We start from the raw sequence: 54,143 nt of genomic DNA on the forward strand, positions 1-54,143 counted from the left end.
CCGGGCGTAGAAGGTCTCGACGAGACGGTCGATGAAGGCCGCATCGATGCCGATTGCCTTCATCTCGGCTTCCGCTCGCTCGCGGATCGCCGCGACATGGGCGGCGCGGCCCTGCAAGTCGTTGTCGTCCATCCCGATGTCCTTGGTCTAAGTAGCCTTGCGTCCGCGTGCTTGTATTTGGCGCCTTGCATATAGGCATGCGGGGCTGTCGCGCCAGAGGCGAAAGGGGCGGTTGCGGCAATCTGTCAGGATGGCGCCGGCCGAATTCTCCAAGGGCCGCTCACCCGGCCTTGCAACGGATTGCCCGAACCGTGCGGGGCAGTAACGGTTGCGGAGCGGCACATCGTAACTGTTACGTACTTGGACACCCGCCCCCTCAAGCGCATCATTCGCCCGGTCCTCGACAGCAGTGCATTTCCGATCGCCTTAACAAGGAGAATACGATGAGCATGCATGACGATAGCAAGGCCACGCCCGCGATGGCCGAGAATGGGGTGACGGATGTCAGCCGCCGCGACCTCCTCCTCAGCGGAACGATTTTTGCGGCCGCGTCGCTGGTGGCAGGCGCTGCTTCGGTAAGCCCGGCCAAGGCGCAATCCTCATCCTCCTCGAGCGGCAAGCCGCCGAACATCCTCGTCATCTTCGGCGACGATATCGGCATTCCGCAGATCAGCGCCTACACGATGGGGCTGATGGGCTATCGCACGCCCAATATCGACCGCATTGCCGCCGAGGGTGCAATCTTCACCGACAGCTACGGCCAGAACAGCTGCACGGCGGGACGCGCCTCGTTCATCCTCGGCCAGGAGCCGTTCCGCACCGGGCTCTTGACGATCGGCATGCCGGGCGACCCGCATGGCATCCAGGACTGGATGCCGACGATCGCCGACGTCTTGAAGACCAAGGGCTATTCGACGGGCCAGTTCGGCAAGAACCACCTCGGCGACCGCGACGAGCACCTGCCGACAGCCCACGGCTTCGACGAGTTCTTCGGCAACCTCTACCACCTGAACGCCGAGGAAGAGCCGGAAGGCTACTTCTATCCGAAGGATCCGGAGTTCAAGAAGAAGTTCGGCCCGCGCGGCGTCATCAAGTCGAGCGCCGACGGCAAGATCGAAGATACCGGCGCGCTCAACACCAAGCGCATGGAAACGATCGACGAGGAGTTCCTGACAGCCGCCAAGGACTACATCGACCGGCAGGTCAAGGCCGACAAGCCGTTCTTCTGCTGGTTCAACTCGACCCGCATGCACGTCTTCACGCACCTGAAGCCGGATTCGATGGGCAAGACCGGCAAAGGCATCCATGCCGACGGTATGGTGGAGCATGACGGTCATGTCGGCCAGCTCCTGAAGCAGCTCGACGATCTCGGCATCGCCGACAACACCATCGTGCTCTACACCACCGACAACGGTGCCGAACTGGCGCTGTGGCCGGATGGTGCGCAGACGATGTTCCACGGCGAGAAGGGCACCACCTGGGAAGGCGGCTTCCGCATTCCGATGATGGTGCGCTGGCCGGGCGTGGTGAAGCCGGGCACGCAGATCAACGACCCTGTGACCCTGATGGACTGGCTGCCGACTTTCGCGACGGCCGCCGGTATCGCCGACGTCAAGGAAGAGATGAAGAAGGGCTTCAAGGGCACGTCGAAGACCTTCAAGGTGCATCTCGACGGTTACGACCTGACAGGCATGTTGAAGGGCGAGGCGAAGACGCCGCCGCGTGACTCGGTCTACTACTTCGACCAGGGCGGCAATCTCAACGCCATCCGCTGGAACGACTGGAAGCTGAGCTTCGCCCAGGCAAGCCACGGCAATATCGCCACGGCTACTCGTGAGGTGCCGAGCTGGGCCGTCATCGCCAACCTGCGCATGGATCCCTATGAGCGCGGCATGGAGGACGGCGGCGGAGCGATCGAGTTCCTGGCCCGCAACATGTGGCTGCTGGTGCCGATCCAGGGCAAGATCAAGGAGTTCTTCGCCGACTTCAACGATTACCCGTACCAGGCCGGCAGCACGCTGAATGCCAGCGGCATCAACTACGGTTGGTTGGCCCAGCAGGCCGCGATGAAGCGGCTCGGCGAGCTGGAGAGCCTCGCTCCGCGGTAACTGCACGAGACCCCCGCCGCTGGCATGCGCTGGCGGCGGGGACTCTTTTGACGACCCCAGCGGCTGGCAGGGCACCGATCGCCCCGATCTGGATCGCCGTCCCGCTGCGCGCAGCACGCACCTCAGATGATCCGGGACTTCCATGGATTTCCTCATTTCGCTTGCCGAAGTCAGCATTCCCGCCTTTGCTGCCGTCCTGCTGGTCGGCCAGCTTGCGGCCCACGAAATCGGCTATCGCTTCGGCGTGCGCAGCAAGGAGCGCGCCGGCGGCCAGATCGAAAACGTCGGGGTGGTCGTCGCCGGCATGCTCGGGCTCTTGGCCTTCGTGCTGGCGTTGACGCTTTCGTTCTCGACCACGCGCTTCACGGAGCGCCGGCAGGGCACGCTTGCCGAGGCCAATGCCATCGGCACCGCCTGGCTGCGGGCCAAGGCGATCGGTACGCCCGAAGCGCTCGATATCGCCAAGCTGCTCGAAGACTATACCAAGGCGCGCGAGGACTTCGTGCGCGCCGGGCGCAACAGCGATGCGCTTGCCAAGGCCAACAGTGACACCTCCAAGCTGCAGCAGCAGATCTGGCAGCGGGTGACGACGATCGTCCAGCAGGACCCGGACGCCGTCTCGGCATCGCTGATGTCGGCCGTCAACGAGACCTTCGACGCGAGCACCGCCGAACGCTACGCGCTCGGCATCCGCCTGCCATGGCAGATCTTCTGGCTGCTGATCGGGGTGATGGTCTTAAGCATGGGTGCGCTCGGCTACCAGTTCGGCCTCAAGGGCAGGCCGGTGCGCTTCCTGATCGTGCTCCTGACGCTGGTCTGGACGGCGATCATCGTCAACATTCTCGATCTCGCCTCAGCCAGGGTCGGCAACTTCCGCACGGATACGTCCGTCTATCAGTGGACGCGGCAGGGGTTCAGCGGGAGCAGCGCGCCGCAGTGATGTCGGCGGGATGGACTTGCGCGCAGGTTGTCGACGGAAACGGAGCCGCGTCATCCTTTCGGTGCGCGGCTCCCACTCGTTGGCTTGACCGTTACTTCACCTTCACCAGATCGTCTGGCTTCCAGGTCTGGTCGTAGAATTCGACACCGGTTCCATAGAGCCGCACTGTGGCGATGAAGTTGCGATCGGGCACCGTCTGGATCCAGTTGCTGTCTTCGGCCCCGGTGGGCTTGCTCGCCCCGAAATAGAGGTCGACGGAACCGTCCTCATTCACCTTGACCTTGTTGAAGGCATTGATCGAGGGCAGCAGCTTCGGCGTCTCCACCATCGTGCCGTCAGTGACATTGTAGGCCGTTACCGCCCAGAAAAGCTTGGCCGGCGGGTTTGGCGGCAGGTGCAGCTTGTAGCCGTTCGAGCCGTTGAGGAAATCGCCATCGGCATCGCGAAGCGCGGTCGGATATTTCGAGCCGGAATCGATCGTGTGCATGGCCATGGCCGGTGCCGAGGAATAGGCGACCTGGAAGAAGCCGGCACGCTGATTGACGTCGAGATAGCTTTCCTGGAACCACTCGGCCGTCGAGCCGGCCCAGACGTTCTCGTACTGCCGGTCCTTGTAATAGAGGTTGCGTCCGTCGGGCCGGCCGCTCTGGCGCAGCGCCATGATCATCCGCGGCGCGGTCTCGACCGCCTTCTTGAGCAGCGCCTGCTGTTTTGTGGTCGGCTTGAACGGCTGGCCCTTGATGATGCCGATGGAGGCCAGCACGCCGCGAAGCTCAGGCGTGATAGCCGAGACCGGCTCGTAGTCGACGAAATCCTTGAGCTTGGTCCAGTAGGTGCTGTCGACCGGGTACATCATGTTGATGCGCTTGCCCGAACCGTTCGGAAAGTCCATCGGCTTGGCGTCCTTTTCGGTCGCGTAAAGCGGATAGATGCGGGTCTGTTCGGCGTTGGCGACGGCCGGCACCGGATCCGGCCCGTTTTCGCCCTTGCCCATGATCGTGCGGAAGAACAGGAAGACGTTGTAGGTCGATGAGGTGAAGGTGAAATAGCCCTTCGGCACCTCGCCGTCATAGCCCGGCGGCAACAGCAGGTAGAGGCCGCCGCGCGCCCGGTCCGGGCCGATCGCGCCCACGTCGGTAATGGTGCGCTGGAAGAAATCGGTGAACATCCCGATGACGTTCGGCGGTGCTGCAATCACCAGCGGCCCGGTTTCCTTGAGGTCCAGATAGTTCATCGAATAGATGACGTCGGCATTCGGCGTCGGCACCCAGGCGCGCGCATCCATGCGGTCCTTCCAGATCGGCAGCACGTTGTAGCCCTTGCCGAATTCGGCCTCCGACCCGTCGCGCATGCCGATCACGTTCAGCGCCGGCAGCATGGTCATGTAGGCGTGGATGGCGCGCTGGTAGAAGAGTTCGTCCAGCAGGCTTTCGGCCTCCGCCTGGTCCAGCCATTTGCCGTTGTTGATCTGCTCGACCAGGGGAGGCGCCTCCACCGCGTCCTGGGCGATCGCCGGCGATGTCAAGGCGATCGTGGTCAGCGCGGTCGCTGCTGCCGCAAGGTAGGCGAAACGGCGGGTCATCCTCTTCTCCTCTGGCTGGGCGGCCTCTCGCAAACCGAGGCGAAGGAAAACCGCCGTTGGAAGCATCCTGGTTTCACTGGCGCCGCGACGGCGCCCTCACGGCCTCGCCGAAACACGCCGTTGGCGTAACCGGGTCGGCGGGCGTGATTTCATTCTGTTGACGTTGCCAATAGGCGCAGGAAAATCGCCGAACGGTAAGTACGTAACTGTAAATGGCCGCGTTAAAGGCGGGGCGGTTTCACCGATTGCACGGGCCGGGCAATCCCCCTAGTTTCCCGCGAAACTTGCGGGAGCTGGACGATGCAAATTCGGTTGGCGGTCACGGATGACCTCGCTGCGCTCTGCGCGATCGACACGATCGCTGCTGAAGACCCGAGGCGACGCGCCGATATTGCCGGCTGGATCGAGACGGGTTGCTGCCATCTTATCGAGATCGAAGGGGAGGTTGCCGCCTATGGCGTGCTGACGCACCACTTCTTCGGCCATGCCTTCATCGAGATGCTGATGGTGGGGACGTCCTGGCGCCGGCGTGGGCTGGGTGCGGCGCTGATCGCCCATTTTCGATCCATGTCTTCGGGCGCGAAACTCTTCAGTTCGACAAACATGTCGAACCGCCGGATGCAGGACCTCCTGGTCAAAGCCGGGTTCCGGCCAAGCGGCTACATCGACAATCTCGACGAGAACGATCCGGAGATCGTGTTCTACAGCCCCTTAAGCCGGTCGTGATCTGGGGTGGCCGGCGAGAGCTGGTCGCCGAGCCTTCCCTACGCGACTTCCGTACAGACGAAATCGCTGAATTGGTCGACCGGATAGGCCATCGCCAGTGCCGCGTGGATCAGCGCCGCCTCGCCATCCGGCGCGTCGATGACGGCGACGCCTGTCTCAAGCGCCTGCTCGAAGGGCAGGCGGCCCGGCGTTATCTCCTCGGCCGCCGCCTGCGACAGGACGACGATCGCGTCGCGAAGGTTGTTTTCGTCGGCAACGATGCGCGGGGGCGATGGGTTGGCGCGCGGGTCGAAGCCGCCCGAGGTCGGATGGAAATAGCCCCAGGTCCTGCTTTCGATCATCAGGACGTAGAAGCTCGGCAGCCGCATGAGGCGCGATGCCGGCAGCACCGTTTCAAGGCGCTGCTGCATGGTGGTGAGCAGCACAGTCGCGTGGTGACGCGACTGTGCCATGTCCATTTCCCGGTTGGGGTCGAATTCCGGCAGAAGACCGGTTTCGATCGCCTGCCGTGTCGCCACCGCAACCGCAAGGGCCTGCGGGTGCTCCACGGCAAACTCGATCGTCAGTGAGCAGATGGTGCACATCGTCTTCTGCCTCCTGGCTCAGGCGGTCACGATGTTGAACCAGAACTCGAAGTTGTCGAGCAGGCCGACGAACTCCGAGAGCTTCTTCGGGTCGCCCGTCAGCTTCGCCTTTCCTTCGACCACCTGCTTCTCCATGGTGGAGATACCGAGCATGACGTCGTTCAAGTCCGCCCGCGTGGTGACGATCGAGACATCGGCATTCGGGTCACTCTTGTCCTTGGAATAATGGATCGCCGAATTTTCGACGCCGACGGCATACTTCTCCTTGGTGTCCGTCAGCTCCATGTTGATGGTGATGATCTTGCCGGCCGCCCGGTCGCCGTTCAGCCGGACGCCGAGGAAGTCGAAGAACATCTCGAGCGGCATGGCCTTGATGGTATCCGGGCTTGCCGTGTTCGGTGTCGGAAGCTCGGTGACGCCTTCGCGCAGTTCGCGGGCACCGGTCAGGTAGAAGTTGCGCCAGGGGCCGGATTCCGCCTGATAGCCCAGTTGCTCATAGGTATCGGCGAGCAATTGCTTGGCGGCGACGTTGTTGGCATCGGCAAAGACGACGTGGTTCACCACCTCGGCGACCCAGCGATAGTCTCCCTTGTCGAAGGATACCTTGGCCTGACGCAGCACATTGTCGGCGCCGCCCATGAAGTCGACGTAACGTCGACCCGCTTCCGTTGGGGGAAGCTGGTGCAGGTTGGACGGAACGCCGTCGAAGAAGCCGAGGCGGAGGTTATACTGCGCCACCGCATCGTGATAGACGGTGCCGTAGTAGCTGCGGCAGGCCCAGGTCGTCGCCAGTTCCTCGGGGAGCCGGATCACTTCGCCGATTTCCTTCGGCGTCATGCCGCTGTTGGCCATGCGCATGACCTGGTCGTGCAGATAGCGGAACAGGTCGCGCTGCTTCTTGATGTGGGTGACGACGCGCTCATTGCCCCAGGTCGGCCAATGGTGCGAGGCAAACAGCACCTCCATCTCGCCGCCAAACATGTCGAGCGCCTGCTGCAGGTATTTCGACCACAGGAGGCCGTCACGAACCTTTGCGCCGCGCAGCGTGTAGAGATTGTGCAGCGTGTGGCAGGCATCCTCGGCGGCGCAGAAGGCCTTGTACTTCGGAATGTAGAACATGAATTCCGAAGGCGCTTCCGAGTTCGGCGCCATGAGCACCTGAAGCTCGAGGCCGTCGATTACGATCTTTTGTCCGGTTTCGGTGGCCCAGTCGGTCGGAAGGGCAAGGCCGATCTCGCCCGATGAGGTCGACTTGCCGAGGCCGCCATCGACCTGGCCCTGGGCGCCACGCGACAGGAGGTTGCCGTACATGTAGCTTGCGCGGCGGCTCATGGCGTTGCCGGCGATGATATTTTCGCCGACGGCCGCTTCGGTGAAATCGGCAGGGGCGATGATCTTGACCTTGCCGGCGTCGATATCGGCCTGGCTGACGAGGCCACGGACGCCGCCGTAATGGTCGACGTGGCTATGAGTATAGAGCACCGCGACGATCGGCTTGTCGCCGAGCTTCGGGATGACCAACTCCTTCCAGACGGCTGCTGCGGTTTCCGAGCTGACGAGCGGATCGATCACCAGATAGCCGGTGTCGGTCTTGAGGATGCTCATGACCGACAGGTCGTAGCCGCGGGCCTGGTAGACGCCATCGGCGACCACCTCGAACAGGCCATGGATCATGTTGAGCTTGGCCATGCGCCACAGGCTGGGGTTCACCGTATCCGGTGCGTCGTCGGTCTCGGAGTTGCCGAGGAACTGATAGACGCTGAGATCCCAGACCGCCGCGCCATCGGCATTCTTGATGATGACCGGATCCGGCAGGGCGGCAAGCAGGCCCTTGCGGGAGTCCACGAAGTCTTGAACATCGTCGAACGGCAGCCCGTTTCGATACATCGCGTTGTATTCAAGGGTCGCCTGCGTCGCCGGCTTCGGCTTGATGCCGGATTGGGGAACGGGCGGTGCGTCCTGTGCACTGGCCTGTCCCGGTTTTGCGACGAAGGTGACGGCCAGCCCCGCCGATGCAACGCCACGAAGAAAGTCTGCTCTGCTGATACCATTGCCATTCGACGAAGTCATAATGCCCTCCGAACCCAGGTTTTCAGGATTTTTCAGATTTCCCGGGAGTGAGGCTAGGGCGACAGGTTCGTGGTTGGAAGTACGTAACTGTTAAATTCTCCGCCGGGCGTGATCACAGCGGCGTGAAAGGTTAGGGGCAGGCGCGCATCTATTTGCGGTAATTATACCTTTGCCGGGACAAGAGCCTGAACGTTCGAAAAGGTCATGCGCAACGCTTCACCTTGCGTGAAGATGTCGACTATCGGCGCAGATGTTGTTCGTGAAATTTGGTTTCCGGCGCGCTGGATCAGGCGGCCCCAGGTGTTTTGGCGATCCCCCGCGCGGTCGGCGCCAGGTCCGAGAACCTGGGTGTAGCGAACGGGAGATCGTGTCGGATTTTTACGGCAATTGCCTCAAGCGGCGGCGCCGAGTTCGGCGAGATGACCGGCGAGATCGGTGCCGCGGCCGGCGGCGTTGATCGTGTCGAAATATTCGTGCCAACCGGATTGCGCGATGCCGGCGACGAGGGCTTCGAGTGCGGTCGCATCCGGGCAGCGCCAGACGGCGAAGAAGGTCTGCGATGCCGCATGCAGCTTAGACTGGTCGACCTTGCCGAAGGTGATGAGTTCGACGCCGAGCGCCGACAGGCCCGGCATGGCAGAGCCGATCGCGGCCAGGAACTGCTGGCGCCCCTGGCGGGGAAGGGCGAGCCACGCCGGCTTGGCGCTGTAAAGTTCGGTCAGGTAGTGAGGCATGGTCTGCTTTCTTGTTGTCAGTCTGAGGTTATAGAAGTCCGGGCGCTCTCAAGCGTTTCCGGAACCGGATTTCGTGGCGATGGACCGAAGCGCGCGGCGGCAGATGCGCGCCGTCGCGGGCCCTGGGCTTTCGGCGGACCAGCGTGCCGTGAGCACTTGAACCCACGCCGGTCGATCCTTGGCTGCATCGTTCAGCCAGTTGCCGACCGAATCCTGCACGTAAGGCGAAGGATCGGCACGCAACGGCTCGAGCACGGGCAGCGCGCGTTCCGGCTCGTGCTTGAGCGCTGGGATGTGGGCGCACCAGACGCCGCGCGGGCGGATGGCCTCCGAGGCGAAACGGCGGACGCGTTCGGATGGATCTGACGTCCAGCCGGCCGCAAGCAAGACGATCGCCTGATCCAGATTTGCGGCGAGATGCGGGCGAACGGCGATCCAGGCCCATTCGCGCACACCGAAATGGCTGTCGTCGGCGAGCGGGCGGATCGCGGCCAAGCGCTCGGCGAGGGATATGTCAGCCGCGGCTGCGACCATGAAACAGGCCCAGCCCCGCACCGTGTCCGAGGAATGATGCGAGAGCGTCTCGAAGGCGGAGGAGCCGAGGCGATCCGCGATCAGCCTTGCCGCAAGCGGCATGCGCCGGGAGATGCCGGCCGAGGCGACCGCGCGCATCTCAGTCAAGGCATCGTCGCCGATGTCGGGCAGGACGGTGGCCATGAGCGCTGCAAAATCGACAGCCAGGCACTCGGTCAGGGTCGTCGCTTCCGCTCCGGCGTTCAGCTGCGCCAGGCGCTCGGCACCGATGGCGCTGACGCCGCGTTCCTTGGTCCTGCTCCCGCTCACGTCTGTGTTTCCGACGTGTTCCTGCGCTTGGCGCCGGTCTCGAGATTGCGCCAGATGCGCTGAAGCAGCCGGTGGAACGTCTGCTGTTCATCGGCGCTGAAGCCGGCAAAAAGCGAAGCGATCCAGGCGCTGTGTTCACCGAGCAGATCGCCGGCAGTCTTGCGGCCGGTTTCGGTGAGCACGACCGCGATCTTCCTTCGGTCATTAAGGCCCGAGCGGCGCTCGACGAAGCCGTCGCGCTCCAGCCCGTCCAGTAGCCCGGTGATGGTGGCGCGCGTCACGCCGGCGCGATCGGCAAGCTCGTGCGGCGACAGGCCCTCGGGTTGATCGTTGAGCAGGAAGAGAATAACGAACTTGCCTTCCGAAAGCCGGTGGGGCGCCAGTCTTGCGGCGCAGTCCCGGTCGATCGCGCCTGTGAGCGCCAGCAGTTCGAAGCAGGCGCGCATGTTGCCGGTTTCGGCGACCGCACGACGCTCGGCTTCCTGCAACATGGCCCGGTGTTTTTGTTCCAGTATTGTCATAAGGCGACAGATAATAAGGCGCCTAACTGAAGTCAACGGCTTCTTGCGTGTTGGCTGTGGATGGGCGGCAGACTTGCGCTAGCGCCCGATCATCCGCTCCTGCATTTCTTCGCCGATGAAGCAATTGTAGCCCTCGCCGAACTGGACCGGGTGCACCGTTTCGGGTGACAGTCGGCTGACCTCCAGGCCGGAGATTTCTGTGACCAGCTTGCGAAGGATGGCGCGGGCGAACTCGCCGCTATCCTCCACCTTGACGAGAAAGGCGCCGTCGCCGCCGATCACGCATTCGCGGTAATAGGCGTCGAGGTCGGGGATCGCGGCGGAGTCCCGGGCCGCGTGCGTCTTCAGCATGATCGGCAGGCCGTCGATGGTGATGCCGCGGGCGACGGTGGAGTTGCGGGCAACGGGGGCGGGCACGCCGGAATTGTTGGGACCGTCGCCGGAGATGTCGATGACGCGGCGGCTGCCCTCAAAGGGGCTGTAATCGAACAGGCGGCGGGTGAAGGCCAGCGTGTTGGAGATCGAGGTGAAGGCGATGCGCCGGATCGGCTGGCGCCGCAGCAGCTCGGAATATTGCGCGGCCGTGCCGCGGCCGTCGATCAGCGTCCACGGCGTGACCTGCACCGCCGAGCCGCCCCATTCGACATAGGTGACGGCGATGCGGCCGAAGGGGCCGTTCTCGATCGCCTCGATGAGGGCGGGCTCCAGAAAGGCGGCGACATAACCCTGCCGCTGCAGGCGCTGCTCGTCGAGTTCCATGGAATAGGAGACGTCGACGGCGAGCACCAGTTCGAGATCGACCCTCAGCGGTTCGGCGGAGGCGCTTCCGCAGACCAGGCAGGCGCAGGCAAGAAGAACCGATCCGAGCTTCATGGCAGCCGATACCGAAGGCGAGCGGGATATCTATGCTACGCCCAAACCGGTTGCGTGCAATGCGGGGTACTGTCGATGGATCAACGCCGACCGGGCGCCCTGCGGTCAGGCAGCAGGCCGCCAATCTCTGGTCGGGTCAGCGGCGCAGCTTCTGCAAGAGCGGGTCCAGCGCTTCGATGAGCGGTTCGGGGGACACAGGCTCGCCGCCGTCCTCCCAGACGTCCTGAAACTCGGCGATTTCCAGCCCGACGACCTTGCTCTTGGCAAGAACCACGCAGGCCGCGTGCAGGTCGTCGAGCGACAGGCCGTCCTCGTGCTGGTAGTCGGTGGGCACGATGCCGGGGTTCAGCACGTCACAGTCGAGATGGATATAGACCGGCCGGTCCGCGACCGCTTCCGCGAGCCTTTGCGGGAGGTCGGCGCCGGGGCGGATATGCGGGATGCGCTTCGCCGCGATCAGCTCGGCTTCGAAGGTATCGAGGTCGCGCTGGCCGACGAGCACGATATTTTCAATCGGAAGCCCGTCGCCGAGGCCGGACTGCCAGAGGCCGCAGGGGCCCGACAGCGCCAGCCCGCCGAGATAGCCGGTGCTGCTGGCCTCGGGCGTGTTCAGGTCGCCATGGGCGTCGAACCAGACGACGACCGCATCCGCGTGGTGCCTGGCGACGGCGGGCAGCGTTGCCAGCGAGACGGCGCAACGGCTGGTCGCGGCCAGCGAGACCGATCCTTCGGCGTAGATCGTTTCGAAGCGATCTTGCATGCGCCTGAACGCCGGCATCGCGGCTTCGAGCTCCACCGTCCAGTGGCCGTTCATCGCCGGTTCCGGCTCGCCGATCGTGACGGTTTCGAGGCCGAACTTTCGGGCGAGATGGGCGGCAACGGACTTTGCGCCAGGAATGCCGAGGTCGTTGTGATCGCCGGCGCGACCCTGGAAGCAGGTGAGGGCAAGGGGCATTGGTGCGGGCTCCAAACTCAGGTTTGAAGCGAGCGAAGCACGGGGGGCGTCGATTTGGCAAGACGGGGAGCCGAACGGCGCAAAGCGGTTGCGTCCGTCGGCTCCCGTCAGGCCACTGCGGGGCGCCGGCCAGTGTCGGCGGCTTAACCGAACACCAGCGAGCGGTGCAGTTGCGCGCCCGCCCAGGCGCCGTCGCCGACCGCGAGCGAGACGGAGTGGGGAACGCGGCCGACGTCGCCGCAGGCATAGGCGCCGGAAACGGTGGTTTCCTTGGCGGCCGTCGCCCTGATCTGCAGGCCCATCGGCGTTTCCTCGATCGCGCAGCCGAAGCGTTCGGCGATGTCGCTTGCGGGCGTGGTGCGGGTGGCGACGAAAAGGCCTGCGAAGGGCAGGCGGCGGCCATCCGTGAGCACCACGTCGGCATGGCCCTCAAGCCGTGCGACCGGGGTTTCGTCGATGGTGACGCCGCGCCGGATGAGGTCGGCACGGCCTTCGGCATCGAGCGTGATCGCACCATTGATGAAGAAGGTCACCTTGCCCCATTCGGGGATGAGCTGGGCCTGGTGGATCGACATCGGGCTTGCGGCGATGACGGCGATTTCGCCCTCGTTCAGTTCGTAGCCGTGGCAATAGGGGCAATGGAAGGCGCTCTTGCCCCAGCGTTCCGTCAACCCCTCGATATCAGGCAGGCCATCCTTGACGCCAGTCGCAAAGAGCAGGCGCCGTCCTTCAATAGCGGCGCCGTCGGCTGTGGTGACGACGAAGCTGTCGATCTTGCCGCTCGCGGTCACGGCGCGGCCGTCGATCCAGGTGAGCGTGGGATAGGCGAGCAACTGCTTGCGGGCGGTCGCGGCGATCTCACCGGGGTCGATGCCGTCCTGGCCGAGGAAGCCGTGGGAGTGGCTGGCGAAACGGTTGCGGCGAACGCCCTCGTCGATGATCGTCACGCGCCGGCGGGCGCGCAGCAGCTGAAGGGCGGCGGCCATGCCGGCATAGCTGCCGCCGATGATAATGACGTCCTGTTGCATGGGGATAGTCCTTTCGGTTGGGCGCAGGCCAGCCCACCGGCTTTTTGCACCAGTGTGTCGACCCGAGCTTTGGGCAATAGGGTTCCGGCCGGAAAACCGCTTATGCGGTTCCGGGGCGGCTGGATGTGTCGGGATCGATCACGTCAGGACGGATCGATCGGCTGCTTTCATTGCGATCGGAGCCGGTGCCGCCGCGCAAAATCCTCGGCGAGGTCGGCAAGGGTTACGTGGGCGAAACGCTCGAGCAGCAGCGCCTCGGCCTCGGCAAAGGCGGTGTCGAGGGCGGCGTTGACCGCCTGCTCGACGAGGCATTCCGGCATTTCCTGCCGGTTGCCGATGGCAAAGATCGCAGGCTCGCCGAGCGTTTCGTGCAACTGCCGAAGCGTCACGGTCTTGAGATCGGCGGTGATCGCCCAGCCGCCCGCATGGCCGCGGGCGGAGGAAACGATACCGGCATCGCGCAGGAAGCCCATGGTGCGGCGGACAACGACCGGATTGGTGCGCATGCACATGGCAAGCTCGTCCGAGGTCAAGGGCTCGCCGCGCTCGGCCATGTGCAGGAGCGCGTGCAGGACGGAGGAAAGGCGGCTGTCTTTTTTCATGTAACTTCAATTATTACGAATCGAGATGCGATGCAAGGGGTATGGGCGCGGGCGTGGGCCAGGCGGGTTTGGAACCCGGCTCGCGATTGCAAGTCACGGGATGTGCAAGCCATTCCCGCGGCCCTCATTCCTGTGCTTGTCACAGGAATCCAGCCAGCCCAAGTCCTTGGGCCGAAAAGGCTCTTTCGCACCGCGGGCGCAGCGCTGCTGAATCCCTGTGACACAGGGATGAGGGCGGTCCGCCGTCCTGACTAGAGATGGATGGCCCCAAAGGGATTGTACTTGAATTCGTCCTCGCCATAGGCGTCGACGGGCAGCAATCTGGCGCCGCGGCGCTTGAGCACCTGATCGATGCCGTCAGTGACGACCTCGTCGGCAACGGTGTCGATCAACGCGCTCAGGGCCAGTTCGTCGTCGGAGAGGGTTTTCGGCGCGTAGACTTCGGGTATGCCGACCAGGTGGAAGCCGACGCTGTAGAGATGTTCGTCCGTGCCGATCGGCCGCTTGGCAAAGGCGAGCCGGCAGGGGCGGGCAAGCGCAGCGCCGGTCTGGCCGTCTGCTTCACGTGCCAGCGCTTTCCATCTCTCGATGCCGTGGGCGACGCCGGCGCTCTCGCCCTTGGCGGCGACGATGCCGTTGTCGAGGGTGTGGGCGACCAGCCGCAGCGCGATGGCTGAATGTTTGACGGCATCCTCCGCCGTCATCGGCGGGCCGAGCACATAGATGACCGAGCGATGGTCTCCGACGGCCTCTTCATCCGCTTCGCTCCAGGCGCCCGTGTGGACGCGATCCCGGCAGACCTCGAAGGACATCGACATGCGATCGTCAGGCGCGTCCTCGGAAAAGGTGTCATCGATCTCGAAGCCCGGCGCGAAACTCTCGATCGCCGACTGGATGGTTTCACAAAGCTTAGAGAAGGGCGTCTGCCCGCCGAGCAGGCAGAGCACGTGACGTGGCTTGACTTCGGAAAAACTCATGGCCGCTCCCCAGTGGTTTGGAGCGAAGCTGTCGCAGACACCACCGCAAGATGCAAGCGGTCAGTGGATGGCTTTCCTAAGCGTGCGTTTGGCTCTGCCCCCGTGCGACGATGACGATGCCGGCGAGCGAGACGACGAGGCCGGCGGCCATGGCCCAGGAGAGGAGTTCGCCGAACATGATAAAGGCCCAGATCATCGTCACCGGCGGGCTCAAATAAAGGATGGCGGTGACGCGGGCGGGCGAGGATTTTTTCAGCGCCAGGTAATAGAGGCTCCAGGCACCGAAGGTGGCGACGAAGACCAGCCACAAAATGCCGCCGACGAAGCCCGGATCGAGCACCGGCAGCACGCTGCCCTCGTGCCAGGCAAAGAGCGCGAAGATGGCGGATGCCGAAAGGCACTGGATGCAGAGGCTCTGATGCACCGGCATGGCGCCGGCCGCGCTGCGCTTCTGCAGCAGTGTCGCCAGCGCCAGTGACAGCGTGCCGAGGACGGGCAGCCCGTAGGCCCAGAGCGGCACGTTGCCGATATCGAGCGACCAGCCGGACGCGATCAGCACGCCGGTGAGGCCGATGAAGGAGCCGAGCCACTGGCGGGCGGTCAAGGACTGGCCGAGGATCGGCCAGGAGAGGATGGCGACGGCGAGCGGCAGCATGTCGGTGATCAGCGCCACCAGCCCGGTCGGCACGCCTTGGGAGATCGCCAGCGCAAAGCCGGCGAGGTAGCCGGACATGGCGAGCGCGCCGAAGAGCATCTGCGGCACGGCGTCCTTCATGCGGATCTTCGGCCCGATCGTCAGGGCGAAGGGCAGCAGGATGAGGCCGGAGACGAGGCTGCGCCAGAGGAGGATCAGGAACAGCGGCGCATGATCGATGGCGAAGCGGATGCCGACGAAGCCGGCGCTCCAGGAGATGACAAGTGCCGCCTCGAGCAGGATCAGGATGAAGAGCGTCCACAGCCGGTTTGGCCGGCGGGAAGGCAGCGCAGCGACGTCGCTCATATCAAGAGTTCCGGCTCTAGCGGCTGGGGAGAGCCGCGTCGATGGCGGCGGCGGGTCGCGGGCGTTCGGCGCGGCGGCGACGGCCCGGTATCGGCAGGGTGAGAATGAAGAGCGAGCCAACGATGAGCCCGATGCCCGCCCAGCCCTCGGCCGGCAGCCGCTCGCCGACGATGATGACGGCGAGTACGGCGGCAATGACCGGCTCGAGCAGCGACAGGGTGGTTGCCATGGTGGCCGATACGCGGGCGAGGCCATAGGCAAAGAGCACGTAGGCGACGAGCACCGGCACAAGCGCCATGTAGATGCCGACGGCGATGTTGGTCGTGGAGGCAAGCAGCGGTGCGCCGGTGAAGAGAAGGACCGGCAGGAGCGCCATGCCGCCGATGCCGAAGATGGACCCCATGGCGGCGCGCGGCGGAATGCCCGCCTGCATCAACCGCCGCGCCACCCAGGAATAGAGGGCATAAAGCAGGCCGGAGACGAGGCCGAGCAGGATGCCGTAGAGCACAGCCGTCGGGTCGGCGGCACCGCCGCTGCCGTGGCTTTCCGAGAAGGTGAGAAGCACGGCGCCGCCAAGGCCGGCGGCGGCACCCAGCAGCCAGCGGGTGGTCAGCTTCTGACCGTCGAAGAAACGCTCGATCAGCGAGGCTGCGAGCGGCGCCGAGCCGATGGAAATGACGGTGCCGATGGCGACACCGGCCAGATGCATGGAGGAGTAGAAGGCGAGCGGATAGATCGCGACCGAGAGCGAGCCGAGCAACAGCATCGGCCATTGCGCGGTAAGCTTTGCCCTGCTTTTCACGATCGAGCGCAGCGCCGTCAGCGCCAAGAGCAGGCCGCCAAGGCCCATGGCGACGGCGCCGACGCCGAGCGGGCTGACACCTGAAGCAAAGGTGGCGGTGGTGCCGGTCGTGCCCCAAAGGGCCGAGGCGGTGAGCACGCAGGCGAAGCCGACGAAAGAGGCGGAATTGCGGGAGGTCATAGCTGGTCCATGATCGAGATGGCGATCCGGCGCGCGGTCTTCAGCCGGGCGTCATGACCGTCGAGCCCGGCGCGCGACATGGCGCCTTCGAGCAGGAAGGAGAGGTGTTCCGCCGTCTCGTCGATGGCAGCACCGGCGTCCGGCCGCATCTCGCGCAGATATTGCTTGAACAGCGTTTCCACCTCGTCCTTCTGCGAGGCGACGATGTCGCGGGCGGGATCGCCGACCGAGAGCTCGGCTGCGGCATTCAGGAGGCCGCAGCCGCGAAAGCCCCAGGAATAGGCCATTTCGGCATGGTCGACATAGCTGTCGAAGATCGCCAGCACCCGCTCTCGCGGCGTTGCCGCATGGGCCAGGCGCTCACGGTAAAGGTCCTGCCATTCCCGGTGTCGCGCCTCGATATAGGCGTTCACCAGATCCGTCTTGGACGAGAAGTTGTTGTAGAGGCTCATCTTGGCGACGCCCGCATGGGCGGTGATCGCGTCGATGCCGGTGGCGCCGACTCCATCCCGATAGAAGAGTTCGGCTGCCGCCTTCAGCAGGCGCTCGCGCGCCGGTGCTTTCTCGCTCATGGCTTGCTCCAAATTTCTAGGTAGACCGATCTACCTATTTCGGCGCGATGTCAAGGGAGGCATCGTTTTCTGGAGAACGGTTGAGCGTGCGCCGACGCGCCGGCGGATCGCGGTGGCCGTTGTTTTCGGCTGTAACCGTAACGTACTTCCGCACGTCACAGGCAACGGGTCTACTGCTCGGCATGCATTCGCACTAAGTTTCGCATCGGCGGCCCGCACCGGAGTCTGGGCAGCGACGAACGAGAGATTTCAAGGCCTCCGGCCGCGGCGTATGAGGGAGATTCGGCATGTTGCGATTTGTACTGACAGGTCTGGCGCTTCTGGCCGGCGCGACGAACGTCCCGGCGCAGGAAACGTTGCCGGCAGATCTCCGGGAGCGCGCGATCGAGCGTCGGGCGACGGAGGCGGTCATCTGGGGTATGCCGGCGGTCAATGCCGACCTGATGCTGCAGACGATGCTTTCGACGACGAAGGCCAAGGTCAACGAGATCGTCTACTGGTCGAAACCGGTCAACTGGAAGAACCAGACGCTGACGCCGAACCCGGATTCGATCTATTTCATGTCCTTCTGGAACGTGAAGGACGGGCCCATCGTCATCGAGATCCCGCCGGCCGAAGGCGGATCGATCGCCGGCAACATCGTCAACGCCTGGCAGATGCCGCTCGAAGATGCCGGCCCGCATGGCGCCGACGAGGGCAAGGGCGGCAAGTACCTGATCCTGCCGCCGGATTACATGGGCGAAGTGCCGGAGGGCTTCATTCCGCTGCGCTCCGATACCTTTACCGGCTTCGCGCTGCTGCGCTCGAACTTGAAGAGCCATGCCGACGCCGAAATCGAGAAGTCGGTCGCCTATGGCAAGAAGATCAAGATCTACCCGATGCCGGTGACCGACAAGCCGCCGGAAACGGTCTTTACCGACGCCTATGACGTGCTGTTCGACAGCACCATCCGCTTCGACGCCAGCTTCTTCGACAATCTCAACCGGGTCGTCCAGACCGAACCCTGGCTCGAGCGCGACCGGGTGATGATCGACCAGTTGAAGACGCTCGGCATCGAGAAGGGCAAGCCCTACCAGCCAAGCCCGGAAACCAGGGCGCTGCTCGACAAGGCGGCGGCCGAGGCCAAGGCAGAGCTTTCCGCACGCTACGATGCCGGATTCCCTGTCATCAACGAGGGTATTCGCTGGTTCCCGGCGGCTGTGGCCGAAATGGTGAAGGCCGCCTCGGAGGCCTATTCCGATCCCGATCTCTATCCGGTCGATGCCCGTGGCGTGACCTATACGCTCGGCTTCACCGGCATCAAGCGGCTGGGAACGGCGCAGTTTTACCTGATGGCGAACAAGGACAAGGACGGCAATCCCTTCGACGGCAGCGCCAACTACCGTCTCGTGGTGCCGAAGGATGCGCCGGTCGAGCAGTACTGGTCGGTGACCGCCTACGACCGCGAGACCCATGCGCTGATCCGCAACATGGACAAGGCGAGCGTCGCCTCGATCGGCGAGGGGGTGAAGAAAAATGCCGACGGCTCGGTCGACGTCTATTTCGGCGCCAAGGCGCCTGCGGGCAAGGAGGCGAACTTCGTGCCTGTCGATCCCGCCCGCAATTTCGAGCTGCTCTTCCGCCTCTATGGGCCGGAAAAGCCGCTGTTCGAGAAGACATGGAAACTGCCTGACGTCGAGAAGCTGCCGTGACTTCAGGGGCGGCAAGCTGTGGCCGCGCCAAAATTCGAGTGAACGCAATGGAGACCATTGTGACCCATAGAAGAGCCTACCGGGCGCGCTGCCAGGCCGACCGCTGGCACGCACCCTTGGCAGCGCAACTTCCGCCCACATTTTTCCATGATCCACAATCACGACTACCCTGTTCCCGTCGCGTTGCGGGCATACAGGGGAGATTTCAGTGATTTCAGTTCGTGCTGCGGCCCTCGTCGCCGCCCCGGTTCTGGTGATGATGATGGCGCCGGAGGCGTCTGCTTGCACTTGCGGGGACCGAGTGCTTGGAAAACCGGGGAAAACCTCCACCGAGAAGTTTCAGGAGTCGGATTTGGTCATAAGGGGTCGAATGAAGACGGTGACCTATGGCGTCGAATTTGCGAACCCGGACGAGCCGGACATGCCGTTTCGGATGTCGCGCGGCGACATCGACATCAAGGCCGTGCTGAAGGGCGCGTTCAAGGGAAAGACCATTTCGGTCTATACCGGTGCCGGCAACGGTGATTGCGGCCGGCTGCCCGAATTCGTCGGACAGGCGATCTATTACAACCACGAGAAATTCGGCGAGTTCGAACTGGGGCTGAGCAAGGCCGAGGTCGATGGACGAACGATCTACATGACGTCGATCTGCAACTACGCCAAGTGGCAGGAAGAGGGTGGGGAGGAGCCGTAGGCCCTGCCCATTGGCAGCGGATGCGATCGATAGAATTGCCGTGTGCTCATCGGCAAATCGGGTAGTATCGGCGGAAATCTGCAGGTTGCGGGAGAGGCGATCATGTGCGGACGCGTCTATCTGAAGACCAATCTCGAGGGGCTGCTGCGCGCCTTCGGCTTTGCGACGCGTGGCGGCGTCGAGGCGATTGCCAACCAGTTTCCGCGCTATAACGGCGCGCCGACGCTGATCTATCCGATCATCATTCGCGACGTGATCCGCGATCCCGATCTCTTCGGCCCGGTCTTCGTTTCGGCGCGCTGGGGGCTGATCCCGAGCTGGACGAAGGACCCGAAGGCGGGCAGGCCGCTGGTCAATGTGCGCTCCGACACGATCGCGACGAAGTTCCGGTCGAGCTACCAGCGCCGCCGCTGCCTGGTGCCGATCGACGGCTTTTTCGAATGGAAGGACATTCACGGCACCGGCAACAACAAGCAGCCCTATGCCATCGCCATGAAGACGGGCGAACCCTTCTGCCTTGCCGGCATCTGGGAGAGCTGGCGCAATCCCGCAACCGACGAGGACATCCGCACCTTTGCAATCGTCACCACCGAGGCCAACGCGATGATGGCCGACATCCACGACCGCATGCCTGTCATCCTCCACCCCGACGATTACGAGCGCTGGCTCTCGCCCGAGCCGGAGGCGCCTGACCTGATGCAGTCCTTTCCGCTTGAGCTGATGACCATGTGGAAGATCGGCAGCAAGGTCGGTTCGCCGAAGAACGATACGCCGGACATTCTGGATCCGGTGGATTGAGGGCGACACGGCATCGCAAAGCGTGGCCTCAGTACCTTCATGGCATTTCTCTTGTTCCCGCTGGGGAAACGCGTTGACGCGATGATGGGAACGGGTGAGAAACGAGGGACCGAAACTTGAGGTAGCGTAATGTCGCGAAAGATTGCCGTCATCGTCTGCGTTCTGATTGTCGGCATGTCTCTGGGAAGCTGCGCGCGGAACTCCTGCCGGGATTGGCCGGGAACCTGCATCATCCAGTGATGATGGGGGCCATCGCCGGAGCCGGAAGCGCCCGATCTGATGAAGCCGTTTCCGCCCGCGCTGATGGCCATGTAGAAGATCGGCAGTAAGGTCAGCTCGCCGAAGAGCGATGCGCAGGATATCTTGGATCCGGTGGATTAGGCACACGCCCCGTAAGGCGCGTTGCTCGTTGCAAGCAAGACAAATACAACCAAAAACTGCGCACGCGATTCGCAGGCCGGGCGCGAGCATCTTGTCCGCTTTCACAATCTTTGAGTTATGATGATCGACATATTGAGCGCAGTCTGGGGAGAACTCTATTGGAACACCGCTGATTGGCTGCCGTGGCTGGCAATGCAAATGCTAGTTCCTGCTTTTCTAGCGGTCATTGGCCAATGGTGGTTCGGCATCCGTTGGCCGTATGTATTCCTGACGGCATATGCTCTCTCGCTGGCATTGAACGTATCGCGCCTCCCGGCGAGCCCGATCTCTCAAGCCCAAGTCGCCGAATGGAATGAGGGTCTTCCCCGCGAGTATGACGGAGTAACAATGCAGTCGGTCACGTTCGCGCATAGAATCCTGACTTTTCATGCCTCTTCTCAGGACCCTATCGACGCTGACGTTGTGAAAGAGAGCGGCCTCGTCGGGGAGCAATGCGGGGCATTCGGTGCGTTTCTGGCCACGCGCCAGATAAAGCAAATACGGTACGTCTTGTCGTGGCGGGAAGGCAGCTACAGCCATGCAATTGAAGCGCGAGATTGCCAGCGCTAGTAACTATCCTGTGGCCAACCACACTCGGCGCGCCTTTATCGAAGCAGGAGCACGGGCACGATTAACCGGAGCACAATCCGCTTCCGAATGTGGCGTACGATCTGTGCGTGATCGAGCAGCCTAAGTCTATGGAGGCGGTTGCCATCAACGCGACCTTCGGCCAGCGCGATCAGGTGGCGTTTTGGGCACCTGTCGTGGATACATCTGAAGGTGACCGCATTCGCCGCAAGTTTTTGAAGGAAGCCAGCTCTTGATCTATCTTCTGCGCCACGGCGAAACCGCCTGGAATACGCTCGGTCGCTTCCAGGGGCAGCTGGATTCTCCGCTGACGAGGCTTGGCGTCGCGCAGGCGGACGCCGTCGCCCACCTCCTGAGCGCCGAGATCGGTGAAGATGTGCAGTCGTTCGAGATGCATGTCAGCCCGATCGGACGGACCCGCGAAACCGCCGAAAGGGTGCAGCGGGTGCTGCCGCTGGCGCGCCGCGAGGATGCGCGGCTGATGGAGGTTACCGTCGGCTCGTGGGATGGGATGACCAAGTTCGAGATCGACATGGAGTATCCGGGCCAACTCGACGGTTCCGACGTCTTCGACTGGTATTTCCGCTCGCCGGATGGGGAGAGCTTCGATGCCGCCTGCACACGGGCGAAAAGCTGGCTTGCGGATATCCGGCGGCCGACGGTCGCGATTTCCCATGGGCTGTTCGGCCGGCTGCTGCGCGGCGTCTATGCCGGCCTCTCCCGGCGGGAAATGCTGGAATTGCCGGTGCCGCAGGATGGGTTCTATCGTCTCAGCGGCGGAGCGTTCAACCTCGTCACCGTATCGACCGGCCGGCAACTGGCGTCCGCTACCGAGTGAAAGCACGAGCGTGGCAGCCTCGTATCGGCTGCGGGCTCTCCCGGTGGCCGCCGCCGTGGATCAAGGCTTCTTCTCGGTCGGATGGTTTTCGGCCAAAGGCAGGCTGCGCCAGAATCACGATTGCATCGCCCGCTCCAGGGCGCTCAGCAACGCCTGCGTATCCGCTGGCTTGCCGACATTTATCGCCCCCGCCAGAACCTCTCCGCCGACCTGCTCCGGCTTTTCATAGGCGCTCGCAAGCACGAAGGGCACGCTCTGCGCCCGCAGCGCCTCCGCCACCGGCGTCACGGTGCCGTCTTTCAGGGTAACGTCCAGAATGGCCACCGCCGGCTCGGCGCTTCGCAAAAGTTGCAGGGCCTGCTTGACCGTCCCGGCGGGTCCCAAGACATGCCAGCCGTGCCGTTCGAGCAGCATCTCGAGGTCCATGGCGATCAGGAACTCATCCTCGACAAGAAGCACGGTCTTGGACATGAAACCAGTCTCTGTCTTTTTGAGACCGGTCACAGGGGTGTAGCGATCTCTGCTGCCAAACCCTCTGGTGCATAGTTCAGTTCCACGCGGCCGCCCAATTCGCGTCTCACGGAGAATTCGATAAGCCTGGTGCCGAAGCCCGTCGTCGTCGGCGGCGTGGCCGGGGGGCCGCCGTTTTCCTGCCAACTCAACAGCAGACGCCTCTCGCTGGTCTTCTCGACCTTCCAGCGGATGTCGAGTTTTCCCTTCGCGGTCGACAATGCCCCGTACTTGACCGCGTTGGTCGCGAGCTCGTGCAGGATCAGGCTCAGAGACATGGCCTGGCTCGGTGTCAGCAACACCTTTTCACCTGGGCTGATCGTGATCGCCGCCCCTTCCGAATAGGGCTTCAGCGTCTGTTCGAGCAGGCCCTTGAGATCGGCCTCGTGCTCTTGCGTGTAGACCGCATCGTGGGCGCGCACCAGCGCGTTAAACCGGCCGAGGAATGCATCGCGGTACTCTTCGCCCGACCGCCCGTCGGCCGAGGTTTGGCGGGCAAGTGCCTGGACCAAGGCGAGGAGGTTCTTCATGCGGTGCCGCATTTCGCCGAGAAGGACGTCTTTTTCTGCCTCCAGCCGGCGCCGGTCGGTCGCATCGACGATCGACAGAAGCAGGGATCGGCTGTTGTTGTCCGGGTGAAACAGCCGGTGCGCGCTGACCAGCATCGTTCTTTTCCCGATGCTCGGAAACGTGTGCTCGACCTCATAGTCGACCACCGCCATGCTCTTGGGGATCACCTCGTCGAGCAGGCGGCGCAGTTCGGGAATGTTCCATTGCCCGTTGCCGAGATCGTAGATGTGCTGGCCGATCGTCTCGTCGCGGTCGACCTTGAAGGTGGCGAAGAAGGCGCGGCTGGCTGTCTGGACGCAGAGGTTCTCATCCAGCAGCAGCAGCGGATCGGGAACCGTATCGACGATGCCCTGCGCCTCAAGGTGGCCGTTCCGCAACAGGCGGTAAAGGTCTTCCAGATTCATCACAATGCCCCGCGCGCTGAATCCGCTAACCGATAGCGTCGCAAACAAACGCGCGAGAAAACGACCTTGTTCCCGAGCAGCCCAACGGATTTCTGTGTGGCTGCAGGCGCCGCGCGTCGCCGGCCGCTTCTAGAGATCCCGCGCGAAAATCTGGCCGGTGAGATCCTTGCCGAAGCTGTGGTGCTGTTCTTCCTCGATCAGCGCGAAGCCGGCTTTCTCGTAGATGTGGCGGGCGGCATCGAGGCCGGCATTGGTCCAGAGAATCATCCTGATATAGCCGAGAAGACGGGCGTGGCGCATGCATTCCTCGACCAGCCGGCGGCCGATGCCGAGGCCCCGGGCGCTCGGCTCGACATAGAGCAGGCGCAGCTTCGCCGTCGTCTCGTCATGGCGGACGAGAAACACCGAGCCGACGACCTTGCCGTCCTTTTCGGCGATCCAGCAGCGGTCCGACTTCGCATCGTAGTCGTGCATGTATTTGACGACGATCTCGGCGACCAGCGCCTCGAACGCGGTGGTCCAGCCATATTCCTCAGCATAAAGCGCGCCCTGGCGGTGGATCACCCAGCCCATGTCGCCCGGCTGCGGATCGCGCAGGATGAAGCCCGGCGTGCGCTCGTCGGCAAGCAGGCTCTCGATCTCGCCCATTGCGCCCACCAGTTGCCGTTGTTCCGGCACCGAAAGTTTTTGCAGCATGGCGACCACTTCGCGCTGCGACGCATCCTCCAGCGGCTGGAAGATCGCGCGGCCCGCATCCGTCAGCGTGAGCTGCGTGACCCGGCCGTCGTCCGGCGAACGGCTCTTTTCGATCAGCCCCTTCTTCTCGAAGCCGGCAATGACGCGGCTCAGATACCCGGCGTCGAGGCCGAGTTCGCGGCAGAGGTCGCTCGCGGTCAGACCGGAACGATGCGCCAGCTCATAGAGGATACGGACCTCCGTCAGCGAATAGGCGCTGGCGAGCAGATGCTCGTGCAGCAGGCCCATCAGGCGGGTGTAAAAGCGGTTGAAGCGCCGCACGGCCTGGGCGCGGTCGTCGATGTGCTGCGGAGACATGGGATGTCCTTATGAATTTGCTTTAATCAGGTAATTAGTTGTCTAAGGCAAGTATTGTCAAGCGGGATTGCACCAAAGCGTCCGAACCCGGTGGCGCATGTGGCGTTTGCCCGACCGATTTCGGCTTCGTCGGGGCCGCATTGACGTCTATGGTATGACCACAAGGGCCGCGAAAGCCTTGCCTCGACACCTGGATCAAGTGATGACGAAAACCGTGATTTTGGGTCCGGAATACGACGAGCGCCTGCGGGCGAGGGTCATGGACGTCATGCTGGCCCTTGGCGCCTCGATCGACGATCGAAGTGGGGTCGCCGGTTCGCAGGAAATCGAGACTGTTCGAGCACGGCTGGCAGGGCAGGAAATAACCATCGAGGCCGAGACCTATGTCGGACTTTCGATCACGGGCGGCGAGAAGGTAGTCGATGACATAGCAGCGCGCGTGAGGTTAGCCGCGCGATCGGTGCCTACCTGATGCGGCTCGGAAGCGGCTCCAGTTACTTCGCGAGCAGTTTGCGCGCGTCCTCGACGGCCTGGTCGAGGCGCATGCGGCTCTTCCCTTGACCGATTTCGTCTCGATATCGGGCTAGTGGAGAAACGCGAAACGCAATGGCCGCCGAGATGCCGTCACGCGGGACTTCGAAACTTGCAACTAGCCGATCGTCGACAAGCAAAGTGTAGATGTCTTCGCCCTGTTCCGGGACGTGTTTGAGCACATGAACGACCGCGCCGCTTACGCCGTCCGCGGCCAAAAGCTCGACCAGATGGGCGTGCCGACTATTCTCGTCCGGCTGAAGCAGGGGAGACTTGTCTCTGTCGCGAAGGGGGCGCGCGGGCACGGCTTCATTCCTTCAGTTCTGCTGGATCCGCTCCGTTTATGGAGGAAGAACAACCCATCAAATGGATCCGCCCCCACTCTTCGCTTGAGGGCGCCTGGTACGCGTCCTTGTGTTTCAGTCGCATCCCGCGATTGAGTTGCTGTACTAGGTTGCAATCTCTCGGCGCGCAACAGGCTGCCGCCCTCGGGCTTCGCGTTCCGCCTGTTGATTTGGGTAGGAGATCGTTTCGTGCTGCGATAATATCGGACCGGATATCTCCTTGGTCCGGAAGACCGGAACGGGCCGCTTTTCAACGTGTTGGCAAGCCCATGGAGCAGAGATTAGCTGCAGTGCTGGCGGCCGATATGGCCGGCTACTCCAGGCTGATGGAGGCCGATGAAGCGGGCACGCTTGCGCGGCTTCGCACCCACCGCATCGAGCTTATCGATCCGGCGATCGCCAAGAACAAGGGCCGACTGATCAAGACCACCGGCGACGGGCTGCTGGTGGAATTCCAGAGCGTGACGGATGCGGTCAAATGCGCGGTCGAGATCCAGCAGCGCATGAAGAGGCGGAACTCCGACGTGCCGGAGGATCGGCGGATCGAGTTTCGCATCGGCATCAATCTCGGCGACATCATCTTCGAGGACGACGACATCTTCGGCGACGGCGTCAACATCGCCGCGCGCGCAGAGCAACTGGCCGAAGTCGGCGGTATCTGCGTGACGGCGGCCGTGGCGACGCAGGTGGCCGACCGGCTGGAACTGCCGATCGACGATCTCGGCGAAAAGACCTTGAAGAACATCAGCCGCCCGGTGCGCCTCTATCGCATCGGGCTCGAAAGCCTCGGGCTTTCAAGTTCCACGGGGGACGGCGAGGCGAAGACGGGTGTCTGCAAGCCGACGATCGTGGTGCTGCCCTTCGACAATATGAGCGGCGATCCGGACCAGGAGTTCTTCGCCGACGGGCTGACAGAGGACATCATCACCGAGCTTTCGCGACGGCATGAGCTCTTCGTGATCTCGCGCAACTCCTCCTTCGTCTACAAGAACCAGTCGGTAAACGTGCGCGAGGTGGCCGCCAGCCTCGGGGCGCAATATCTGGTGGAAGGCAGCGTGCGCAAGATCGGCGAGCGGGTGCGCGTCACCGTGCAGCTCATCGACGCGGTCAACGACGCGCATATCTGGGCCGACAAATACGACCGGCAGCTGGACGACATCTTCGCCATTCAGGACGAGGTGACGGCGGCGATCGCCGCGACCGTGCCCGGACGGCTGGAGGCCGCCCAGCGCGACCAGCTTTCGCGCACCAAGCCGGCCAACATGGCGGCTTACGAATGCGCGCTTGCCGCCAAGGTGCTGCACCACCGCAGCAGCGCCGAGGACAACAGGCAGGCGCAGGCGCTGATCGACCGGGCCGTTTCGCTCGACCCCGGCTATGCCCACGCCCACGCCTGGCGCGCCTGCATCCTCGGGCAATCCTGGGTCTATGGCTGGTGTGCGGACAAGGAGGCGACCTGGGCCGAGGTCAATGCCGAGCTCGAACGGGCGCTTGCGCTCGACGACAACGACGCCGATGTGCATCGCATCCTTGCCGCCGTCAACGTCAACACCAACGCGCTGACGACGGCGCGCTATCACCAGGAGCGGGCGCTGTTCCTCAACCCCAATTACGACCTCGTCGTGGTGCAGCAGGGCGAGTTGCTCACCTGGCTCGGCCGGCCGGAGGAGGGGGCGGAATGGATCCTGAAGGCGATGCGCCTCAACCCGCACCACCCGGAACGCTTCTGGAGCCACCTCGGCAAGGCCCATTTCGCCGCCCGCCGATATGGCGAGGCGATCGAGGCCTTCATGCATCTCTCCTCGATGGACGAAACCCAGCACGCCTTCGTCGCCGCCTGCCACGGCTGGCGCGGCGATGCGATCGCGGCAGGCGCGCATATCGCCAAGGTCCGGGCGCTGTGTCCATCGTTTGACGTCGAGGCGTTTCTGGCAACGATGCATTATGCGCAGGAGGCGGACACCGAGCACCTGCGCGAGGGGCTCAAGAAGGCGGGGGCGGGATGACGGCCGTTCGCGCGCGGTAAAACAAGGCAACAGGCAGCAGCGAGGACTTCGACACCTTCGGGAGAGGTGGTCATGGAAGCAGTTCGCGCAGAACGTCGGCTCGTCGCCATTCTTGCCGTCGACATCGTTGGCTATTCGCGATTGATCGAAGCCGACGAGGCGAGCACGCTGGCCGCCATCAAGACGTGGCGATCCGAAATTTTCGATCCGCTTCTGAACGATTATCACGGGCGCATCGTCAAGCTCATGGGCGACGGTGCGATCGTGGAATTCGGCTCCGTGGTCGACGCCGTCTCATGTGCGGTCGCGTCGCAGAGCAAGCTCGCCGCCCGTCAGGCGGACGTGCCTGCCGAGCATCGGCTTTTGCTGCGCATGGGTATCAATCTTGGCGATGTCGTCGTCGAAGGGGAGGACCTGCTCGGCGACGGCGTCAATGTTGCCGCCCGGCTGGAGCAGATGTGCGAGCCGGGAGGCTTGTTCGTATCGGGTACTGCTTTCGACCATTTGCAGGGCAAGTTCGAATTGCCGCTGGAGTTTATCGGCGAACAGCACGTGAAGAACATCCAGCGGCCCGTGCGCGTCTACCGGGTGGAGTTTCAGGGAAATGCCCGGCCGCGCCGCCTCCACCGCCAGCGTATGCCTGGCTGGGGGCTGGTAGCCGCCTTGGCCGCCCCTGTCTTGCTCGGACTTGCCGTGACATGGATCGTTCTGGAGCGTGAGCGTGCCGATACCGCACCCGTTGGGCAGCAGGCCCTTTCATTGCCGGAAACACCGTCGATCGCGGTCCTGCCCTTCGAGAACCTCAGCGCCGATGCGGCGCAGAATTACTTCGCCGACGGAATGACCGACGACCTGATCACCGAGCTCTCGAAGCTGTCGGGCATCTTCGTGATCGCGCGCAATTCGACCTTCACCTACAAGGGCAAGCCGACCAAGGTGCAGCAGGTGGCCGAGGAGCTGGGCGTTCACTACATCCTCGAGGGCAGCGTGCGTCGGGAGGGAAACCATGTCCGGGTCAATGCCCAGCTGATCGACGCGATCGACGGGCACCATCTGTGGGCCGAGCGCTACGACGGCGAAATGAGCGGCGTTTTCGGCCTGCAGGACAGGGTGATCGGCCAGATCGTCTCGACGCTATCCGTGAAGCTGACGAGTGCCGAAAAGAGCGTGGCAGCGGTGCCGGAAACGACGAACCCGCAGGCCTACGACACCTTGCTGCGCGGCTCGGAGCATCTGCGCCGCGACACCGAGGCCGAAACGGTTGCGGCCTCCACGTTCTTCCAGAAGGCGATCGTGCTCGATCCGGACTATAGCCGCGCCTACGCGTCGCTGGCGGCGGCAAACTGGCGGGCGAGCATCCTGTCCTTTGATTATTCCCGGCGGGAAGCGGCGTCCAGGAACCTGATCAGGAATCTTGCCAAGGCCATGGAGAGGCCGACACCGCTTGCCCATGCGATCTCGGCGCAGGTGCTGGCGCAGCAGGGGCGCTACGACGAAGCGTTCGCCGCCATCGGCCGGGCGGTGAAGCTGGCGCCCAACGATCCCGAAAACCATGTCGGCATGGCGCGGATCCTCAACGCGACGGGACGCGCCGCGGAGGCGGAACAGGAGGTGCGCCAGGCGATGCGGTTCGATCCCCATCCCGCGCGGGCGACGCTGCGCATGCTGGCGGTGTCGCTCTTTTCCCAGGGCAAATACCGGGAGGCCGCCGACACGTTTGAACCCATGATCGAAACGAAGTCTGCCCTTCTGGCGGACTATGCCACCTTGATCGCGAGCTACGGGCATCTCGGACGCACGGGCGGCATTGCGGCGCTGGTCGACCAATACAACAGGCGGGCTGCGTCCAACCTGGGCGATCCGCTCACCGTCCAGGAAAGCGCCTATGAATGGTATGGCAGCGCCTTCAGCTATCACAGGCCCTACATTGCGCGCCTGCAGGAAGGGTTGCGCAAGGCCGGATTGCCAGAGGGGGCCGGCACGGACCTGGCACTTGCCGACTATGCGAAGTTCATGACGCTGACGAAGGGCGAGCTCAGCGTCGAGCGAACGATAAAGGTCGATGTGACGGAGGCAAGGGCGCTGCTTGCGCGCGGCGTGCTCTTCATCGATGTGCGGGCCCCGCCCAACTATGACAACGGCCATCTCCCGGGGGCCGTCAACCTGTCGCTCGTCACGGGCCTATCGAGGGAAAGCCTTGCCAAAGTGGCGGGAAAGGAGGACGAGGTCGCCTTTTATTGTCACGGGAGGAACTGCACCCATGCCGCCTATGCGTCGGCCAAGGCGATCGCCTGGGGCTACACCCGCGTCTACTATTTCGCCGGCGGATTTCAGGACTGGGACGACGAGGGCTATCCGCTGGTGATCGAACTCCGGAAGTAGTTCGGGTGGGGATGGCCGCGATCCGTCGCGGCCGTTGCCTGTCACCCGCAGCAGCCGCCGCTTGGCGCTTCCCCAGGGCCGCAGCAGGCCTGAGCCGATGCCGTCTCGGCCAGCCAGCGGTCGCGCGGCTTGCAGCTTGCCGGTCGCGGCTCCAGGGAAACGTGCATGCTGCCATCCTTCAGCACAGGCGCTCCGGCGCAATAGAGCGCCATCGGGCGCACGCCGTCGCTGACTTCGAAGGTGAGGCGCGCGCTTTGGTCGAGCTGCACGTGGTCGGAAACCTTGCGGACGATGGCCGCGAACTTGCCGGCGGAAAGGTGCGTCCGGCCGGCTTCCTCGACGTCCCAGAGCTGTACGAAGATCTCGGACCAGGCTTCGGGGTTGGCGCCGCAATCGAGGCCTGAGAACTGGCCGGCCTTGACCTCGGTGACGTGATAGCCGGAGCGCACTGTATTGCCGTCGTAGTGAAACACCAGCGGCAGATCGCCGGCCGGCTTGAGCGCGCCGAGCAGGTCGGCAAGGTTGAGGTCGCGGTCGCCGATTTCGGGCTTGTCGAGAACAGTCATCTGGGTTATTCCTCATTTCAACGATTCAAGGATTATTGAAATATGGATGAGCGTCAAGCCCTGGCAGCCTTCGGGGCACTTTCTCAGGAGACCCGCCTTCAGATCGTCCGCCTGCTTGTCGTTGCCGGGAGCGACGGCATGGCGGCGGGTGCGCTTGCGGAAAAGGTGGAGGTCTCGCCCTCGAACATTTCCTTCCATCTGAAGGAACTGGAGCGCGCGGGCCTGATCGCCCAGCAGCGCGAATCCCGGTCGATCATCTATCGCGCCGATTATGACGCTCTGGGCGGTCTGATCCGCTTCCTGATGGAAGACTGCTGCGGCGGGAATCCGGAAATCTGTGCGCCAGCGGCCGCAGTGGCGTCATGCTGTGCGCCTTCAGGGAGCAAGGAATGATGGAACTCGACATGCGACCCATTCCCGGCAGCGATCCGGGGCTTCGCAATGCCCTCGCGGAGGCGAGTCTCCCGATCGATGATCTTGAAGAGGAGGGGCGCCAGTTCTTTGCCTTCAGCCTTGACGGCGAGGTCGTCGGATACGGCGGCATGGAGCAGTGCGGCCAGCATGCGTTGCTGCGCTCCGTCACCGTCCTGCCGGAGCATCGCGGACGCGGCATCGGGAGTCGGCTGCCGCCTCTCATGTTCGGGCACGACTACCGGTTCGCCATGCGGTCGGTGTTTCTGTTCACAGAAACGGCCGTGCCGTTCTTCGAGCGTCTCGGCTTCAAGCGTATCGAACGCGCACAGGCCCCGGCGGAGATCCTCAAGACCCGGCAGGCGTCCTCCCTCTGTCCCGCGTCAGCAACCTTGATGCAGCTCGTTCTCCCCTCGAACTGAAGGCCCTGAACCCATGGCTGACCGTATCTACAACGTGCTCTTCCTGTGCACGGGCAATTCCGCTCGCTCCATTCTCGGCGAAGCCATCCTCAACCGGGAGGGAAAGGGCCGCTTCCGCGCCTTTTCGGCGGGCAGCCAGCCCAAGGGGCAGGTGAACCCCTATGCCATCCGTGAGCTTGATGCTCTCGGCTATGCGACGGACGGCTTGTCGTCGAAGAGCTGGGAGGTGTTTTCCGGAGCCGAGGCACCGCAGATGGATTTCATTTTCACGGTCTGCGACAGCGCCGCTGGGGAAGCCTGCCCTGTGTGGATCGGCCATCCGATGACGGCGCATTGGGGAATCGAGGATCCAGCCGCGGTCGAGGGCAGCGACGCGGACATTCAGAAAGCGTTCGCCCAGGCTGCAAGATTCCTGAAGAACCGGATTACGGCTTTCATCAACCTGCCGATGGCTTCGATCGACCGCATGGCGCTGGAGCGTCATCTTCGCGAGATCGGCAGCATGGAAGGCGCGACCGGGCGGAGCGCGTCCTGATGCCGGCCTTCGAGCGCTATCTGACCCTTTGGGTCGCTCTGTGCATCGTTGTCGGCATCGCGCTTGGCCATCTCCTGCCGGGTGTGTTCCAGGCCATCGGTGCGGCCGAGATCGCCAAGGTCAATATTCCTGTCGCGATCCTCATCTGGTTGATGATCATCCCGATGCTGATGAAGATCGACTTTCGAGCCCTTTCCCAGGTGGGGCGCCACTGGCGCGGCATCGGCGTGACGCTCTTCATCAACTGGGCGATCAAACCCTTCTCGATGGCGCTGCTGGCCTGGTTGTTCATCGGCTGGCTCTTCCGCCCGCTGCTGCCGGCAGACCAGATCGAAAGCTATATGGCCGGCCTGATCATCCTGGCCGCCGCGCCCTGCACGGCGATGGTTTTCGTCTGGTCGAACCTGACGAAAGGGGAGCCGCTGTTCACCCTGTCGCAGGTCGCGCTCAACGATGCGATCATGATCGTCGCCTTTGCGCCGATCGTCGGGCTGCTGCTGGGCTTGTCGGCGATATCGGTACCCTGGGCCACCCTGATGCTCTCGGTGGGGCTCTATATCGTCATCCCCGTCATCATTGCGCAGGCGCTTCGCGCGCGCCTTGTCGCCAGAGGGCCGTCCTCGGCGCTCGACCGCTTTCTGGCGAAGCTTCAGCCAGTCTCGCTTGCCTCGTTGCTGGCGACGCTGGTGCTGCTCTTCGGCTTCCAGGGCGAGCAGATCATCGCCCAGCCGGCAGTCATAGGCCTGCTCGCCGTGCCGATCCTCATCCAGGTCTACCTCAACTCCGGGCTTGCCTATCTGCTCAATCGGATCTCGGGCGAGAAACACTGCGTGGCCGGTCCCTCGGCACTGATCGGTGCATCGAACTTCTTCGAGCTCGCCGTTGCCGCCGCCATCAGCCTGTTCGGCTTCCAGTCGGGGGCGGCGCTTGCCACCGTCGTCGGCGTGCTGATCGAGGTGCCGGTGATGCTGTCGGTCGTCTGGATCGTGAACAGGTCCAGGGACTGGTACGAGCAAGCGCCGGCGGTGGCCCGGAATTCCGTCTCGAAAGGCGCATGAGCGATGGAGGCGAGCGTTGCGTCGCGCTCGCTGGACAACCCGTCATGCGCGCGCCAATGATGGCGGATGGACGAAATCATCATTCGAGCGCACAGGCATAGCGCCAACCATCGAGCGGAAATCGAAGCGAGCCCGTCCTGCGGATGCTTCTATTGTTGCGAGATCTTTCCGGCGGCCGAGATCAATGAATGGGTCGACGATGGCACAACGGCGATCTGTCCCCGTTGCGGCATCGATTCCGTCATCGGCAGCGCCTCAGGCTTTCCTGTCACGACGGTCGAATTCCTGGCGCGAATGAGACGCTATTGGTTTTGAGCGTCGAGGCGACCGCGCTCAGGCGGGGGCAGCAACGCCAGACGATCTACAGCCTGCCGCCATCACGGCGCAGTTTGTTTGCCGGGCATAGATGGCGAGGCCTTGCGGTGATCCCGGTCGGATCAGGCCTCGGCCTCGTGGCAGACGGCCTCGATGTTGTGGCCATCCGGATCGAAGACGAAGGCGGCGTAATAGTTGGCGTGGTAGCGCGGGCGCAGGCCCGGCGCGCCGTTGTCCTTGCCGCCCGCCGCAAGGGCTGCGTGGTAGAAGGCGTCGACCTGCGCACGGGTCCTGGCCATGAAGGCGAGGTGAAGATGCGCCGGCCTTTCCTCGGTCGGGTACAGGCAGAGGGAGGACTTGCCGTCCGAGCTGATCTCGATGCCGGGCGTGTAGCGGGCAACGACCTCGACACCGAGCGGTTCGAGCGCCTTCAGGTAGAAGGCCTCGCTGGCCGCATAGTCGCTGACACCGAATTTGACGTGGTCGAACATCGCGTTCTCCTGTGCGGGTTTGGCTTGCGCGGACGAGGCGGCGCATTTGCGGCCAGGGTTTGGCTGATACCCCGATGGCCTGTTGCAGGCAACCGTAGCTCCTTGGGGGCGCATCGCCGAGCGCCCGGGGCCCAGCCTCTTGTCGCGCGCCGCGTCACACGGCGCACACCTCCCGCACGCAGGTCCGCAGCCAGCGGTGCGCCGGATCGGCATCCAGGCGGGGGTGCCAGAGCAGCGAGATGGTGATTTCGGGGAGGGCGACGGGCAGGGCAAAGGTGACGAGATCCTGGCGCAGCGTCCCCGTGTAGCGCTCAGGCACGCTGGCGACGAGGTCGGTGGCGCGCACGAGCGCCAGGGCCTCGGAGAAGCTGCCGACGGAGGCGGCGATCGGACGGCTGAAACCGGCTGCCTCAAGCGCGTCGTCGATCGGGCCGGTGTCGTTGCCACGGCGCGAGACGTGGATGTGGCGGGCTTCAGCGTAGCGGGCCGACGTGATTTCGCCTGTGGTCAAGGAGTGCCCCGGGCGAACCACGCCGACGAAACGATCATGAAAGAGGGCCTGGGCGCGAAGCTCCGGGCCCGTGTTCTCACCGACAACGCCGGTTTCGAGGTCGACGCCGCCTTCGCGAAGCGGACTGCTTTCCCGGTCGAGCTTCTGCACGAAACGCAGGCGCACGCCGGGTGCCTCGCGCGCGACACGGGCAATCAGCGCCGCGCCGAAGTTTTCGACGAAACCCTCGCGGTTCCTGAGGGTGAAGGTGCGCGTGAGCGTCTTCAGGTCCAGGCTCTCGGCCGGGCGAAGGCAGGCTTCGGCCGCTTCGACGATGGGTCCGGTGAGAGCGCGCAGTTCCAGCGCCCTTGGGGTCGGAACAAGGCCACGGCCGGCGCGCACCAGCAGCGGGTCGCCGGTCGCCTCGCGCAGCCGGGCCAGCGCCCGGCTCATGGCCGAGGGGCTGAGCCGCAGGCGCCTGGCGGCACGGGCGACGCTGCCTTCCGCAAGTAGCACGTCGAGGGTCACGAGCAGGTTGAGATCCGGTCTGGTCATTGCCCTTCATAGCATGAGTTCTCGTGAGATGTGGCGTCAAGCGCACGAATGAAGTGCAAATGCTGCGCCTTCCGCCATATGAGGCTGAGGTCTAGTTTTTCGGAGAACCGACCTTGGAGGGTTTTCCGTTGATGCCATGCCCGCTAATGCCCGCCCCGATTTTCCCGTCTGACCGGACGTCGTTGCCGCATGTTTTGATTCATGAAGGCGCGCTATCGCCTTGTTTTTCCGCGATTTCCCGCGCTGCAAATGGGCATCGTAAGGCATCGCTCGCGGGAGGTGGCCGATGAGCGCTATCGGGCCTGCCAAGGCTTGCGGCGCGCCGGTTCGCTGGGTGATCGCCAGCCTGTCGCTGTCGATGCTGCTCTCGTCTCTTGGCACCAGCAGCGCCAATGTCGCGCTGCCGGCGCTGGCGGACGTTCTCGACGTCTCGTTCCAGGCGGTGCAATGGGTGGTGCTTGCCTATCTGCTTGCCATCACCACGCTGATCGTCAGCGTCGGGCGGCTCGGCGATATCGTCGGCAGGCGGCGGCTGCTTGTTGCCGGCATCGCGCTTTTTACCGCAGCCTCGGCGCTTTGCGGCCTGACGCCGGGCTTCGCGCTGCTGGTCGCCGCGCGGGCCGTGCAGGGCATCGGCGCTGCGATCATGATGGCGCTGACCATGGCCTTTGTCGGCGAGGCGGTGGCGAAGGAAAGGACCGGCAGCGCCATGGGACTGCTCGGCACAATGTCGGCCATCGGCACGGCGCTCGGGCCATCGCTTGGCGGTGCGCTGCTCGCCGGCCCCGGTTGGCGGGCGATCTTCCTCGTCAACGTGCCGCTGGGGCTCGTGGCGCTCGTGCTTGCCCATCGGTATCTGCCCGCAGACCGAAACCTCGAGGACAGGGAGCGCCCACGCTTCGATGTCGCCGGCACCTTGCTGCTCGCGCTTTCGCTCGGCGCCTATGCGCTGGCGATGACGGTGGGGCGGGGCAGCTTCGGGACGTTCAACGTCGCGCTGCTTTCTGTCGCTGCCGTGGGGCTTGCGCTGTTCCTGCTGGTCGAGGCCAGGGTAACCTCACCGCTGATCCGGCCGGTGATGTTGCGCGATCCGGCCTTGAGCCGCGGGCTCTCGACCAATGCGCTGGTCTCGACCGTGATGATGGCAACGCTGGTGGTCGGGCCGTTCTATCTGTCGCGCGGGCTCGGCCTCGATGCGGCGATGGTCGGGCTCGTCCTCTCGGTCGGGCCGGTCATCTCGGCCTTCGGGGGCGTTGTTGCCGGCCGCATCGTCGATCGCCTGGGCGCGGGCTCGGTGGTCACGGTCGGGCTGGCGGCGATGGTTGCGGGCTGCGCGGCGCTCGTGTTGCTGCCGGGGTTCTTTGGCGTTGCCGGCTATGTCGCGGCGATCGCGCTTCTGACGCCCGGCTACCAGCTGTTCCAGGCGGCCAACAACACGGCGGTCATGGCGGATGTCAGCGCCGACCGGCGCGGCGTCGTGTCCGGCCTGCTCAACCTTTCGCGCAATCTCGGCCTCGTCACCGGCGCGTCGGTCATGGGCGCGGTCTTCGCCGCAGCGGTTGCGGCAAGCGACATGGCCGGGGCCGCGCCGGCGGCGGTCGCCTGGGGCATGCAGGTAACCTTTGCAGTCGCCGGGCTGTTGACTGTGGCTGCGCTGGCGATCGCCATTGCGGGCAGGGCGCTACGCGGAGTGCGCGCACAACAGGCCGTCGCCGCGCAGCCTGCGGGAGAGGGGTGAACCCGCCGGCTGGGCGGGATCGGCACGGCGTCGCTCAGCGATCGGCACCCGGCAGGTTGCGCCACGCGTGCGAGGTGAGGCTGTAGCTCTGGTGCAGGATCTCTTCGCCCCTTGAGCGGGAGGCCTTCCGCATGGCCTGCTGCGGGCGAAAGCCGAGCTTGAGCAGCACCTTGCCGGAGGCGGGATTGTCGGCCGCGTGGCCTGTTTTCAGCCTCGCGAGCCCGAGCTGCTCGAAGGCGAAGGCCACCACCGCTTTTGCCGCCTCGAAGGCGTAGCCCTGGCCCCAGCTCGGCTTTTCCAGCCAGTAGCCGAGTTCGCCTTGCTCGCCGTCGATCCCGTCAAGATCGACCAGGCCGATCATGCGGCCGTTGCGTTCGATGGCAAATCGAAAGGCCGTGCCGGCGATCCACTCCTGCGGGTGCTCGCCGAACCAGCCGGTCATGTCGTCGAGATCGGGCGGGAACTGCGCCATGCGCAGCATGCGTGTGACATCCCAGTCCGACTGGATCTCGAAGGCGCGCTGCGCGTCGGCCGGCGTCGTCGGGCGCAGGAGGAGACGATCGGTCGCCAGCGTGACCGCCGGGCGATTTCCGGTGTTCGTCGCGGCTGGCTTCATCGTCGTGGCCTCCCATCGATCTGGGCTGGTCGCCAGACCTTACCGCGTTCAGGCCGTCGGCAAACGTTCCAGCCGGGCGCGAAGCGTTTCGAAATCCGGCACGAACCAGATGGATGTGCCCTTGTTCGTCTCGCGCACGAAATCGGTCAGCGCCTTGCTGGCTTCGAGCCGGGCGCTGATATCGCCGACGATGGCGAGCCGCATGCGGTAGTTGACGAACTTCTGGAACACTTCGCCGGCGACGCGCGTCGAAAGATCGAGAAAATCGGGGCCCAGCCGCTCCACCGGGACCGCCAGCAAGTCGGCCTCATGCGCCCAGCCGTCGCCCAGGAAATCATTGGCGTCGCCCGGGGCTGCAAGCAGGGGGCCATTGTCAGCGCAGTGCAGGACGCGCGCGGTTCCGATTTCGATGAGCTGTGTCATGCGCCAAGAAGTAGGCTGCAAAGCCCAGGGTTGCAAGGGCGCGCGTCTCTTGTCCTGCCGCCGGGGCCGGTTGCCTTCGCCGCGGGCAAGATAGCCGTTCAATTCGCAGGATCCGGCAGGCCTCGGTGATCGGGCGAGAGGCGATATATTCCTATAAATATATCGGTCTGCATAAAAGCTGATTGGCCTCCGCAAGTTACGCTGAACCGGCGCTTGAGAATTTCTGGCGAAACCGGCGCCTGTTTCCTGCCAATTTGACACAGATCAATGACCCCTTCTGTTTCGCATTTACTCTGGGGTCCGGTGAAAATCTGTCATCGGCCGGTCACGGGATTGATTTTTATTTCCGGTGGCGCATCTTACCTTGGATTGTGTTGGGGGACGCAGGAATGCCGGAAGTCGTTCAGGCACAGCCGATCGAAAAGCCGCCGCGCTCGCGACGCGCGGAGCTGATCACCTTCTTCGTGCTCGCCTTCGGCATCTGGCCGATCGTCGCCGTCGGCATCGTCGGCGGCTATGGTTTCCTCGTCTGGATGCTGCAAATCATCTTCGGCCCGCCGGGCCCGCCCGGGCATTGAGGGCGAGCCATGAAGGTCGAACCTCTTTCACGCCGTGAACTTTTTACCGGCCGCGCTGCCGCAAAGCCGGTCCGCATCCGTCCGCCGGGTGTTTCGGAGCTCAGCCTTGCCTCTTGCACCGGTTGCGGCGCCTGCGTGGAACGATGTCCCACCGCCATAATCCGTCTTTCGGACGGTCTTCCCTTCGTCGACTTTTCGGGCGGCGAATGCACCTTCTGTGGCGCCTGCGCGCAAGCCTGTCCGGAGCCTGTGTTCGAGGCGACGGACGTGCGGCGTTTTCCGCATGTCGCCGCTGTTTCCGACAGCTGTCTCGCGCGCCGTTACGTTGCCTGCCAGTCCTGCGGCGAAAGCTGTCCGGAGCAGGCGATCCGTTTTCGCCCGCGCATCGGCGGGCCGTTCCTGCCTGAGATCAACGAGGCGAAATGCACCGGCTGCGGCGCCTGTATCAGCGGCTGCCCGGTGAGTGCGATTGCGGTGAAGGCATTGGAATTGGAGGTGGCTCATGTCTGAGGCCGCAACGGCAAAGGCGGGTACGCCCTATCACATTTCGAGCGCCGTGGTCGCCACGATGCCGCAGAGCACCGAAGCGATCCTGGCGACGCTCGCGGACATGGAAAACGTCGAAATCCATGGCCATGGCGGCGGCAAGATCGTCGTCGTCATCGAAGGCAGAAGCACGGGCGCGCTCGGCGAACGGCTGACGCAGATCTCGCTGCTCGACGGGGTGATCTCGGCCAACATGGTTTTCGAGCATGTGGAAATGGAAGAGGAAGGGCAGGAGCCATGAGCGGAGAATTGACGCGGCGTGACATTCTGAAGGCCCATGCGGCCGGCATCGCCGCCGCCACGGCCGGCATTGCGCTGCCTGCCGCCGCGCAGCCGGTGCCGGGTGGCGTCAACGCGCTGGAGATCAAGTGGTCGAAGGCGCCCTGTCGCTTCTGCGGCACGGGCTGCGGCGTCATGGTTGGCGTGAAGGAAGGCCAGGTTGTCGCCACCCACGGCGACATGCAGGCCGAGGTCAACCGCGGCCTCAACTGCATCAAGGGCTATTTCCTCTCCAAGATCATGTACGGCAACGACCGCCTGACGACACCGCTCCTGAGGAAGCGCGGCGGCGCCTACGCCAAGGACGGCGAGTTCGAGCCCGTCAGCTGGGACGAGGCCTTCAACGTCATGGCCGAGCAGGCAAAGAAGGTGCTGAAGGAGAAAGGCCCGACGGCCGTCGGCATGTTCGGCTCCGGCCAATGGACGATCTTCGAGGGCTATGCGGCGACCAAGCTGATGCGGGCGGGCTTCCGCTCCAACAATCTCGACCCCAATGCCCGCCACTGCATGGCGTCGGCCGCCGTCGCCTTCATGCGCACTTTCGGCATGGACGAGCCGATGGGCTGCTACGACGACTTCGAGAACGCCGATGCCTTCGTGCTCTGGGGCTCGAACATGGCGGAGATGCACCCGATCCTGTGGACCCGCGTCGCCGACCGGCGTCTCGGCCAGCCGCATGTGCGCGTCGCGGTGCTTTCGACCTTCACCCATCGCAGCATGGACCTGGCCGATATCCCGATCGTCTTCAAGCCGGGCACCGACCTCGTCATTCTCAACTATATCGCCAACCACATCATCACGACGGGCAAGGTCAACGAGGACTTCGTCAACAAGCACACGAAGTTTGCGCGCGGGGTCACCGACATCGGCTATGGCCTGCGACCCGACAATCCGGTCGAGGTCAATGCCGCCAACTCCAAGGATCCGGGCAAGACCGAGCCGATGGATTTCGAGGCGTTCAAGGAATTCGTTTCCGAATACACGCTGAAGAAGACCGCCGAGATGACCGGCGTCGATCCGGAGTTCCTGGAGCAGCTGGCCGAACTTTACGCTGACCCGAGCCGCAAGGTGATGTCGCTCTGGACCATGGGCTTCAACCAGCATGTGCGTGGTGTGTGGGCCAACCAGATGGTCTATAACCTGCACCTTCTGACCGGCAAGATCTCCGAGCCCGGCAACAGCCCGTTCTCGCTGACCGGCCAGCCGTCCGCCTGCGGCACGGCGCGCGAGGTCGGCACCTTCGCCCATCGCCTGCCAGCCGACATGGTGGTGACCAACCCCGAGCATCGCAAACACGCCGAAGAAATCTGGCGCATTCCCCACGGCATCATCCCGGAAAAGCCCGGCTATCACGCCGTGCAGCAGGACCGGATGCTGAAGGACGGCAAGCTCAATTTCTACTGGGTGCAGGTCAACAACAACGTCCAGGCAGGCCCGAACACCGCCAACGAGACCTGGCAGGGCTATCGCAACCCGGACAATTTCATCGTCGTTTCCGACGCCTATCCGACGATCACCGCGATGAGCGCCGACCTGATCCTGCCCGCCGCCATGTGGGTGGAGAAGGAAGGGGCCTACGGCAATGCCGAGCGGCGAACCCATGTCTGGCACCAGCTGGTGCAGGCGCGCGGCGAGGCGCGCTCGGACCTCTGGCAGATGGTGGAGTTCTCCAAGCGCTTCACCACCGACGAGGTGTGGCCGAAGGAAATCCTCGACGCCAGCCCCGAATATCGCGGCAAGACGCTGTTTGAGGTTCTGTTCAAGAACGGCGAAGTCGACCGTTTCCCGATCACCGACGTCAGTGCCGAATACGACAACAACGAAGCCAAGGACTTCGGCTTCTACATCCAGAAGGGGCTGTTCGAGGAATATGCCACTTTCGGCCGCGGCCATGGCCACGACCTGGCGCCCTACGACACCTATCACGAGGTGCGTGGCCTGCGCTGGCCTGTCGTCAACGGCCAGGAGACGCGCTGGCGTTACCGCGAGGGCTTCGACCCCTATGTGAAGCCGGGCGAGGGCGTGAAGTTCTATGGCAACAAGGATGGCAAGGCGATCATCCTTGCTGTGCCCTACGAGCCGCCGGCCGAATCTCCCGACGACGAATACGATACCTGGCTGGTGACCGGGCGCGTGCTGGAACACTGGCACTCGGGCTCGATGACCATGCGGGTGCCGGAACTCTACAAGGCGTTTCCGGGCGCGCGCGTGTTCATGAACGCGGAGGATGCGCGCAAGCGCGGCATCAACCAGGGCATGGAAGTGCGCATCGTCTCGCGGCGCGGCGAAATCCGCTCGCGCGTCGACATCCGCGGCCGCAACCGCATGCCGCCCGGCGTCGTCTTCGTACCCTGGTTCGACGCCAGCCAGCTGATCAACAAGGTTACCCTCGACGCCACCGATCCCATCTCCAAACAGACGGATTTCAAAAAATGCGCGGTCAAGATCGTTCCCGTCACCCTCTAGGGTGGATGCGGCTCACTCGGGCCGTGCAGTCTTTTTGTCGTGCGGCGTTCGTGGACGCGGCAACGCTTCGCACCTCTGCTGGAGTTGACCGGCGACGGCCGGTCTGGATGGCCCTTGCAGCCGGGCTGATGGTGTTCGCCACCACGGCGGCCGTCGCCCAAGTGGCGGAAAAGCTGGTGCCGCAGCTCGAAGGGCCGACGCCGCAGATGGCGACGGAGGCGGCGGCGCCGCTGCCGAAATGGGTGGTCGACGACAAGCGCAAGATGCGCGCCTATCCCGACCAGCCGCCGGTCATTCCGCATTCGATCGAGGGCTATGAGCTTTCGGTCAATGCCAACCGGTGCCTGTCCTGTCACAAGCGTGAGTTCACCCAGGATTCGGGCGCGCCGATGATCAGCGTCACCCACTACATGACGCGCGACGGGCAGATGATCGCCGACGTTTCGCCGCGGCGCTACTTCTGCACCGCCTGTCACGTGCCGCAGGCCGACACCAGCCCGCTGGTGCCGAGCAATTTCAAGGACATGAGCGAACTGGGCTTCAAGCCGGCCGGAAGCGAGTGACGATATGATCGGTTGGATCAGGACAATCATCCTCTGGGCCTGGGGCATCATGAAGACGCCGGCGGGGACGCTCGGCCTCGGCTTCCTCACGCTCGGCGGCTTCGTCGGCGGCGTCATGTTCTGGGGCGCCTTCAATACGGCGCTGGAACTCACCAACACCGAGAAGTTCTGCACCTCGTGTCACGAGATGCACGACAACGTCTACCAGGAGCTGACGCGTACCATCCACTTCTCCAACCGTTCGGGCGTGCGCGCCACCTGTCCGGACTGCCACGTGCCGCACCAGTGGACCGACAAGATCGCCCGCAAGATGCAGGCCTCGAAGGAGGTCTGGGGCAAGATCTTCGGCACGATCAACACCCGCTCGAAATTCCTCGAAAAGCGGCTGGAACTGGCGCAGCACGAATGGGCGCGCATGAAGGCCAACGACAGCCTGGAATGCCGCAACTGCCATTCCTCCGTCGCCATGGACCTGCAGAAGCAGACGCAGCGCGCGGCCGAGATCCACACCCGCTATCTGCTGTCGGGCAAGGCCACCTGCATCGACTGCCACAAGGGCATCGCCCACGAGCTGCCCAACATGGAAGGCATCGACCCCGGCTGGAAGATGCCGCCGGAACTGGAAGGCAAGAAGATGGCGGGCCAGACCCCGATCGACGATCTGCGGCAGGCGATGGCGGACCTGCACATGCAGGCGCAGTAGGCGAGCGGGGCCGAGGTTTTCGGCAAGACACCACAGCGTTAACAGAGGGCCATGCCGGCGCGGCGTGGCCCTTTTTCGTGGGCTTTGGGCAGCACCCCCCCTCGTGCCAAACGGTCGGGGAGGCGATGGGTTGTGGTGGCGCCACCATTACCTCCCTCATTCCTGTGCTTGTCACAGGAATCCAGCCGCGCCGCGTCCGCGGCGCGAGGGATTTTTCCCGCCAAGCCGGACGTTCACGTGGCCGGAACCGCATTTCCCGCCGTGCCGACGCACGGCTGCTGGATCTCTGTGACGAGCACAGAGATGAGGGTGGGTGGGCTGGCCCCGTGCCCAGCCGCCAGCGAAAGCATGAACAATTCCGGGCCAACAATGCCTCCCTCATTCCTGTGCTTGTCACAGGAATCCAGCCGCGTCGCGTCGGCGGGGCGAGGGACTTTTCCCACAAGGCCGGACGTTCACGTGGCCGGAACCGCATTTCCCGCCGTGCCGACGCACGGCTGGTGGATCTCTGTGACGGGCACAGAGATGAGGGTGGGTTGGGCTGGCCTCGTGCCAAGCCGCCAGATGAGGGTGGGTGCGGTAGGCCTCGTGCCCAACCGCCGGATGAGGGTGGAGGGGGTGGGGTTTGAGCCAATGGGACACATTCGGATCGGCGGCGATGGTGTCGTCGAACAGCGCATTTTTCTCTTCGCTTCCCCCGCGCCAATCTTTTTTGGGAAAATTTCGACACCGCTGTCGGCACCGTGATTTCCCGTTCGTCATTTAGGCAGGGAGGCAATCTGGCTTCCTCCACCGGAGCGGGATAGGAAAAAAATCCGCGCGGGTCTTTCGCCCGTAACCTGCTCTACCTATCTGGGTTTCACCACGCCGGCACCCCCTGAGGTCACGAGGACCGGGACTGGCGTGACAGAGGAGAATGGACAATGCGCGTAGTGGTTTTTGTAAAGGCGACCGAAGACAGCGAAGCGGGCAACATGCCCTCGACCGAGCTGCTGGAAGCCATGGGCAAGTACAATGAGGAACTGGTCAATGCCGGCATCATGCAGGCGGGCGAGGGGCTGCAGCCCTCATCGCGCGGCGCTCGCGTCGCCTTCGACGGTGCCGACCGCATGGTCATCGACGGTCCCTTCGCCGAGACCAAGGAACTCGTCGCCGGCTTCTGGATCTGGACCGTCAAGGACATGGCCGAGGCGATCGCCTGGGTGAAGCGCTGCCCGAACCCGATGCCGGGTCCGAGCGAAATCGAAATCCGCCCGGTCTTCGAGATGGAAGATTTCGGCGACTTGGTGACGCCGGAGATCGCCGCCCGGGACGAGCAACTGCGCGAGAAGATCGCCAACCAGTAAGGGCTCTTTGCTGAAGCTTGAGGCGGCCTTGCCTATCTCCTCAGGTTTAACCCGAGTGCCAACCCTGCTTGCCCCTCACCCTAACCCTCTCCCCGCAGGCGGGGAGAGGGGACGAGTACGGATCGCAGCGTTTTCGAACGCGGTCGCAACGAGCGTCAAATGGCGTTTGGTCCCAGGCAGACCAATTCGACCGGGGTGTAAACTGGACCGGCATAAAACTGTGGCGCTTGTCGCCGAGGGAGTGAGTGCCACGCATGTCCTTCACCCCGCCAAGCGGGGGGAAGGTGGCGGGCAGGCCGGATCATAGGCAAGTCGTCGCCGGGCGGATGAGGAGTAAGTCCTCACCTCGGGATGAGGGGCCGCCGCTGGTGTTGCGCGGTGACAAGGTGCTGCGCGGCGAGTGGGACGAAGGCCGTCCGCGGGATGAACAACTGCCGCAATGTCCGGATCGTGTCGACGTTGGCTGAAGGTCTGATCTGCTTCCCGTAGAGATTGTATTAACCGTGTTCGTTTACCTTATTTGCGGGGTTTGAACCGGAGTGGGGCAATGGTCAGGACGAGCGGTTTCGTCATTTTTCTTCTTTCAAGTGTTTCGATTGCGGCGGCTGCCGATATCGACGGTCCGCTGGTGGGGCCGCAGGACGCCTATGAAGTGCCGGTGGAGCAGGCGTCGGGCGGCATCGTCGGCTATGTCGAGACGTCCTATGGCGCTGCCGTGGACTCGCCCGGCGATATCGATGCGGATGCATGGGACCTGCGCGGCGCGGTGAACTTCGACGCTGGCGCCGGCTTCAACCTGCAGGTCGATCTCGGCTACACGCGCGCCTCCTTCGAGGACATCGACACCAACAGCTATGACGGCGCGCTGCACGGCTACTACCGCAACGATCTGTTTGCGGCCGGCGTCTTCGTGCAGGGCGCACGGCTCGACCCGGGTCTCGGCGTCGACCTCAACGACTACATGGGTGGTGTCGAGGCGGCTTACTTCCTCGATATCTGGACGCTGCACGGCGCGCTCGGCTACGGCCAGGCGAGCGTCGAAGACTTCGACGACATCGACGCCGATCATTACATGGGCTCGCTCGGCGCCCGCATCTACGCGACCGACAACCTGCGCTTCGACGTCGACGGCTCGCTGCATCGCATCAGCGAAAACGACCTGGATTACGACCTGCGCAGCGTGAAGCTGACGGCCAACTACCGGCTGGACGCTTTCCCGGTCACGCTCTTTGCCGGCTACAAATACACCAACGAAGAGCTTTCGGGGCTGAGCGCCTCGGTTTCCGGCGACACCAGCACCCTCTTCGGTGGCCTTCGCTTCTCCTACGGTTCGACGACGCTCAAGGAAGAAGAGCGCCTCGGCCCGGTCTGGTCCAGCAATCGTCTGGCCTTCTGATCGGCCAGATATAACCATCAGGAAAGAATAAAGGCACCGCGCGTCTGAAAAGACGCGCGGTGTTCTTATGTCATCGCAGGCTCCTCAGATAATCGGCCCGATCGAACGGGTTCGCGCCCAACCGGGGCCGGGCGGGTTGTGTGCCTGCGATCGGGGCGTAATGATCGAACGCGCTTTCAAGCACGCCTGCGCCGCTGGTAAGCCCCGGCAACTGCCGCTGCACGCCCTGGACGTTGGCCGATGCCATCGTCCCCGTGAGCCGGGCGACGCCACCCTCGATCACCGCATCCGTCGTCGATGCGCCTGATTTCGCAAGCAGCGTGTGGATGGCCGTCAGCACGGACGCGGGCGCTTCGAGGCGGAAGCTGTCGATCGGCTCGCAGACGACCGTGCTGGCCGAAGACAGTGCCTCGGCGAGCACCAGCGGCGTCAGCCGGCGAAAATCGACGGCGGTGCTCGCCGGCGATGTCTGCCGCGCCGCCGTCATGGCGACGTGGCAATCGATCACCTGCCAGCCGAAGACACCCGCCTTCAGCGTCTCGGCGACAGCCTCTTCGACCGCCCGGTAAAAGCTCGCGGGCATCTGGCCGACATCCACCTCCAGGGCAAAACTGTTGCCAGTTGCGGGCGGCCGCGGTTCGATCCTGAGGCCGACGGTTGCGAGAAACGGGTTCGGTTCGCGGAAGATGATCTCGATGCCGGTGCCGGTACCGGCGGGCCTTTCGACGCAGATGACCGTGCTTTCCTCGAACTGCGCGGCGAGGCCGAAATCGGCCGACAGGGTCGCTTCGATCACCTCCTTCTGCACCTCGCCATAGAGCGAAACGAACATCTCGCTGGCATCGTCGCTGGTGCGCAGGTTGATGAAAGGGTCCTGTTCGGCCAGTTGCTGGAGCGCAAGCCAGAGCGCCGTGTTGTCCGACGGGCGCACCGGGCGCACCAGGGTTTCGAGCGTCGGCGGAGCGAAGTGAAACGCCCCGGCAGCACTGCCGCCGACGCCGACCCAATCGCCGATGCGGGCTTGGGCAAGCCCGCCGATCTTGGCGATGCGGCCGGCTGTCACCTGCTCGACCTTCTGCAGGTGGCCCTGGTCGAAGAGCTGGATGCTGGTGACCTTTGCCGCGCCGCCGGGCAAAGCGAGATAGTCGCGCGTGGCGACGGTACCCGAGGTCAGGTTGAGGAAGGCGAGCTTTTCTCCGCCCCAGCCGCGCTCGATCTTGAAGATCCGGCCTTCGACCGGCGCATCAGGGGCGGGCACTTTCGCCGGCAACAGCGTGTCGATGGCGGCGATCAGGTCCGGCACGCCGACACCGGTCATGGCGATGCCGCAATAGACCGGGTGCAGAAGGCCGCCGGCAAGCTGTGTCGCCAAAGCCTTCTTCAACCGCTCGACGGTCAGGCGCTGAGGCGCCAGCACATAGTCGTCGAGCAAGGCCTCATCGTTGGCGGCAAGCGCCTCTGACAGTGCCGAGAAATGCGGCTCCTGCGCAAAGTCGATCGGCTCGGTTCTCGCCTGCCGGCTGCCGGCCCCGACCGCCCCCGACATGACGACGGGGCGGACCGAGAGTTGGCTGGCGATCTCTTCGACCACTTCGGCGGGACGCGCCCCGAGGCGATCGATCTTGTTGACGAAGAACAGGAAGGGGACGCCGAGGCGGTGCAAGGCGCGCACCAGCACGCGGGTCTGCGCCTGCACGCCTTCCACGGCCGAGACGACCACGACGGCCGCATCGAGCGATTGCAGCACCCGCTCGACCTCGGCGATGAAATCCGGATGCCCGGGAGTGTCGATGAGGTTGACGACCAGATCGCCAAGCCTGAACGACACGACGGAGGCGGCGATGGTGATGCCTCGCTGCCGCTCGAGTTCCAGGCTGTCGGTCTGGGTATTGCCGCTGTCGACGCTGCCGAGCTTGTCGATCGCGCCGGTGTCAAAAAGCAGTCGTTCCGTAAGGCTAGTCTTTCCTGCATCCACATGGGCGAGGATGCCCAGATTCAATGTGCGCATAGTCCATCAGCTTCTCAAAATTTCGGAAATGGTTCTTTTGAGAAGGGACTCGGCGCATCGGGGCCTCCAGACTTGAGCTTCTTGCGGATCGCGCAACCCACGGCAGGCGAGGGTGCTCGTGAAATCTAAGGATGCCACAGGAAGGGCGTCAAGCGCCGCCTGACAACTCCGACGCGGTGTTGCAGATTTGCTGGTGTGGCCGGGGCCATCGAAAAATGGCGATGCTCCCGCTTCGGGCGGTTACGCGAGGGCAGGCCGAACACAATGTCTGGTCGTACTTATTAGTATATGCTAACTTCCTGCCGCCAAAGAAAAAGGGGGAGGCAAACATGGATATGACCCGTCGCGCCGTCGCTTTGGGCGGCGCCGGCCTGCTTGCATCAGCATCGTTCTTGCCTGCGAACGCGCTGGAATCGCCGCTTTTCGATCCGGTCGAGGCTGCCGATGATTTCTGGCTGGCGGTGGAAGCCTATATCTACGGCTATCCGCTGGTGACGACGGAAATGACCCGCCGGGTGGTGACCAATGTCGCCAAGCCCGAAGGCAGCAAGGGGCCGATGGGCCACGTCATCAAGCTGCGTGAATATCCGAACGCATCCTTCAAGGATGTCACCGCGCCGAATGCCGATACGCTGTACACGACAGCCTTCGTCGACGTCGGTAAGGAACCGTGGGTGCTGTCGATCCCCGACATGAAGGATCGCTTCTTCCTGTTTCCGATGCTCGACGGCTGGACGACGGTGTTTCAGGTGCCGGGCAAGCGCACGACCGGCGGCGGGGCGCAGGCCTACGCCATTACCGGGCCGGGCTGGCAGGGAAGCCTTCCCGACGGCGTGACCGAATACAAATCCTCAACCGGCATCGTCTGGATCCTCGGGCGCATCTATTGCGACGGCACGCCGGAGGACTATGCGGCGGTGCATGCACTTCAGGACGAGTGCAAGCTTTGTCCGCTCAGCGCCTATGGCAAGGACTGGACGCCGCCGGTCGGCAAGGTCGATCCGTCGATCGACATGAAGACGTCGGTGCGCGAGCAGGTCAATCGTATGGATGCGGTCGAATATTTCACGCTTCTTTGCGAGTTGATGAAGACCAATCCGCCGACGGCGGCGGATGGCGAGGCGATCGCCAAATTTGCCGAAATCGGCATCGTGCCGGGCCAGGACTTCGAGAAGAGCAAGCTCGATGCCGCCTTCGTCTCGCGCATCCCCGTCATGGCGTTCCATCGCATCATGCTGCACTTCAAGTTCAGCGATGGTGACATCCAGAACATCAACGGCTGGGGCTTTACCACCAAGACCGGCATCTACGGCACCAACTATCTGCAGCGGGCACTGATCACGGCGATCGGGCTTGGCGCCAATCGTCCGCAGGATGCGATCTATCCGACGTCGCTGAAGTCCAAGGACGGTCTGGTTTCCCGCGCCTATCATGGGTCCAACAAATACGTCGTCACCTTCCCCAAGGGGCAATTGCCGCCGGTGCGCGGCTTCTGGTCAATCACCATGTACGACGAGAACTATTTCTTCGTCGACAATCCGCTCAACCGCTATTCGATCAGCGCCCGCGTCAGCCCCAAGGCCAATGCCGACGGATCGACGGAGATCTACATCCAGAATGAATCGCCCGGAAAGGACAAGGAAAACAACTGGTTGCCGGCTCCGAAGGATAAGTTCATCCTGATGATGCGGCTCTATTGGCCGGATGACAGCCCGCCTTCCATTCTCGACGGCTCGTGGCTCATCCCGCCGGTGAAGAAGGCGGGATGACAAAGGCGAAAGCCTCCCTGCGTCTCCGCGTGAAGGCGCAGGGCGTCGCGATCAGGCCGCGGCTCAGCGCTTCGGCAGCACGAGATCGCCGACCGTATAGATGTGAAACTCGCTGCGCGAGACTTCGTCCAGCTTGCGGAACTTCTCCGCGAACACCGGATCGGAGAAGAACTCGTCGACATTTCCGGTGCCCTGTATCGCCTCGACATTGACGACGGTCTCACCGTCCGTGCTCTTCGACAGCGTGCTCCAGAGAAAACCTTCCTTCCGTTCGGCAACGTAATGCACAACGTCCTGGATGACGGCGAAGGCTTCTTCCTGTTTGCCCGGATGGGCGTGAATGACGTTGACGACGAAGGTCGTCGGAGCGGGGGATGCCGAGAATGTGGGGGTAGGGATCGTTGTCATGCTTCTCTCCATTTGAACGTCGCGGCGCATCGGTCGCGACGGCATCTGGATATCGGGCGAGAAATAGCGGATAAACGAGCGCGTATTCATATCACTTCGGAAAATAATTCCGCAATCGGCGCGCGATGGACAAGCTCGGAACGCTCAGCATTTTCATTCAGGTGGCAGAGGCCGGCAGCTTCGTGGCCGCCGGCCATCGCCTCGGGCTTTCGGGCTCGGCCGTCGGCAAGGCGATCGCACGGCTTGAAGACGAGATGGGCGTGCGCCTGTTCAACCGGTCGACGAGAAGCATGGCGCTGACCGAGGACGGCAGCTTCTTTCTCGACACCTGCCGCCGCATCCAGTCCGAGTTCGAGACCGCGCAGGCGCAACTGTCGCGCTCTCATGCCACGCCGCGGGGGCAGTTGCGCGTCAGCCTGCCGCTCGCCGGCATGCTGTTGATGCCGACCATATCGGACTTCATGCGCGCCTATCCGCTGATCAATCTCGACCTCGATTTCACCGACCGGCTGGTCGACGTGATCGAGGAGGGTTTTGACGCGGTCATCCGCACCGGCGACGTCAAGGATACGCGCCTGATGAGCCGCAAGCTCGGGACCTTCCGGCACCGGATCGTCGCTTCGCCGGAGTATCTTGGCAAGCATGGCCGGCCGGAGGTGCCGGAGGATCTGCTCGGGCACCGTTGCCTGCATCATCGTTATGCCAATTCCGGCCGCCTCGAACCCTGGCCGCTTCATCGTGACGGGCGTGAGGTGAAGCTCGACCTGCCTGTGACCACGGTTGCAAGCACGCTGGACCCGCTGATCTTTCTTGCGGAGCGCGCCTTCGGCATCACCTGCCTGCCGCCCTTTGCCGTCTCGGCGGAACTGGCGGAAGGCAAGCTGGTCTCGCTACTCGAGGATTACCTTCGCGAAACCGGCACATTCCGCGTGCTCTGGCCGACCAATCGCTATCTGTCGCCCAAGGTGCGCGCCTTCGTCGATTTCATGGCGGCGAACCTGTTTGCCGCGTGACGGCCGGACGGCACGGAACGTTCCCCGGCGTTGATCCAGCCGTTGCTAAAGTGCGGCAAATGTCCGAAGCTTCGCTGACGCCCTCGGGTCATGCGAGCCGGAGCAGCCATGACAGACGCCTCTTCCATTCAGCCTGCCGCCAGCCACGATGCCCGCATCTGCCGGGGATGCTGGGACCAGATGCATGTGCCGATCCCGATCCGCGGGCCCCTGGCGCTGCCGTTCCGCGCCTTCGGCATCACCCGCAGCAAGATGAACCCGAACATCTGCACGATCTGCGAGCGCTCCTTCCGTTACGTGAAGAAGCAGAGTCACGTTGCGGCAAGCGCCACAATCCTGTTTGCCGACATCCGCGGGTTCACGCATCTTTCGGAGCGGATCGAGCGGGTGCGTTTGAGCCAGATCGTCAGCCTGTTTCAGGATCATTGCGCTGAAGCCATCTGGGCGCATGACGGCATCGTCAACAAGCAGATGGGCGACGGGCTGATGGCGATTTTCAACTTTCCGATCATCCGGAAAGACCATGCGCAGGCGGCGATCCGGGCCGCACGCGACATCCAGCGGCATTGCGCCGATGCGCTCGGCCGCCTCGACCTCGACGGTCTCGGCGAACGCCCGCTCGGAGTGGGCGTCGGCATTCACACAGGCGAGGTCGAGATTGGCGAGTTCTCGACGTTCCGCAGCGATTTCACCGCGATCGGCGGCACGGTCAACCTGGCGTCCCGGCTCGAATCCCAGGCCGAGGCCGGGGAAATTCTGATCTCCCCGGAAACGGCTTTCGAGGCGGCAACGCTGACGGCGGGCGCCGGCACCCGGCTGCTCGTTCTGAAAGGTATCGAGCAGCCAGTGGAAGCGAAGGTGCTGGCGACGCACTGACCGGCCGCGAAGCCATCGCTGATCTGTCCAACCGGTGCGCTAAGGCTTCGTCAGTGGAAGTTTGCCTGATAGCTGGTTGCGATCAGGGAGACATGCGCGTCGAGAGGCGCGCGTAACTCGAAAGCCCGTGGATGGCGTGAGAAATCATAGAGGCGGACCAGGCACCATTCCTCGCGTCGTCTCTCGGCTACCTCAAGTTCGTTGCGGGAGATATGGAATGGCGTTCGTTCCCAGCCGTTGGTGGTCTTTACCTCGATCAAGCGCACCTGCCCGTCCGGCGTGAAGCTTGCGATGTCATAACCCGCGCCATCGCCGTCTTCCTGCGCCACCCACCGAACCTCGCGGGCCAAATCCTGGCGACCACTTTGTCGTAGCTGGATGCGTTCATGAAGGAGGACGCGCTCTTCTCCAGCGCGGCCAAGGGCGCGATTGCGTTCGTCTCGTCCAGCCACGTCGAAACGCCGGGCAACGGCCTGCATTTGCGTCAATTCGGTGGGTGGTGGCGCATTGTGCAGAGTGGGTGCGACGCCAATAAAGAGTGCGGGCGGCTCCGCCATGGCGGACGCCAGATCAGCGCCAAGGAGGCTATCCCATTGCGGGTGGCGGGCGAGCCATCGCGATATCGCTTCGGCCAACGACATCTGGAAATTGAACCTCGGCTGATAACCGCTGAGAATGGGAAGGCCAAAACCCTTTGCGGCTGCCGAAATGTTGCAATGTTTGAATTCGATCGAACCGCGAGTTCTTCCAAGCGCGCCCTGCAGAACGCGGTTTTGCAGGGCCTTGTTGTAGGGGCGACCAGAAAGCTCGGCGCTGAGCATGGAAAAATAGGACGCGACGATCGCGTCATTTTCCGTATCTGTCCAATCGTTTACGCTCATGCACGCCAGGCTAAGCAGCGCGCTTCTGCCTGTCATCCGAAGAAATCACATTGCGCCTTGTTCTTCGCCTTCATCCCCCGAAATCGGGCGCTTCAATCCACGGCTGGACTTGGCTACGCCCACATGTCGCGCACGCAGCGGCCGTCCGGCGCCAGGTCCTCGAACGTGTCGAAGCCGTCGAAATGGTCGATCGGGAGATGGGCGACCTGCTCCAGCGCGGCCAGCCTGACGTTGACGGCGATGCGTCGGCGGCCCCGTGGGTCGAGCGTGAGGCTGCGCCAGGCGACGACGCCGGCGCAGGTCGGGCAGAAGAGGATTTCGAGCGTCGGGTCCTTCTCGTCAGCCCGCGTGTACGCGCTGAGATCGCCGCTGATCGCGATGCGCTCGCCTTCGTAGTCATAGGCCCAGAGCGTGCCGTAACGGTGGCAGAGCGTGCAGTTGCAGGCGGTGATCGGGCCGGGATCGCCCTTCAATGTCCACTTTCCGTTGCCGCAATGGCATGAGCCGTCGAGCATGGGCCGCTCCCGCTGTTGTTTTGAGGCGGCATAGTGCCCCGTTGGCGGGGCGTCCGCAATCGGTGCCGGACGTCAACCTTGCCCGAGCGCCAAGGCAGCGTCGATGAAGGGCGCCTTCAAGGCGAGATAGTCGCCGATGCCACGCTGGTTCGTGGCTTCCAGATGCAGCTTCAACGCTTGATAACGGGCACAGAGATCCGGATCCTGCCGAAGGAGATCGCGAAAGCGCAGCATTCTTGCAATCTGCCAATGTCCTGATCGGCAGACATGGACCTTGTGGGTTCGAACGCCATTGACGTCGCGCCGGTAGAAGTGGTGGCCCTGCGAAAGGTCCATGTCGGATCGCGCGACCTAGTTGCGGTCGAGCCGCATGACCTTTTCTTCGCCAAGCACCATCCCGGTCTCGCGGAAGCCGAAGCGGTGGTAGAGGGCGTGGGCTCGGGCGTTTTGCGGGTAGACGCCGAGATAGATGTCGCCGCATTCGGGGATCGTGGCCATGTGCTCGAGGAGGGCCGCGAGCGCCTTGGCGCCATAGCCCTTGCCCTGGTGGCCGGCGTCGATCATCAGCCGGTAGATCCAATGGTTGCCGTCATCGGGGTCGAGCGCATACATGGCGAAGCCCACCGGCGCGCCTTCGGCCATCACGGCAAAGCCGACGCATTCGGGGCGTTCGGCGAGTTCTTCGAGAGATTCGTCGTTGCTGGCGATGAAATCCATCTGGTTTTCGTGAACGTCGAGCCTTCGGATGACATCGGCATCGACGGTATCGACGGGCAGGAGTGTAATCGTCATTCGGTCCTCGTGGTCGATGCTTTGGCCTTGCGCGGTGGTCTCCGTTCAATCCCGTCTGCGGTCGCCTTCTCCCCGCGGGGCGAGCGGGGAGAAGGGACCTTGCAGCATGCTCGGCGTCCACATCCTGCGCCGGGGGGCGCGAGCGGTTTCCTCTGCGGGGCGGGCAGGGAAACCAAAGGGTAGGCGGAGCCGGGCCGCTGCCGTTCCCTCTCCCGATCAGCGGGCGAGGGAGTTGGGGGCAAGGAACCGGAGGCACGGGGACACGCGTCCAGCTTGGCTAAGCGTCAATAACAACTTGATTATACGTTTTCAGTTTCTGCCGTACCGGCCCGGCCGCTGCAGGCGCCGAAATCCGGAAAGCGAGCCCTTCTCCAACGGGCGCATTACCGCAACATTGCGATGGCAAGAAAGGATCGGCCGTCCTGTCGGCCGCTCAGGTCTCTTCCACGATCTTCGGC

60 protein-coding genes (2 of these 60 cut by a window edge) are annotated in these 54,143 nt (G+C 63.7%); 29 read left to right on the forward strand and 31 right to left on the reverse strand.

Annotated elements, in window-relative coordinates; genetic code table 11:
- Positions 1–132: the start of a group III truncated hemoglobin gene (locus M2267_RS07080; RefSeq protein ID WP_192446611.1), read on the reverse strand. The gene continues 339 nt to the left of window position 1, outside the view; 132 of the gene's 471 nt are visible here — the first part of the coding sequence; it begins with the start codon at positions 130–132; the stop codon falls past the left edge of the window.
- A gap of 311 nt (positions 133–443) precedes the next feature.
- Here M2267_RS07080 and M2267_RS07085 point away from each other — a divergent pair, with 311 nt between their 5' ends.
- Both M2267_RS07085 and M2267_RS07090 read left to right on the forward strand, forming a co-directional pair.
- A complete protein-coding gene (locus tag M2267_RS07085; protein WP_429113525.1) occupies positions 444–2,108 on the forward strand; it encodes an arylsulfatase in 1,665 nt (554 codons plus the stop codon).
- A gap of 142 nt (positions 2,109–2,250) precedes the next feature.
- The gene (locus M2267_RS07090) at positions 2,251–3,048 is read left to right on the forward strand and encodes a hypothetical protein (protein ID WP_429113527.1); all 798 of its coding nucleotides are present in this window, start codon (positions 2,251–2,253) and stop codon (positions 3,046–3,048) included.
- A gap of 91 nt (positions 3,049–3,139) precedes the next feature.
- Here M2267_RS07090 and M2267_RS07095 read toward each other — a convergent pair whose 3' ends face one another.
- Complete coding sequence (locus M2267_RS07095; RefSeq protein WP_429113529.1) at positions 3,140–4,630, reverse strand: DUF1254 domain-containing protein; 1,491 nt, start codon at positions 4,628–4,630, stop codon at positions 3,140–3,142.
- A gap of 300 nt (positions 4,631–4,930) precedes the next feature.
- On the opposite strand from M2267_RS07095, the gene M2267_RS07100 reads away from it, so the two are divergent.
- Positions 4,931–5,356, forward strand: coding sequence for an N-acetyltransferase family protein (locus M2267_RS07100; RefSeq protein ID WP_429113530.1), 426 nt, complete (start codon positions 4,931–4,933; stop codon positions 5,354–5,356).
- Between the two features lie 38 nt (positions 5,357–5,394).
- On the opposite strand, the gene M2267_RS07105 is transcribed toward M2267_RS07100, so the two are convergent.
- The 13 genes from M2267_RS07105 to M2267_RS07165 form a co-directional block, all read right to left on the reverse strand.
- The gene (locus tag M2267_RS07105; RefSeq protein WP_429113532.1) at positions 5,395–5,940 is read right to left on the reverse strand and encodes a hypothetical protein; all 546 of its coding nucleotides are present in this window, start codon (positions 5,938–5,940) and stop codon (positions 5,395–5,397) included.
- Between the two features lie 18 nt (positions 5,941–5,958).
- Positions 5,959–8,010, reverse strand: coding sequence for an alkyl/aryl-sulfatase (locus M2267_RS07110; protein WP_429113534.1), 2,052 nt, complete (start codon positions 8,008–8,010; stop codon positions 5,959–5,961).
- Between the two features lie 392 nt (positions 8,011–8,402).
- A complete protein-coding gene (locus M2267_RS07115) occupies positions 8,403–8,744 on the reverse strand; it encodes a DUF6616 family protein (RefSeq protein ID WP_034793040.1) in 342 nt (113 codons plus the stop codon).
- Positions 8,745–8,792: 48 nt separating this feature from the next.
- A complete protein-coding gene (locus M2267_RS07120; RefSeq protein ID WP_429113535.1) occupies positions 8,793–9,587 on the reverse strand; it encodes a DNA alkylation repair protein in 795 nt (264 codons plus the stop codon).
- Positions 9,584–10,108 carry a MarR family winged helix-turn-helix transcriptional regulator gene (locus M2267_RS07125; RefSeq protein ID WP_429113537.1) on the reverse strand — a complete coding sequence of 175 codons (525 nt, stop codon included), beginning with the start codon at positions 10,106–10,108 and terminating at the stop codon, positions 9,584–9,586. The genes M2267_RS07120 and M2267_RS07125 overlap by 4 nt, the downstream gene beginning before the upstream one ends.
- Positions 10,109–10,186: 78 nt before the next feature.
- Positions 10,187–10,981 (reverse strand): DUF1194 domain-containing protein, encoded by a 795-nt coding sequence (locus M2267_RS07130; protein ID WP_429113539.1) that lies wholly within the window; start codon positions 10,979–10,981, stop codon positions 10,187–10,189.
- Positions 10,982–11,117: 136 nt separating this feature from the next.
- Positions 11,118–11,936 (reverse strand): arginase family protein, encoded by an 819-nt coding sequence (locus tag M2267_RS07135; RefSeq protein WP_429113542.1) that lies wholly within the window; start codon positions 11,934–11,936, stop codon positions 11,118–11,120.
- Between the two features lie 143 nt (positions 11,937–12,079).
- Positions 12,080–12,964: an NAD(P)/FAD-dependent oxidoreductase gene (locus tag M2267_RS07140; protein WP_429113544.1), complete on the reverse strand. Its 885-nt coding sequence runs from the start codon at positions 12,962–12,964 to the stop codon at positions 12,080–12,082.
- Between the two features lie 167 nt (positions 12,965–13,131).
- Complete coding sequence (locus tag M2267_RS07145; protein WP_043616306.1) at positions 13,132–13,566, reverse strand: RrF2 family transcriptional regulator; 435 nt, start codon at positions 13,564–13,566, stop codon at positions 13,132–13,134.
- Positions 13,567–13,817: 251 nt separating this feature from the next.
- A complete protein-coding gene (locus tag M2267_RS07150) occupies positions 13,818–14,543 on the reverse strand; it encodes a hypothetical protein (RefSeq protein WP_429113547.1) in 726 nt (241 codons plus the stop codon).
- Positions 14,544–14,619: 76 nt separating this feature from the next.
- Positions 14,620–15,543 (reverse strand): DMT family transporter, encoded by a 924-nt coding sequence (locus M2267_RS07155; protein WP_429113549.1) that lies wholly within the window; start codon positions 15,541–15,543, stop codon positions 14,620–14,622.
- Positions 15,544–15,559: 16 nt separating this feature from the next.
- The gene (locus M2267_RS07160) at positions 15,560–16,525 is read right to left on the reverse strand and encodes a DMT family transporter (RefSeq protein ID WP_429113551.1); all 966 of its coding nucleotides are present in this window, start codon (positions 16,523–16,525) and stop codon (positions 15,560–15,562) included.
- Positions 16,522–17,097, reverse strand: coding sequence for a TetR/AcrR family transcriptional regulator (locus tag M2267_RS07165; RefSeq protein ID WP_429113554.1), 576 nt, complete (start codon positions 17,095–17,097; stop codon positions 16,522–16,524). The genes M2267_RS07160 and M2267_RS07165 overlap by 4 nt, the downstream gene beginning before the upstream one ends.
- A gap of 287 nt (positions 17,098–17,384) precedes the next feature.
- Between M2267_RS07165 and M2267_RS07170 the strand changes: the two genes are divergently transcribed.
- The 6 genes from M2267_RS07170 (at position 17,385) to M2267_RS07195 (ending at position 22,126) form a co-directional block, all read left to right on the forward strand.
- Positions 17,385–18,788 (forward strand): DUF1254 domain-containing protein, encoded by a 1,404-nt coding sequence (locus M2267_RS07170; protein ID WP_429113556.1) that lies wholly within the window; start codon positions 17,385–17,387, stop codon positions 18,786–18,788.
- Positions 18,789–19,158: 370 nt separating this feature from the next.
- On the forward strand, positions 19,159–19,482 hold the full coding sequence (locus M2267_RS07175) for a hypothetical protein (protein WP_429113559.1): 324 nt from the start codon (positions 19,159–19,161) through the stop codon (positions 19,480–19,482).
- Between the two features lie 102 nt (positions 19,483–19,584).
- Entirely contained in the window at positions 19,585–20,280 is a 696-nt protein-coding gene (locus M2267_RS07180; RefSeq protein ID WP_429113560.1) for an SOS response-associated peptidase, read from the forward strand.
- Positions 20,281–20,781: 501 nt separating this feature from the next.
- Entirely contained in the window at positions 20,782–21,270 is a 489-nt protein-coding gene (locus M2267_RS07185; RefSeq protein WP_429113561.1) for a hypothetical protein, read from the forward strand.
- 107 nt (positions 21,271–21,377) lie between these two features.
- Complete coding sequence (locus M2267_RS07190) at positions 21,378–21,524, forward strand: hypothetical protein (protein ID WP_429113563.1); 147 nt, start codon at positions 21,378–21,380, stop codon at positions 21,522–21,524.
- Positions 21,521–22,126: a histidine phosphatase family protein gene (locus M2267_RS07195; RefSeq protein ID WP_429113565.1), complete on the forward strand. Its 606-nt coding sequence runs from the start codon at positions 21,521–21,523 to the stop codon at positions 22,124–22,126. Before M2267_RS07190 ends, M2267_RS07195 begins: the two co-directional genes overlap by 4 nt.
- Before the next feature lie 114 nt (positions 22,127–22,240).
- On the opposite strand, the gene M2267_RS07200 is transcribed toward M2267_RS07195, so the two are convergent.
- The 3 genes from M2267_RS07200 to M2267_RS07210 all read right to left on the reverse strand — a co-directional run bounded on the left by M2267_RS07200 (position 22,241) and on the right by M2267_RS07210 (position 24,663).
- The gene (locus M2267_RS07200; RefSeq protein WP_429113567.1) at positions 22,241–22,597 is read right to left on the reverse strand and encodes a response regulator; all 357 of its coding nucleotides are present in this window, start codon (positions 22,595–22,597) and stop codon (positions 22,241–22,243) included.
- Between the two features lie 29 nt (positions 22,598–22,626).
- A complete protein-coding gene (locus M2267_RS07205; RefSeq protein ID WP_429114509.1) occupies positions 22,627–23,610 on the reverse strand; it encodes an HWE histidine kinase domain-containing protein in 984 nt (327 codons plus the stop codon).
- A gap of 129 nt (positions 23,611–23,739) precedes the next feature.
- Positions 23,740–24,663 carry a bifunctional helix-turn-helix transcriptional regulator/GNAT family N-acetyltransferase gene (locus M2267_RS07210; RefSeq protein WP_429113569.1) on the reverse strand — a complete coding sequence of 308 codons (924 nt, stop codon included), beginning with the start codon at positions 24,661–24,663 and terminating at the stop codon, positions 23,740–23,742.
- 202 nt (positions 24,664–24,865) lie between these two features.
- Between M2267_RS07210 and M2267_RS07215 the strand changes: the two genes are divergently transcribed.
- On the forward strand, positions 24,866–25,135 hold the full coding sequence (locus M2267_RS07215; RefSeq protein WP_429113571.1) for a hypothetical protein: 270 nt from the start codon (positions 24,866–24,868) through the stop codon (positions 25,133–25,135).
- 22 nt (positions 25,136–25,157) lie between these two features.
- On the opposite strand, the gene M2267_RS07220 is transcribed toward M2267_RS07215, so the two are convergent.
- Positions 25,158–25,499 (reverse strand): hypothetical protein, encoded by a 342-nt coding sequence (locus M2267_RS07220; RefSeq protein WP_043620201.1) that lies wholly within the window; start codon positions 25,497–25,499, stop codon positions 25,158–25,160.
- Between the two features lie 308 nt (positions 25,500–25,807).
- Here M2267_RS07220 and M2267_RS07225 point away from each other — a divergent pair, with 308 nt between their 5' ends.
- Together M2267_RS07225 and M2267_RS07230 are read left to right on the forward strand one after the other, a co-directional pair.
- Entirely contained in the window at positions 25,808–27,544 is a 1,737-nt protein-coding gene (locus tag M2267_RS07225) for an adenylate/guanylate cyclase domain-containing protein (protein WP_043620204.1), read from the forward strand.
- 72 nt (positions 27,545–27,616) lie between these two features.
- Positions 27,617–29,926 (forward strand): rhodanese-like domain-containing protein, encoded by a 2,310-nt coding sequence (locus M2267_RS07230; protein WP_429113574.1) that lies wholly within the window; start codon positions 27,617–27,619, stop codon positions 29,924–29,926.
- A 41-nt stretch (positions 29,927–29,967) separates the two neighbouring features.
- Here the strand turns inward: M2267_RS07230 and M2267_RS07235 are convergent, their stop codons facing one another.
- Complete coding sequence (locus M2267_RS07235) at positions 29,968–30,492, reverse strand: DUF6428 family protein (RefSeq protein ID WP_429113576.1); 525 nt, start codon at positions 30,490–30,492, stop codon at positions 29,968–29,970.
- Positions 30,493–30,534: 42 nt separating this feature from the next.
- Here M2267_RS07235 and M2267_RS07240 point away from each other — a divergent pair, with 42 nt between their 5' ends.
- The 5 genes from M2267_RS07240 to M2267_RS07260 all read left to right on the forward strand — a co-directional run bounded on the left by M2267_RS07240 (position 30,535) and on the right by M2267_RS07260 (position 33,233).
- Positions 30,535–30,885, forward strand: a complete 351-nt coding sequence (locus M2267_RS07240) for an ArsR/SmtB family transcription factor (protein ID WP_429113578.1) — start codon at positions 30,535–30,537, stop codon at positions 30,883–30,885.
- Positions 30,882–31,325, forward strand: coding sequence for an arsenic resistance N-acetyltransferase ArsN2 (arsN2, locus tag M2267_RS07245; protein ID WP_429113580.1), 444 nt, complete (start codon positions 30,882–30,884; stop codon positions 31,323–31,325). The genes M2267_RS07240 and arsN2 overlap by 4 nt, the downstream gene beginning before the upstream one ends.
- 13 nt (positions 31,326–31,338) lie before the next feature.
- Positions 31,339–31,860, forward strand: coding sequence for an arsenate reductase ArsC (locus M2267_RS07250; protein WP_429113582.1), 522 nt, complete (start codon positions 31,339–31,341; stop codon positions 31,858–31,860).
- Positions 31,860–32,918 carry an ACR3 family arsenite efflux transporter gene (arsB, locus tag M2267_RS07255; protein ID WP_429113583.1) on the forward strand — a complete coding sequence of 353 codons (1,059 nt, stop codon included), beginning with the start codon at positions 31,860–31,862 and terminating at the stop codon, positions 32,916–32,918. Before M2267_RS07250 ends, arsB begins: the two co-directional genes overlap by 1 nt.
- Positions 32,919–32,984: 66 nt before the next feature.
- Positions 32,985–33,233 carry a cytoplasmic protein gene (locus tag M2267_RS07260; RefSeq protein ID WP_429113585.1) on the forward strand — a complete coding sequence of 83 codons (249 nt, stop codon included), beginning with the start codon at positions 32,985–32,987 and terminating at the stop codon, positions 33,231–33,233.
- A 122-nt stretch (positions 33,234–33,355) separates the two neighbouring features.
- Here the strand turns inward: M2267_RS07260 and M2267_RS07265 are convergent, their stop codons facing one another.
- Both M2267_RS07265 and M2267_RS07270 read right to left on the reverse strand, forming a co-directional pair.
- A complete protein-coding gene (locus M2267_RS07265) occupies positions 33,356–33,724 on the reverse strand; it encodes a VOC family protein (protein WP_429113587.1) in 369 nt (122 codons plus the stop codon).
- Positions 33,725–33,878: 154 nt separating this feature from the next.
- A complete protein-coding gene (locus tag M2267_RS07270; protein WP_429113589.1) occupies positions 33,879–34,769 on the reverse strand; it encodes a LysR family transcriptional regulator in 891 nt (296 codons plus the stop codon).
- 286 nt (positions 34,770–35,055) lie between these two features.
- On the opposite strand from M2267_RS07270, the gene M2267_RS07275 reads away from it, so the two are divergent.
- Positions 35,056–36,507 carry an MFS transporter gene (locus M2267_RS07275; protein ID WP_429113590.1) on the forward strand — a complete coding sequence of 484 codons (1,452 nt, stop codon included), beginning with the start codon at positions 35,056–35,058 and terminating at the stop codon, positions 36,505–36,507.
- A gap of 34 nt (positions 36,508–36,541) precedes the next feature.
- Here M2267_RS07275 and M2267_RS07280 read toward each other — a convergent pair whose 3' ends face one another.
- A complete protein-coding gene (locus M2267_RS07280; protein ID WP_429113591.1) occupies positions 36,542–37,123 on the reverse strand; it encodes a GNAT family N-acetyltransferase in 582 nt (193 codons plus the stop codon).
- 48 nt (positions 37,124–37,171) lie between these two features.
- Positions 37,172–37,546 (reverse strand): DUF4180 domain-containing protein, encoded by a 375-nt coding sequence (locus M2267_RS07285; protein ID WP_429113594.1) that lies wholly within the window; start codon positions 37,544–37,546, stop codon positions 37,172–37,174.
- 389 nt (positions 37,547–37,935) lie between these two features.
- Here M2267_RS07285 and napE point away from each other — a divergent pair, with 389 nt between their 5' ends.
- From napE to M2267_RS07325, 8 genes are all read left to right on the forward strand, one after another.
- Complete coding sequence (gene napE, locus M2267_RS07290) at positions 37,936–38,124, forward strand: periplasmic nitrate reductase, NapE protein (protein ID WP_034793129.1); 189 nt, start codon at positions 37,936–37,938, stop codon at positions 38,122–38,124.
- Positions 38,125–38,133: 9 nt separating this feature from the next.
- Positions 38,134–38,634: a ferredoxin-type protein NapF gene (napF, locus tag M2267_RS07295; protein WP_429113597.1), complete on the forward strand. Its 501-nt coding sequence runs from the start codon at positions 38,134–38,136 to the stop codon at positions 38,632–38,634.
- A complete protein-coding gene (locus M2267_RS07300; protein ID WP_402318591.1) occupies positions 38,627–38,911 on the forward strand; it encodes a chaperone NapD in 285 nt (94 codons plus the stop codon). Before napF ends, M2267_RS07300 begins: the two co-directional genes overlap by 8 nt.
- The gene (gene napA / locus M2267_RS07305) at positions 38,908–41,415 is read left to right on the forward strand and encodes a periplasmic nitrate reductase subunit alpha (RefSeq protein ID WP_429113598.1); all 2,508 of its coding nucleotides are present in this window, start codon (positions 38,908–38,910) and stop codon (positions 41,413–41,415) included. The genes M2267_RS07300 and napA overlap by 4 nt, the downstream gene beginning before the upstream one ends.
- Positions 41,416–41,522: 107 nt before the next feature.
- Positions 41,523–41,978 carry a nitrate reductase cytochrome c-type subunit gene (locus M2267_RS07310; RefSeq protein WP_043620245.1) on the forward strand — a complete coding sequence of 152 codons (456 nt, stop codon included), beginning with the start codon at positions 41,523–41,525 and terminating at the stop codon, positions 41,976–41,978.
- 4 nt (positions 41,979–41,982) lie between these two features.
- A complete protein-coding gene (locus M2267_RS07315; protein ID WP_043620248.1) occupies positions 41,983–42,681 on the forward strand; it encodes a NapC/NirT family cytochrome c in 699 nt (232 codons plus the stop codon).
- Between the two features lie 923 nt (positions 42,682–43,604).
- Positions 43,605–44,027, forward strand: a complete 423-nt coding sequence (locus M2267_RS07320) for a YciI family protein (protein ID WP_043619622.1) — start codon at positions 43,605–43,607, stop codon at positions 44,025–44,027.
- A gap of 547 nt (positions 44,028–44,574) precedes the next feature.
- Positions 44,575–45,423 (forward strand): hypothetical protein, encoded by an 849-nt coding sequence (locus M2267_RS07325; protein WP_429113602.1) that lies wholly within the window; start codon positions 44,575–44,577, stop codon positions 45,421–45,423.
- 70 nt (positions 45,424–45,493) lie between these two features.
- Here the strand turns inward: M2267_RS07325 and M2267_RS07330 are convergent, their stop codons facing one another.
- The gene (locus tag M2267_RS07330; RefSeq protein WP_429113604.1) at positions 45,494–47,431 is read right to left on the reverse strand and encodes a GTP-binding protein; all 1,938 of its coding nucleotides are present in this window, start codon (positions 47,429–47,431) and stop codon (positions 45,494–45,496) included.
- A gap of 329 nt (positions 47,432–47,760) precedes the next feature.
- Here M2267_RS07330 and M2267_RS07335 point away from each other — a divergent pair, with 329 nt between their 5' ends.
- On the forward strand, positions 47,761–49,200 hold the full coding sequence (locus M2267_RS07335; RefSeq protein WP_429113606.1) for a DUF1254 domain-containing protein: 1,440 nt from the start codon (positions 47,761–47,763) through the stop codon (positions 49,198–49,200).
- 63 nt (positions 49,201–49,263) lie between these two features.
- Here M2267_RS07335 and M2267_RS07340 read toward each other — a convergent pair whose 3' ends face one another.
- Complete coding sequence (locus M2267_RS07340) at positions 49,264–49,608, reverse strand: antibiotic biosynthesis monooxygenase (protein WP_205238456.1); 345 nt, start codon at positions 49,606–49,608, stop codon at positions 49,264–49,266.
- A 125-nt stretch (positions 49,609–49,733) separates the two neighbouring features.
- Between M2267_RS07340 and M2267_RS07345 the strand changes: the two genes are divergently transcribed.
- Positions 49,734–50,621, forward strand: coding sequence for a LysR family transcriptional regulator (locus M2267_RS07345; RefSeq protein ID WP_429113607.1), 888 nt, complete (start codon positions 49,734–49,736; stop codon positions 50,619–50,621).
- 108 nt (positions 50,622–50,729) lie between these two features.
- A complete protein-coding gene (locus M2267_RS07350; RefSeq protein WP_429113610.1) occupies positions 50,730–51,497 on the forward strand; it encodes an adenylate/guanylate cyclase domain-containing protein in 768 nt (255 codons plus the stop codon).
- A gap of 50 nt (positions 51,498–51,547) precedes the next feature.
- Here M2267_RS07350 and M2267_RS07355 read toward each other — a convergent pair whose 3' ends face one another.
- From M2267_RS07355 to M2267_RS07375, 5 genes are all read right to left on the reverse strand, one after another.
- Positions 51,548–52,378 (reverse strand): DUF3883 domain-containing protein, encoded by an 831-nt coding sequence (locus M2267_RS07355; RefSeq protein WP_429113611.1) that lies wholly within the window; start codon positions 52,376–52,378, stop codon positions 51,548–51,550.
- Between the two features lie 113 nt (positions 52,379–52,491).
- Positions 52,492–52,893: a GFA family protein gene (locus tag M2267_RS07360; RefSeq protein WP_429113613.1), complete on the reverse strand. Its 402-nt coding sequence runs from the start codon at positions 52,891–52,893 to the stop codon at positions 52,492–52,494.
- Between the two features lie 72 nt (positions 52,894–52,965).
- Positions 52,966–53,229 (reverse strand): GrpB family protein, encoded by a 264-nt coding sequence (locus tag M2267_RS07365; protein WP_429113615.1) that lies wholly within the window; start codon positions 53,227–53,229, stop codon positions 52,966–52,968.
- Positions 53,230–53,244: 15 nt separating this feature from the next.
- Positions 53,245–53,685: a GNAT family N-acetyltransferase gene (locus tag M2267_RS07370; RefSeq protein WP_429113617.1), complete on the reverse strand. Its 441-nt coding sequence runs from the start codon at positions 53,683–53,685 to the stop codon at positions 53,245–53,247.
- A 433-nt stretch (positions 53,686–54,118) separates the two neighbouring features.
- Positions 54,119–54,143, reverse strand: partial view of an RES family NAD+ phosphorylase gene (locus tag M2267_RS07375; protein WP_429113620.1) — the 3' end only. 680 nt of this gene lie beyond the right edge of the window; only the last 25 of its 705 coding nucleotides appear in the window; the start codon falls outside the window, past its right edge — the gene reads right to left on this strand; the stop codon is at positions 54,119–54,121.

It is taken from the genome of Ensifer sp. KUDG1 (genome assembly GCF_050434285.1).
Classification (GTDB): domain Bacteria; phylum Pseudomonadota; class Alphaproteobacteria; order Rhizobiales; family Rhizobiaceae; genus Ensifer.

Excerpts from the sequence above, each read along its gene's own strand:
- M2267_RS07170 (WP_429113556.1), top strand. The coding sequence starts at position 17,385 with ATGTTGCGATTTGTACTGACAGGTCTGGCGCTTCTGGCCGGCGCGACG.
- M2267_RS07310 (WP_043620245.1), top strand. The coding sequence starts at position 41,523 with ATGGCCCTTGCAGCCGGGCTGATGGTGTTCGCCACCACGGCGGCCGTC.
- M2267_RS07365 (WP_429113615.1), bottom strand. The coding sequence starts at position 53,229 with ATGGACCTTTCGCAGGGCCACCACTTCTACCGGCGCGACGTCAATGGC.
- M2267_RS07300 (WP_402318591.1), top strand. The coding sequence starts at position 38,627 with ATGTCTGAGGCCGCAACGGCAAAGGCGGGTACGCCCTATCACATTTCG.
- M2267_RS07320 (WP_043619622.1), top strand. The coding sequence starts at position 43,605 with ATGCGCGTAGTGGTTTTTGTAAAGGCGACCGAAGACAGCGAAGCGGGC.
- M2267_RS07345 (WP_429113607.1), top strand. The coding sequence starts at position 49,734 with ATGGACAAGCTCGGAACGCTCAGCATTTTCATTCAGGTGGCAGAGGCC.
- napE (WP_034793129.1), top strand. The coding sequence starts at position 37,936 with ATGCCGGAAGTCGTTCAGGCACAGCCGATCGAAAAGCCGCCGCGCTCG.
- M2267_RS07185 (WP_429113561.1), top strand. The coding sequence starts at position 20,782 with ATGATCGACATATTGAGCGCAGTCTGGGGAGAACTCTATTGGAACACC.
- M2267_RS07140 (WP_429113544.1), bottom strand. The coding sequence starts at position 12,964 with ATGCAACAGGACGTCATTATCATCGGCGGCAGCTATGCCGGCATGGCC.
- M2267_RS07225 (WP_043620204.1), top strand. The coding sequence starts at position 25,808 with ATGGAGCAGAGATTAGCTGCAGTGCTGGCGGCCGATATGGCCGGCTAC.
- M2267_RS07165 (WP_429113554.1), bottom strand. The coding sequence starts at position 17,097 with ATGAGCGAGAAAGCACCGGCGCGCGAGCGCCTGCTGAAGGCGGCAGCC.
- M2267_RS07175 (WP_429113559.1), top strand. The coding sequence starts at position 19,159 with ATGAAGACGGTGACCTATGGCGTCGAATTTGCGAACCCGGACGAGCCG.
- M2267_RS07325 (WP_429113602.1), top strand. The coding sequence starts at position 44,575 with ATGGTCAGGACGAGCGGTTTCGTCATTTTTCTTCTTTCAAGTGTTTCG.
- M2267_RS07330 (WP_429113604.1), bottom strand. The coding sequence starts at position 47,431 with ATGCGCACATTGAATCTGGGCATCCTCGCCCATGTGGATGCAGGAAAG.
- M2267_RS07085 (WP_429113525.1), top strand. The coding sequence starts at position 444 with ATGAGCATGCATGACGATAGCAAGGCCACGCCCGCGATGGCCGAGAAT.
- M2267_RS07110 (WP_429113534.1), bottom strand. The coding sequence starts at position 8,010 with ATGACTTCGTCGAATGGCAATGGTATCAGCAGAGCAGACTTTCTTCGT.
- M2267_RS07265 (WP_429113587.1), bottom strand. The coding sequence starts at position 33,724 with ATGTTCGACCACGTCAAATTCGGTGTCAGCGACTATGCGGCCAGCGAG.
- arsB (WP_429113583.1), top strand. The coding sequence starts at position 31,860 with ATGCCGGCCTTCGAGCGCTATCTGACCCTTTGGGTCGCTCTGTGCATC.
- M2267_RS07270 (WP_429113589.1), bottom strand. The coding sequence starts at position 34,769 with ATGACCAGACCGGATCTCAACCTGCTCGTGACCCTCGACGTGCTACTT.
- M2267_RS07125 (WP_429113537.1), bottom strand. The coding sequence starts at position 10,108 with ATGACAATACTGGAACAAAAACACCGGGCCATGTTGCAGGAAGCCGAG.
- M2267_RS07260 (WP_429113585.1), top strand. The coding sequence starts at position 32,985 with ATGGACGAAATCATCATTCGAGCGCACAGGCATAGCGCCAACCATCGA.
- M2267_RS07360 (WP_429113613.1), bottom strand. The coding sequence starts at position 52,893 with ATGCTCGACGGCTCATGCCATTGCGGCAACGGAAAGTGGACATTGAAG.
- M2267_RS07355 (WP_429113611.1), bottom strand. The coding sequence starts at position 52,378 with ATGAGCGTAAACGATTGGACAGATACGGAAAATGACGCGATCGTCGCG.
- M2267_RS07340 (WP_205238456.1), bottom strand. The coding sequence starts at position 49,608 with ATGACAACGATCCCTACCCCCACATTCTCGGCATCCCCCGCTCCGACG.
- M2267_RS07350 (WP_429113610.1), top strand. The coding sequence starts at position 50,730 with ATGACAGACGCCTCTTCCATTCAGCCTGCCGCCAGCCACGATGCCCGC.
- M2267_RS07250 (WP_429113582.1), top strand. The coding sequence starts at position 31,339 with ATGGCTGACCGTATCTACAACGTGCTCTTCCTGTGCACGGGCAATTCC.
- M2267_RS07235 (WP_429113576.1), bottom strand. The coding sequence starts at position 30,492 with ATGACTGTTCTCGACAAGCCCGAAATCGGCGACCGCGACCTCAACCTT.
- M2267_RS07280 (WP_429113591.1), bottom strand. The coding sequence starts at position 37,123 with ATGAAGCCAGCCGCGACGAACACCGGAAATCGCCCGGCGGTCACGCTG.
- napA (WP_429113598.1), top strand. The coding sequence starts at position 38,908 with ATGAGCGGAGAATTGACGCGGCGTGACATTCTGAAGGCCCATGCGGCC.
- M2267_RS07095 (WP_429113529.1), bottom strand. The coding sequence starts at position 4,630 with ATGACCCGCCGTTTCGCCTACCTTGCGGCAGCAGCGACCGCGCTGACC.
- M2267_RS07335 (WP_429113606.1), top strand. The coding sequence starts at position 47,761 with ATGGATATGACCCGTCGCGCCGTCGCTTTGGGCGGCGCCGGCCTGCTT.
- arsN2 (WP_429113580.1), top strand. The coding sequence starts at position 30,882 with ATGATGGAACTCGACATGCGACCCATTCCCGGCAGCGATCCGGGGCTT.
- M2267_RS07275 (WP_429113590.1), top strand. The coding sequence starts at position 35,056 with ATGAGCGCTATCGGGCCTGCCAAGGCTTGCGGCGCGCCGGTTCGCTGG.
- M2267_RS07240 (WP_429113578.1), top strand. The coding sequence starts at position 30,535 with ATGGATGAGCGTCAAGCCCTGGCAGCCTTCGGGGCACTTTCTCAGGAG.
- M2267_RS07200 (WP_429113567.1), bottom strand. The coding sequence starts at position 22,597 with ATGTCCAAGACCGTGCTTCTTGTCGAGGATGAGTTCCTGATCGCCATG.
- M2267_RS07180 (WP_429113560.1), top strand. The coding sequence starts at position 19,585 with ATGTGCGGACGCGTCTATCTGAAGACCAATCTCGAGGGGCTGCTGCGC.
- M2267_RS07370 (WP_429113617.1), bottom strand. The coding sequence starts at position 53,685 with ATGACGATTACACTCCTGCCCGTCGATACCGTCGATGCCGATGTCATC.
- M2267_RS07130 (WP_429113539.1), bottom strand. The coding sequence starts at position 10,981 with ATGAAGCTCGGATCGGTTCTTCTTGCCTGCGCCTGCCTGGTCTGCGGA.
- M2267_RS07210 (WP_429113569.1), bottom strand. The coding sequence starts at position 24,663 with ATGTCTCCGCAGCACATCGACGACCGCGCCCAGGCCGTGCGGCGCTTC.
- M2267_RS07115 (WP_034793040.1), bottom strand. The coding sequence starts at position 8,744 with ATGCCTCACTACCTGACCGAACTTTACAGCGCCAAGCCGGCGTGGCTC.
- M2267_RS07090 (WP_429113527.1), top strand. The coding sequence starts at position 2,251 with ATGGATTTCCTCATTTCGCTTGCCGAAGTCAGCATTCCCGCCTTTGCT.
- M2267_RS07145 (WP_043616306.1), bottom strand. The coding sequence starts at position 13,566 with ATGAAAAAAGACAGCCGCCTTTCCTCCGTCCTGCACGCGCTCCTGCAC.
- M2267_RS07285 (WP_429113594.1), bottom strand. The coding sequence starts at position 37,546 with ATGACACAGCTCATCGAAATCGGAACCGCGCGCGTCCTGCACTGCGCT.
- M2267_RS07150 (WP_429113547.1), bottom strand. The coding sequence starts at position 14,543 with ATGAGTTTTTCCGAAGTCAAGCCACGTCACGTGCTCTGCCTGCTCGGC.
- M2267_RS07135 (WP_429113542.1), bottom strand. The coding sequence starts at position 11,936 with ATGCCCCTTGCCCTCACCTGCTTCCAGGGTCGCGCCGGCGATCACAAC.
- M2267_RS07315 (WP_043620248.1), top strand. The coding sequence starts at position 41,983 with ATGATCGGTTGGATCAGGACAATCATCCTCTGGGCCTGGGGCATCATG.
- M2267_RS07160 (WP_429113551.1), bottom strand. The coding sequence starts at position 16,525 with ATGACCTCCCGCAATTCCGCCTCTTTCGTCGGCTTCGCCTGCGTGCTC.
- M2267_RS07105 (WP_429113532.1), bottom strand. The coding sequence starts at position 5,940 with ATGTGCACCATCTGCTCACTGACGATCGAGTTTGCCGTGGAGCACCCG.
- M2267_RS07205 (WP_429114509.1), bottom strand. The coding sequence starts at position 23,610 with ATGAATCTGGAAGACCTTTACCGCCTGTTGCGGAACGGCCACCTTGAG.
- M2267_RS07100 (WP_429113530.1), top strand. The coding sequence starts at position 4,931 with ATGCAAATTCGGTTGGCGGTCACGGATGACCTCGCTGCGCTCTGCGCG.
- napF (WP_429113597.1), top strand. The coding sequence starts at position 38,134 with ATGAAGGTCGAACCTCTTTCACGCCGTGAACTTTTTACCGGCCGCGCT.
- M2267_RS07155 (WP_429113549.1), bottom strand. The coding sequence starts at position 15,543 with ATGAGCGACGTCGCTGCGCTGCCTTCCCGCCGGCCAAACCGGCTGTGG.
- M2267_RS07215 (WP_429113571.1), top strand. The coding sequence starts at position 24,866 with ATGACGAAAACCGTGATTTTGGGTCCGGAATACGACGAGCGCCTGCGG.
- M2267_RS07230 (WP_429113574.1), top strand. The coding sequence starts at position 27,617 with ATGGAAGCAGTTCGCGCAGAACGTCGGCTCGTCGCCATTCTTGCCGTC.